Source organism: Streptococcus sp. HMSC068F04, from assembly GCF_001837455.1.
Classification (GTDB): domain Bacteria; phylum Bacillota; class Bacilli; order Lactobacillales; family Streptococcaceae; genus Streptococcus; species Streptococcus salivarius_D.
The window spans coordinates 31,476-84,212 of the sequence record NZ_KV832531.1 but is presented as its reverse complement, the minus strand read 5'-3'; the positions used below and the strand labels follow the sequence as shown (position 1 = coordinate 84,212).

The 52,737-nt window shown below is 36.1% G+C and carries 45 protein-coding genes and 1 pseudogene; 3 read left to right on the top strand and 43 right to left on the bottom strand.

The features are described 5' to 3' along the window. From HMPREF2571_RS09445 to HMPREF2571_RS09385, 13 genes are all read right to left on the bottom strand, one after another. Window positions 1-648: hypothetical protein (locus tag HMPREF2571_RS09445; protein ID WP_141760080.1), on the bottom strand; the 648-nt coding region annotated here is incomplete at its 3' end. Between the two features lie 503 nt (window positions 649-1,151). Continuing rightward, a complete protein-coding gene (locus tag HMPREF2571_RS09440) occupies window positions 1,152-1,505 on the bottom strand; it encodes a hypothetical protein (protein WP_070847996.1) in 354 nt (117 codons plus the stop codon). Further along, window positions 1,502-2,917, bottom strand: coding sequence for a Y-family DNA polymerase (locus HMPREF2571_RS09435; protein WP_070847992.1), 1,416 nt, complete (start codon window positions 2,915-2,917; stop codon window positions 1,502-1,504). The genes HMPREF2571_RS09440 and HMPREF2571_RS09435 overlap by 4 nt, the downstream gene beginning before the upstream one ends. A gap of 400 nt (window positions 2,918-3,317) precedes the next feature. Further along, window positions 3,318-3,656, bottom strand: coding sequence for a hypothetical protein (locus HMPREF2571_RS09430; RefSeq protein ID WP_070847989.1), 339 nt, complete (start codon window positions 3,654-3,656; stop codon window positions 3,318-3,320). Next, window positions 3,653-3,901, bottom strand: a complete 249-nt coding sequence (locus tag HMPREF2571_RS09425; protein WP_070847986.1) for a hypothetical protein — start codon at window positions 3,899-3,901, stop codon at window positions 3,653-3,655. The genes HMPREF2571_RS09430 and HMPREF2571_RS09425 overlap by 4 nt, the downstream gene beginning before the upstream one ends. Window positions 3,902-4,474: 573 nt before the next feature. Further along, complete coding sequence (locus HMPREF2571_RS09420; protein ID WP_002887252.1) at window positions 4,475-5,044, bottom strand: hypothetical protein; 570 nt, start codon at window positions 5,042-5,044, stop codon at window positions 4,475-4,477. A 12-nt stretch (window positions 5,045-5,056) separates the two neighbouring features. Continuing rightward, window positions 5,057-5,710, bottom strand: a complete 654-nt coding sequence (locus HMPREF2571_RS09415) for a hypothetical protein (protein WP_002887254.1) — start codon at window positions 5,708-5,710, stop codon at window positions 5,057-5,059. Between the two features lie 247 nt (window positions 5,711-5,957). Continuing rightward, window positions 5,958-8,498 carry an SspB-related isopeptide-forming adhesin gene (locus tag HMPREF2571_RS09410; protein ID WP_070847983.1) on the bottom strand — a complete coding sequence of 847 codons (2,541 nt, stop codon included), beginning with the start codon at window positions 8,496-8,498 and terminating at the stop codon, window positions 5,958-5,960. An 18-nt stretch (window positions 8,499-8,516) separates the two neighbouring features. Further along, window positions 8,517-9,893, bottom strand: coding sequence for a hypothetical protein (locus HMPREF2571_RS09405; protein ID WP_070847980.1), 1,377 nt, complete (start codon window positions 9,891-9,893; stop codon window positions 8,517-8,519). 132 nt (window positions 9,894-10,025) lie between these two features. Then, entirely contained in the window at window positions 10,026-10,559 is a 534-nt protein-coding gene (locus tag HMPREF2571_RS09400; RefSeq protein WP_070847978.1) for a hypothetical protein, read from the bottom strand. A 121-nt stretch (window positions 10,560-10,680) separates the two neighbouring features. After that, window positions 10,681-13,077, bottom strand: a complete 2,397-nt coding sequence (locus HMPREF2571_RS09395) for a DNA topoisomerase (RefSeq protein ID WP_256315270.1) — start codon at window positions 13,075-13,077, stop codon at window positions 10,681-10,683. Between the two features lie 100 nt (window positions 13,078-13,177). Next, a complete protein-coding gene (locus tag HMPREF2571_RS09390; RefSeq protein WP_070847973.1) occupies window positions 13,178-13,750 on the bottom strand; it encodes a hypothetical protein in 573 nt (190 codons plus the stop codon). Between the two features lie 204 nt (window positions 13,751-13,954). After that, the gene (locus HMPREF2571_RS09385; RefSeq protein WP_049553942.1) at window positions 13,955-14,545 is read right to left on the bottom strand and encodes a hypothetical protein; all 591 of its coding nucleotides are present in this window, start codon (window positions 14,543-14,545) and stop codon (window positions 13,955-13,957) included. 100 nt (window positions 14,546-14,645) lie between these two features. Here HMPREF2571_RS09385 and HMPREF2571_RS11025 point away from each other — a divergent pair. Then, window positions 14,646-15,008, top strand: a pseudogene (locus HMPREF2571_RS11025) (type IIL restriction-modification enzyme MmeI); the annotation flags it as partial. Between the two features lie 558 nt (window positions 15,009-15,566). Here the strand turns inward: HMPREF2571_RS11025 and HMPREF2571_RS09375 are convergent. The 10 genes from HMPREF2571_RS09375 to HMPREF2571_RS09330 all read right to left on the bottom strand — a co-directional run bounded on the left by HMPREF2571_RS09375 (window position 15,567) and on the right by HMPREF2571_RS09330 (window position 29,878). Beyond that, window positions 15,567-16,604 carry an AAA family ATPase gene (locus HMPREF2571_RS09375; RefSeq protein ID WP_049553941.1) on the bottom strand — a complete coding sequence of 346 codons (1,038 nt, stop codon included), beginning with the start codon at window positions 16,602-16,604 and terminating at the stop codon, window positions 15,567-15,569. Next, window positions 16,586-18,175: an ATP-dependent nuclease gene (locus tag HMPREF2571_RS09370; RefSeq protein WP_070847970.1), complete on the bottom strand. Its 1,590-nt coding sequence runs from the start codon at window positions 18,173-18,175 to the stop codon at window positions 16,586-16,588. Before HMPREF2571_RS09370 ends, HMPREF2571_RS09375 begins: the two co-directional genes overlap by 19 nt. Window positions 18,176-18,195: 20 nt before the next feature. Beyond that, on the bottom strand, window positions 18,196-20,826 hold the full coding sequence (locus tag HMPREF2571_RS09365; protein WP_070847967.1) for a DEAD/DEAH box helicase family protein: 2,631 nt from the start codon (window positions 20,824-20,826) through the stop codon (window positions 18,196-18,198). 2 nt (window positions 20,827-20,828) lie between these two features. Next, entirely contained in the window at window positions 20,829-22,793 is a 1,965-nt protein-coding gene (locus HMPREF2571_RS09360; protein ID WP_049553946.1) for a DNA methyltransferase, read from the bottom strand. 734 nt (window positions 22,794-23,527) lie between these two features. Then, a complete protein-coding gene (locus tag HMPREF2571_RS09355) occupies window positions 23,528-25,594 on the bottom strand; it encodes a phage tail tip lysozyme (protein ID WP_176745597.1) in 2,067 nt (688 codons plus the stop codon). A gap of 17 nt (window positions 25,595-25,611) precedes the next feature. Further along, entirely contained in the window at window positions 25,612-26,034 is a 423-nt protein-coding gene (locus tag HMPREF2571_RS09350; RefSeq protein ID WP_070847964.1) for a hypothetical protein, read from the bottom strand. Between the two features lie 3 nt (window positions 26,035-26,037). After that, window positions 26,038-26,736, bottom strand: coding sequence for a hypothetical protein (locus tag HMPREF2571_RS09345; RefSeq protein ID WP_070847961.1), 699 nt, complete (start codon window positions 26,734-26,736; stop codon window positions 26,038-26,040). 3 nt (window positions 26,737-26,739) lie between these two features. Then, window positions 26,740-27,045 (bottom strand): hypothetical protein, encoded by a 306-nt coding sequence (locus HMPREF2571_RS09340; RefSeq protein WP_229056665.1) that lies wholly within the window; start codon window positions 27,043-27,045, stop codon window positions 26,740-26,742. 23 nt (window positions 27,046-27,068) lie between these two features. Continuing rightward, window positions 27,069-29,030, bottom strand: coding sequence for a TraG/VirB4 family ATPase (locus HMPREF2571_RS09335; RefSeq protein ID WP_070847954.1), 1,962 nt, complete (start codon window positions 29,028-29,030; stop codon window positions 27,069-27,071). Window positions 29,031-29,041: 11 nt separating this feature from the next. Next, window positions 29,042-29,878, bottom strand: coding sequence for a hypothetical protein (locus tag HMPREF2571_RS09330; protein WP_256315269.1), 837 nt, complete (start codon window positions 29,876-29,878; stop codon window positions 29,042-29,044). Window positions 29,879-30,086: 208 nt separating this feature from the next. Here HMPREF2571_RS09330 and HMPREF2571_RS09325 point away from each other — a divergent pair, with 208 nt between their 5' ends. Next, window positions 30,087-30,449, top strand: coding sequence for a hypothetical protein (locus HMPREF2571_RS09325; protein WP_070847948.1), 363 nt, complete (start codon window positions 30,087-30,089; stop codon window positions 30,447-30,449). 398 nt (window positions 30,450-30,847) lie between these two features. Here HMPREF2571_RS09325 and HMPREF2571_RS09320 read toward each other — a convergent pair whose 3' ends face one another. The 5 genes from HMPREF2571_RS09320 to HMPREF2571_RS09295 all read right to left on the bottom strand — a co-directional run bounded on the left by HMPREF2571_RS09320 (window position 30,848) and on the right by HMPREF2571_RS09295 (window position 35,388). After that, window positions 30,848-31,570 carry a lantibiotic immunity ABC transporter MutG family permease subunit gene (locus HMPREF2571_RS09320; protein ID WP_070847945.1) on the bottom strand — a complete coding sequence of 241 codons (723 nt, stop codon included), beginning with the start codon at window positions 31,568-31,570 and terminating at the stop codon, window positions 30,848-30,850. 2 nt (window positions 31,571-31,572) lie between these two features. Continuing rightward, window positions 31,573-32,322: a lantibiotic immunity ABC transporter MutE/EpiE family permease subunit gene (locus HMPREF2571_RS09315; RefSeq protein ID WP_070578165.1), complete on the bottom strand. Its 750-nt coding sequence runs from the start codon at window positions 32,320-32,322 to the stop codon at window positions 31,573-31,575. Beyond that, entirely contained in the window at window positions 32,319-33,014 is a 696-nt protein-coding gene (locus HMPREF2571_RS09310; RefSeq protein WP_070578169.1) for a lantibiotic protection ABC transporter ATP-binding protein, read from the bottom strand. The genes HMPREF2571_RS09315 and HMPREF2571_RS09310 overlap by 4 nt, the downstream gene beginning before the upstream one ends. Window positions 33,015-33,374: 360 nt before the next feature. Beyond that, window positions 33,375-34,718 carry a sensor histidine kinase gene (locus HMPREF2571_RS09300; protein WP_070578178.1) on the bottom strand — a complete coding sequence of 448 codons (1,344 nt, stop codon included), beginning with the start codon at window positions 34,716-34,718 and terminating at the stop codon, window positions 33,375-33,377. Then, window positions 34,711-35,388: a response regulator transcription factor gene (locus HMPREF2571_RS09295; protein WP_070578183.1), complete on the bottom strand. Its 678-nt coding sequence runs from the start codon at window positions 35,386-35,388 to the stop codon at window positions 34,711-34,713. The genes HMPREF2571_RS09300 and HMPREF2571_RS09295 overlap by 8 nt, the downstream gene beginning before the upstream one ends. 662 nt (window positions 35,389-36,050) lie before the next feature. Here HMPREF2571_RS09295 and HMPREF2571_RS09290 point away from each other — a divergent pair. Further along, window positions 36,051-36,239 carry a hypothetical protein gene (locus HMPREF2571_RS09290; protein WP_070578186.1) on the top strand — a complete coding sequence of 63 codons (189 nt, stop codon included), beginning with the start codon at window positions 36,051-36,053 and terminating at the stop codon, window positions 36,237-36,239. A gap of 353 nt (window positions 36,240-36,592) precedes the next feature. On the opposite strand, the gene HMPREF2571_RS09285 is transcribed toward HMPREF2571_RS09290, so the two are convergent. From HMPREF2571_RS09285 to HMPREF2571_RS09215, 15 genes are all read right to left on the bottom strand, one after another. After that, complete coding sequence (locus HMPREF2571_RS09285; protein ID WP_070847939.1) at window positions 36,593-38,878, bottom strand: DUF8208 domain-containing protein; 2,286 nt, start codon at window positions 38,876-38,878, stop codon at window positions 36,593-36,595. A 3-nt stretch (window positions 38,879-38,881) separates the two neighbouring features. Continuing rightward, on the bottom strand, window positions 38,882-40,096 hold the full coding sequence (locus HMPREF2571_RS09280; RefSeq protein ID WP_070847936.1) for a hypothetical protein: 1,215 nt from the start codon (window positions 40,094-40,096) through the stop codon (window positions 38,882-38,884). 20 nt (window positions 40,097-40,116) lie between these two features. Further along, entirely contained in the window at window positions 40,117-40,467 is a 351-nt protein-coding gene (locus tag HMPREF2571_RS09275; RefSeq protein ID WP_070847933.1) for a hypothetical protein, read from the bottom strand. A gap of 73 nt (window positions 40,468-40,540) precedes the next feature. Next, window positions 40,541-42,475, bottom strand: coding sequence for an AAA family ATPase (locus tag HMPREF2571_RS09270; protein ID WP_256315268.1), 1,935 nt, complete (start codon window positions 42,473-42,475; stop codon window positions 40,541-40,543). 9 nt (window positions 42,476-42,484) lie between these two features. Next, entirely contained in the window at window positions 42,485-42,886 is a 402-nt protein-coding gene (locus tag HMPREF2571_RS09265; protein WP_045772505.1) for a hypothetical protein, read from the bottom strand. A 10-nt stretch (window positions 42,887-42,896) separates the two neighbouring features. Continuing rightward, window positions 42,897-43,295 (bottom strand): hypothetical protein, encoded by a 399-nt coding sequence (locus HMPREF2571_RS09260; RefSeq protein ID WP_070839392.1) that lies wholly within the window; start codon window positions 43,293-43,295, stop codon window positions 42,897-42,899. 35 nt (window positions 43,296-43,330) lie between these two features. Beyond that, window positions 43,331-44,428: a hypothetical protein gene (locus tag HMPREF2571_RS09255; protein WP_256315267.1), complete on the bottom strand. Its 1,098-nt coding sequence runs from the start codon at window positions 44,426-44,428 to the stop codon at window positions 43,331-43,333. A gap of 825 nt (window positions 44,429-45,253) precedes the next feature. After that, window positions 45,254-46,117 carry a GyrI-like domain-containing protein gene (locus HMPREF2571_RS09250; RefSeq protein WP_070847924.1) on the bottom strand — a complete coding sequence of 288 codons (864 nt, stop codon included), beginning with the start codon at window positions 46,115-46,117 and terminating at the stop codon, window positions 45,254-45,256. Window positions 46,118-46,195: 78 nt separating this feature from the next. Continuing rightward, complete coding sequence (locus HMPREF2571_RS09245; protein ID WP_083320432.1) at window positions 46,196-47,968, bottom strand: DUF262 domain-containing protein; 1,773 nt, start codon at window positions 47,966-47,968, stop codon at window positions 46,196-46,198. Between the two features lie 266 nt (window positions 47,969-48,234). Next, window positions 48,235-48,777, bottom strand: a complete 543-nt coding sequence (locus HMPREF2571_RS09240; RefSeq protein WP_070439536.1) for a ClbS/DfsB family four-helix bundle protein — start codon at window positions 48,775-48,777, stop codon at window positions 48,235-48,237. An 11-nt stretch (window positions 48,778-48,788) separates the two neighbouring features. Beyond that, window positions 48,789-49,403: a GyrI-like domain-containing protein gene (locus tag HMPREF2571_RS09235; RefSeq protein ID WP_049513436.1), complete on the bottom strand. Its 615-nt coding sequence runs from the start codon at window positions 49,401-49,403 to the stop codon at window positions 48,789-48,791. Between the two features lie 60 nt (window positions 49,404-49,463). Further along, window positions 49,464-50,363 carry a helix-turn-helix transcriptional regulator gene (locus tag HMPREF2571_RS09230; RefSeq protein ID WP_070439533.1) on the bottom strand — a complete coding sequence of 300 codons (900 nt, stop codon included), beginning with the start codon at window positions 50,361-50,363 and terminating at the stop codon, window positions 49,464-49,466. A 404-nt stretch (window positions 50,364-50,767) separates the two neighbouring features. Then, window positions 50,768-50,950, bottom strand: a complete 183-nt coding sequence (locus HMPREF2571_RS09225; protein WP_070439530.1) for a competence regulator inhibitor paratox — start codon at window positions 50,948-50,950, stop codon at window positions 50,768-50,770. Window positions 50,951-51,524: 574 nt separating this feature from the next. After that, a complete protein-coding gene (locus tag HMPREF2571_RS09220) occupies window positions 51,525-51,965 on the bottom strand; it encodes an ASCH domain-containing protein (protein ID WP_021151534.1) in 441 nt (146 codons plus the stop codon). Next, on the bottom strand, window positions 51,962-52,459 hold the full coding sequence (locus HMPREF2571_RS09215) for an NUDIX hydrolase (protein WP_021151533.1): 498 nt from the start codon (window positions 52,457-52,459) through the stop codon (window positions 51,962-51,964). Before HMPREF2571_RS09215 ends, HMPREF2571_RS09220 begins: the two co-directional genes overlap by 4 nt. Window positions 52,460-52,737: the final 278 nt, after the last annotated feature.

Below are 52,737 nucleotides of genomic sequence, written 5' to 3'. Positions count from 1 at the left end.
AGTGTTCTCACTGACAGTAGGTTGACTAGGTTCCTTTTCTTGATTTTCCACTTCTTCTTCAGAGTGAGTTTTTTCCGAATTTTGTTTAGACACATCAACTTTTGATGGTTGTTTATCTTCAAAATAAATATGTAAAGTTACAGGGATTGTATTATCAAATAAACTAATTCGATGACTCACTGAGAATTCTTTATAGGTAGGGGCCGCCTTTACGAAGCCTCCTATTCCTAGTAGAGAAACTATAAAGAAAATAAAAAATATAAATTTTCTTGTTTTAGAAAGGTAGTAAGCAACCAAGAGTAAACTTATAATTGATATACCAATTAAGGTATACCTAGTCCAAGTTTCTCCAGTACTTGGCAGAGCCTTTGACGTTTTTTTAATTTTTACATCAAATTTATGTGTTTGGTGGCTCCCTAATTCTTGTAAGGTTGGTAGACTATCCACTAGCTCATAACCCTCAGGTAAGTCTAGTTGGTAACTTAAATTTTCTAAAGGTCGCTCTTGTTGGTTTTCAACATTAATTGTAATAGTGTCCTGCCCATTGGAATTTATTGAAGCTTTAACTTCCTGGTCAGCAGAAACAATATTATAAGAAGTGAAAAGAAGGAGGATACCTGCAAGAATGCTAAAGAATATTTTTTTCAAATCTCTTTACCTCCTGACTTCTTTTTCATAAAGATTTATGTTTTGTATGTTATTTTAGCCTACCTATGTATTGGTGGGGAATTGCAATAAATATTTTGTTGGAAAAGTATAAACATATATAATTTACCCTTGCTTGGTCTACAAATAACTACCCTTTGCCTGTAAGATGAACATTTATAACCACATATACAAAGATTTTCATAGCATTTCTGCCTGTAAGTGCCTTGACTTATGGAGGATTTTGTAGGATAAATCATCCACTAAAAATGTAATAGGTACTATAAAATAAAATGTCTTCGTATTTTTAATTCAAAATTAATAGTTCAGATATTAATACTATCATCATTTACTTGTAGTAATTGTTTTTATTATATCATTTAATAAGGATAATGGAAGACTAAAATAGATTAGCTCTGTAAAATTCAGTAAAATTAAATAACTTTAATCTATGTGATTGTTTATTAAAGAATTAGCATTCAGAGAGTAATAAGTTTTCTACAAATTTACTGATTTCGCATTAGTTGAATTTGTAGAATATCATCAATCCTTATTAAACTATATCTATTATTAGTCTTTATATATATTTCTTTTTTATCCATTTCTCTCACTTCGCCAAATAAAGTAACTTTTTTATCACGATGTTTAATAGTGAACTGACCTTTAAGTTGGTTGGCATAGAGTTGAGAAAGTAATAAGAGTTTCTGAGGCTTACTTAAGTCTGTTGAGAAGTCAACACGATTTTTAGCAGCATGTAATGATGAGGTATGCTCGGATAGAAAGAACCCCATCCACTTTTGCATCCCTGGATCCTGGTATTCTCTTGCCGCTTGAAATGGCAAATAGGAACGATCAATCATTTTAAACCATCCAATCCTCCAGCAGAATGTCCTCCGATGAGCCTGCTTCTGGCAATACTTCTCGATGCACTATCAAGTGCATTAGCTTTTAGCAGAGAGGTAAAACCAAATTGGTCTCTGATAGAATCTATTGCTGTCTGGAGCCTTTCTTCTTTTTCAATTTGTTCGACATCATCGAATAGTGAGATAAATCCAAAAGATTCATCTACAAACCCAGAATAATTAACCGCTACACTTCGGATTGCCCCTGAAGTGTATTTATTATGGAATAATTTCAACACATAGTTTGTCAGCAGGTCAGTGTTATTCGTTGGTTCAATTTTCATTTGAGTATTGATAGAACGCTTGTTCTCATGCTTAGAGTAGCCAAGATGTATAGAAACAACAGTCGCTTTCTTGCCTATCTTTCTCAATCGGATAGCAACTTGCTCGGCCATCTCTCTAAGGACAATTTCAATATCACGTTGTCTAAAATAGTCTCTAGGGAGAACCTGGGAGTTGCCTAGACCTTTTGATTTGGGTTTATAGGGCTTATGAACGTTACTTTCATCAATACCATTAGCATGAAACCATAAACGAAGGCCAGCTACTCCTAGTTCTTTCTTCAAGATATCTGGGTTGGCATTTGCCAAGTCTTTGATTGAGTGGATACCTAACGTGTTGAAGCGTTTCTCCATTCTTTTACCGATGCCCCAGAAATCTGTCATCTTAGGAATAGACCATACCTTATTCTCCACATCCTCATAGGACCAGTTAGCTCTCATGGTTGGAGTTTTCTTTGCTTCATTATCAAGGGCTAATTTAGCAAGTAATGGGTTAGCATTGGACATACCAACGGTTGAATAGATGCCAGTTTGTCTCCAGATGTCCCTTTGGATCCTTGCAGAAATAAGGTCAAGTTTTTGCTTTCGTGACAACTGCTTATCTGGAACGAAGTAATTAAGAGAACTAGACAGGTCAATAAAACCTTCATCTATAGAATAAGGGTAAATATCGTTAGGGCTACCATAGTTTTGAAAAATGCCTTGGATTTCCATATTAACTGCGATATACTCATCCATTCTGGGAGGAACGATGAAAGTCACTTTTGCCCAGTCTTCAATGAATCGTACGTATTCTGGATCCGTACTTAGTCCTTGTTTCTTGGCATTGTAATACGAGAACTTTCTTGTTTGAACATCAAAAGGGAGGTCGTATGCTCTTCCTACGTTTGATTTCCCAAACACTTTCTTAAATATTGGTGAAGAAGCTAGGATAAGACCTGCAGAGTTATCAGCTCTACTCATAACACATAGAGAAGTCTTTAGAGGATGTAGCCCTCTCTCAACACATTCTACGCTAGCATAGAAAGACTTCATATCAATAAAGGCAATATCACTGCGAGGTTCCCTAGTGTAATCAAAATATCCCATGTGTCACCTCTTTTTGTTAGTATATAAACTAACAAAAGTATAGACTATTTTGGTGAGGTTTTCAAGTGTTACAGTGTTGCCAATAGTCTTTGATCGTAAAAAAACACCAATAGCTGTGTAATTGGCGTTTTCAGTAGTCTTCTAATTCATTTTAAAAGAAGTATCGAGTTATAACCATTTTCATCAATATAGCTATGATATTCAGGATTTAACATTATTTCTTTTTATGATTCGGGAATTGTAGCATCTTATTGTTGCGCAGGTGTTGTTGGGGCACTTCCAGCTAACGTTTTGGTGTCACTCTGAGTTGATTCACTAACAGTTGCTTGAGTAGAGCTTGAACTAGACGATGTTGGTTTCGTAATTGTAGAGAAAAAGTGGACAAAAGTTCACTAGAAAATTATTCTAAGCTCATATAATTACTGTAATAGATATCATATAATTGGTTAAGGATTATCTCTGCTGGTGCTTCGAACTCACCGTCTTCTTCTTGAAAAGCATGGATAGCCCAATGATTAGACATCTCATTTACAGAATGTAAAAACGTTATAATTTGTTTACTTGTCGAAAGAGCCAACAAAGTCTGTTGTTGATCAATTATAGAAGATAATATTTTAGGAATATTTGTATTCAATTCATCGAAACTATCTTGATCCCAATCAAAATTATATTTTAAATCCTGAAGTATCACTATAAGATATGCTAAATAGTGTAGATTCCTTTCGTCCTCATTGGTCATTGTATAAACTTTTTTTCTTCATCTATATATTGTGCATATCTCAGGTTTTTTAAATCATCATGTTTAGTTGATGAAAATGTTGTAATTGCATTTCGCATAGTAGCTAATAAAACTAATTTTTCCAATTTCCTTTGTACTTTATCAGCTTCTTTTTTTTCTTTGTGATCTTGTAAAAATTTTAAAGCTCCTACTCCTACTGAACCTACACCTAAAATAGTTACAATATTAGCAATATTTTCTAACATAATATTTTCTAATCCTTTTCAATTTTAGAAGAAACATCCATACTAACTCTATAGAAATCCGCTAACTTAACTGCCATACTCAAATACATATATGTCTATCCGTTTTCCCAACGAGCAACTGTACGTTATGGCATTCCCATTCTGCTCTCATGTCAACCTCCTTATGTTCTGACTAAAAATTAAAACAACTTGATGATAGAGTAAATGATAATCCCAATGAAGAGGTAAGCTAGAAGCCCCCTCCAGTCGAAAGAATGGCGTGTTACTTTAAATTTTACTTTCATAACCTTTTTTGATGTACTTTGCTAACATCCCCTATATTCTAGGTGGAAGGAATATAGGGGTTATTCCCCGATTTCCCACTCAAAGGTGAAGAACAACAAGTGAATGGTGATTAGAAACTTGTGTTTCAACATGAGTGTTCTTTGAATTTAGCACGTAAATCTTACTTCTTTCTCTTTATTAATCTTACATATAGTTTATAACGCAAATGGTTTATAATTTCAACGCTTTTTGGTGTTTTTATATAAAAAGGATAGCATCATTATATGCTATCCTTAGCTAGTCCTATGATTATTGTGCAGGTCTCAAGGTTGCTGCTACTGTTCTAATAGAACTTTGTGTAAGTTCATCTTGTCTTTCTTCATCTGTGATTACACGAGGTTTTGGAAAGTTCTCGATAGGCTTTTCATGTTCTTGGGCTTGCTTTTTAGCTTGTTCAAGTCGTTGGTGTTGAGCTTCTGGACCCCAGTCTTTTTCTGCAGCAATCTCAGAGACCATAAAGGCACTATATCGATATGCTTCTGGAACAATCGTCTGAATTTGTTCTTTAGTGAAGCGATCTCCCTCACTATAATCGACGACATCCCAAATTAGTCCACCATTGCCATCTTCTCGTGCTGCAAGGAAGTGTTCGCATCCGATAGGATTTGAGAGATTGATCATAAAGAGTTCTTCAGACCATTCTCCAGTCATTACAGCATCAATGAATGTTTTATATTCATCGTCCGAGGCAAATGTTAGTTGACCTTCTTTTTCAGCTTTTTGAGCTTCACATAATACCTCAAATCGTTCCTGGTATAGTGAGAAATTGTACTGCTTCAAAAAACTTGCTTGTTCCGTTGTTAAAATATTTTTCTTCATCGTGATTACCTCTTATTCTAAGTTAAATGTCAGTGTTACTTTAGTCAATGGGATGTGTTTAAGCCCCCAAAAGCCAGATTTCAGTAACACTTTGAACATACCAGCTACATTTCCCTCTGTATCTTGTCTAAACTTTTCATCTCTGATTTCCGTAAGACCTTTAAATTCATGAGAAATGCTACTAGCAATAGATGAACGCATCGACTCTTTGATATTGTCTACGGTGTCAAATCGTCCTCTGATATTTGCATTGTGTCTATCATCAAAAATGATTTTATTGATCTGACCTTTGCTGAAGTTTCTTAAGGCAATAGCTACAACATAAGGAAGTGCAATCCCCAATGTAACTAGTGGGTGTGTCAGAATATCAAAGACAATACCTTTTAGAGTGGTGATAAGTACGATATAAGCCAATGCACCTATCAATTTAAAGTAATTAACTGACATCGTAAATTTATTTTTTCGATTAGCTAATAACAAACCAATACATACATAAACTACCAGTAATACCAGGGCGACAATATGAATCGTCTTTGTTGAAACGTTGAGAATATTGTTTGCTAATAACAGAACTGAAGTGGCTGTTATAAATATGATTTCAAGAAAATAAATACTTTCAGCAAACCATTTCATCAGTAACATGAACATTAATTTATTATTTTTCAAAAAGACACCTTCTTTCTACTTATATGGTGTTGATTTCATAAGTCCATAATAATATAAAGTATCAGTCCTCATATAAGCAACAACTTCCTTCCTAGTTCGTTTTAAAGTACTCCCTAATTATAGAAAAACAAATATCTATTTGTAACCCAGTGACACCTCCTAAAAAAACACAACTCTTGTGAGCTGTGTTTTTAGGGAATTATGAATTTAGAATAGGGAAAAGGATTTTTAAGAAGTGGGTGCTATCTTAGTACTCTTTACTACGTTTAGAGAAACCAAGCATGCCAAGTGCAGTAGTTAAAAGAACTGCACCTGCAGTAGCAATAGTTGAAGTTGATTTTTCACCAGTATTAGGAAGAACTTTAATAGCTTGTTGTTGGACAGGCACTTCTTCTACTGGAGTTACTGGGGTAGAAGTAGGTCCGCCAGACTCTCCTACTGGTGCTGCTGGTGGTGTATCAAATGAAACAAGGTTTGATTTATAGGCATTACCGAAATCAATTTGATAAAAGTCATTTTCTACTTTAGTTCCGGCAGGGACTTGCAATGTAGCAGGGAGATTAACTGTTACATTATTATTTTTTAGAATGTAGTCTTGGTAATAATCAACTGGATTTTTAGCTACCCAGAGATAGAACTCACCAGTTGGGTTAAGACCTGATTCATCTAGGATCTTGTTGATGGCATCAGTACGTCCTTCATCTGACAGTACGTGATACATATCAAAGAGGTCTTTGACATCTTTGTTCTTGCTATCGACAATAGTAATAGCATCTTCATCTACAGTGAAGGCACCATCTTGCACGTCATCGAGAAGTGCAAATTCGAGAGCTTTCTTAGAAGCGGCCATGTCTTTATACGGACTGTAGTCAGTCGTCAAATGGAAGTTGACTTTATCATCGTCAGTAGTTTTCCCGTCGATGTCATTTCCTTTTGAATCTGTAACAGACTTATGTGGTTTTGGAGCCGTTGGTGTCTTGTTAGTGACAGTATCAGAGAAGGTTTCGTAACCATTACGACCAGCTTTATAAGTATTATCGTAGAAACCGTTATCGTCAGTTGCTACAAACTTGATTGTAGGTGCTTCTAGAGTTTTACCTTCATATTTAGCCGTAAATGTGTAGGTCTTAGAAGCATCATCATAGTCAACGTTCCAACCTTTAGCCTCATTTTCAGCTTTGTTGGCTTCGATGTTAGGAACTTCTCCAAATTCAAGAGGATCACGAGTTGTTACGGTATCGCCAACTTTTGCATTGGCAAAAATGTTTCCATTATTCAAAACGTACGTAAGTTCATCACTTTTCGGAATCATCTTACCATTAACATTTTCGCCGTCGCTGTTGAGGACAGTTTTAGTTACAGTTGGTTGATAATTCATACTGTAGTCATGGTAGCTTACAGATGGAATTTCTGGTTTAACAGGCTCATTAACCTTTTTAACTGTAGCTGATGGAACCACGTTTGGATTAGTGAAATCAAGACTCAACTGACCATGAGTATTGATAATCCAGTTATCATCAATGTTAAGAATTGGGATAATACCAGTAGTTTCGCCTGGTTTCAAGACATAGGACTTGTTAAGTGCAATACTACGATTGATATCTTCCGCAAAGCTAGAGTTACCATCATGGTTTACTGAGTAGATTTCTTCTCCGTCTGTGTAAACGTGGTAGTTAAGATTTTGGTTAACACCAGTATTCAGACGGTTACTTGTATAAGCATAGTTCCACAAATCGAGACTATTAAGTGTTACGGTTGTCGAACCGTCTCCGTTAGCAGCAGACGTGAAATTAACCTTACCATTAAGGGTACCTGTACCCAAAACACCCAAGCTATCATTAGCTGAGTCATTCATATCGTGCGTGAATGAGAAGGTGCCGTCTGGATTAACACTACCATTTTGAACAGAGTTCCCGTAAGTCAATTGATCAACATTTTGTGTTGTCACACGTCCATCAACATTAACGTTAGCATTATCCTTCATAGCAGCATAATCTTTGTTAAATTTGTCGATGGTTTCTTTGTTCGAAGCAATCTGCTTGTTAACCTGTTCAGTATAGGTGTTGTAATCACCTACATTTTTACCATCCCCACTTGAGATTTCAGTAGCTTCAGCTTTAATAAGTCCATTACTATCTTTAACCGCTTTGTCTACTTGAGTTTCAAGTGTGTCGTGAGCTTTGTCAGCTGCATCATAAGCTGATTGGCGACCAGATGCGTCCTGGGTAGCTTGTTTGATTGAGGCTACTTGTTCATTTTGGTCAGCCTTGATTTCAGCTTGCTTTGATGCGAGTTCTTCACTTGTAGTTGGTGTCCCTTTATCTTGAGTAGCATCTTGTGTTACTTTAACACCACTGTCTTTGGCAGTAGCAACTGTATCTGTGACGGCTGTGTTGTCAATAGCTACCTTTTCAGCTTCCGTAGATGTATTAGCCTTTTCAGCGTAAGCATTATTATCATTAGTGCTTACTGGTTGTGTAGTGGCTACTTCTGCTACTGTTTCAGTAGGTTGTGAGTCAGTAGTGTTTGTTGCAGTCGCTGTGGTTGTTGGAGTAGAGACATCTGAAGTTGCAACAGCTGTAGCTTGTGACATAAGACTGTCTGCGTTTGCTTGTGAGGTAGCAACTGGTTCTGAATTTACAGGAGCTTCAGTTACTTCATTTGCGGATGCTTGGGAAGTTCTCCCAACGATTGCTGCAGCTCCAAGTGCAAGTACACCTACAGCTCCATAGACTTTATTTTTACGAATAGAGCCATGTCCTTTCGTGTTATTTGAGTCTTTAAACATTTTCAATAATCACCTTTCTTAGTTTGAGTACCATTTATCTTGTTTCACAGCTGTTCGTTGAAGACCAAGTGCTGCCAAAATCAAGAATCCAAAGGTAACGAGTTTTGTTCCAGTTTCCCCTGTTTCAGGAAGTGTTACCATTTCTCCTGCCTCGGTCTTAACAGAGACAGTTCCATCCTCATTCACTGCTCCTCCTGCCTGCGAAGCTGGAACTGAGGCTACAGAACCATCGAAGTTTTGTACGACAAGATCACTATTGTTTGTTGAGACAACTTTATAACCAGTATTTGTAACGACTGGTTGACTAGGAGTCACATTAAGTACAACTTGTTTTGTTGAAGGAGAAACGTCCCCTGGTTTAGGTGTTTCTTGAACATTCGTGTCGCTAACTTTAGGAGCTTCTTCAGTTTTAGGAGACTCAACTACCTTGTTTGAAGTTGCTGCTGAAGTTGAAGTGATTTCCGTACGACTGTCTGATTTATGTTCAGTAGGCGTAGAAACTCCAGTTCCATTGGTTCCGTCAAGAATATGAGGAGTGTTTGTAGCAGTTTCAGACAGTTCTGGAGAAGTTGATGATTTCTCAGAAGATGTTGTTCCTTCGCTACTTGGCAAACTTACACCTGTTCCAGAAGTTCCATCAGACACTTTTGGTGTTTCTGAACTTGTTGAAGAAGATTCAGCTGAAGTTGATGAGCCACTAGGTGCTTCAGAACTTGAAGCGTTATTCCCTTCAGTTGGTGCTGGAGTTGGTGTGGCAACCGTTGACCCTTTATCATTAACAGTATTTGTTGAACTTTCACTGCTACTGCTAGTGTTATTTTCACTATTGTGGTTAGCATTAGCAGTATCCGTAGCGTTAGGCTTAGTAGGAGTTTCTGTTACTGTGTGCTCTGAAGGGGTAGGAGTTTCTGATACAGTTGAAGTTGTATCAGAAGTAGAGTTTCCTTCACTTCCTTCAGAGGTAGCTGTAGACGTTTCAGCAGTTGTACTTGCATTTTCAGAAGTCGTAGGTGTAGCCTCAGAATTTTCTGAAGTCTTCCCTTCGTCATGATTTGGCGTAGTAACGCTTGGTGTTGTAGGTGTAGCTACGCCAGTACCAGTAGAACCGTCAGTTACTTTAGGTGTTTCAGTTGTTACACCTTCATTTTTTGGACTGTCAACTTTAGGTACTTCAGCTTCATTAGTTGGGACATCTGTGGTATTGGTACCAGGTGTCGCTGGTGTTGATGAAAGAAGTGTATCGGAGTGTCCAGTCGCAACAGTAGCATTGTCTGTTGGTCCAGTTGGCGCATCAGTTTGGTCTGCTGATACTCCATTATTAACCAAACCTGCTGCTAAAAGAGCTGTTAAAAAAGCTCCACATTTTAGGATCATTGAACGTTTGTTTTTATCCATGAATAAGCAATTTCCTTTCTTAAAAAATTACAATTAGATGATAGCAAAAGTCATCCCTGACTCAAACCCAGTGACACCCTTTGAATACACAAAAAAAGAGCATACTGCTCTTTTGTAATCTATTCATGAAATTTATTGATTGAATGCCCGTCTACGCATTGAAATGCCAACTTCTTGCCAAGATATCTCCATATCATCAGAGGGTGTGTTTCCTAATAGAAAAACAGACCTATTATGGAATAGAGCATCAAATCCAATGTCTTCATAAAAGAGTTCTTCGTTATCATATTGAAAGCCAGAATCAATATCGAATTCATTCTCAAATATAGCACGGCAGATAAAATACGCCCCTAGACCATAGTAAGTAATAGGTTCGTTGGAACCTTTAGGTGTGGCTTCAAATCGATAGTACTTTTCTACTTCAATGGAGTCTTGAGCATTGACTTCAATAGGCTTAAGGTAACAGAACCCACGACTAGCGAGAGCTTCATCTAATTGCTGACGTAGAGGACTTTTTTTATGAGCAATAAGACCAGGGATGGCATCTGCATTACTTTCGATAAAGTTACACGCATTTAAAAGAATCAAACTTTTTTGAAAAAAGTCTGGGCTAGTCTGTCTGTCTAGCCATTCCCCTAAAAATCGGTTAATACGAGGTGTATTCATATTTTTCTACTTTCTTAGATATTTGTATCGTCTCTTCTTAAACTAAGATTAGTGTAGCACAGAGGAAATTACAAGAGCAAGCGCAGAGAGCCCTAAATTTTTAAAAGTCATATAAAATGAACTATTTTTTTGACGTTGCTTTATCAACTTCAAGGTTTACTTGATAAATTCCTCTTTCTTCGTTGAAGGAAAGATAAGCGTAAGCATCGAATGGGCCATATTTACCTTCGATGTTCTTGATAAGGTTTGTTCGTCCTTTGTCAGATAAAAGGTCACTGATTTGTTTCTTGGTGAGTGTTTTTTTCTTGTCTTTAATAAAACCTACAGTGATCCAGAAGTTAAAGCTACAAACAGGTGTTGCACCTGCTTCTCTTTCTTCTTTTGATAAGATATTATCTTCACACTGAGCCACTTTTGATTTTCCTAGGACTTTGACGCCCTTTCCACATAAAGGACAGTTACCAAGTTTACCATCAGCTTTTGCTACTGCTTGCTCGATAAAGTTTTGGAAAGGAGTGTAATCAGTTCTATCGACAGCATTAATCAGATTTTCGATGAGGTTGTTGTGAGGATTCTCAATACCTAGATACCTATAGATATTTCTCAGGAATTTCTCTTGTGTATTGGTCCCTTCAGCAATTTTACTGAGTGATTGCTCCCATATTGCAGTTGTTTCTGGTTGAGATAAGACACGTTCATCTTTAAGTGTCTCACAAATCAACCACCCAAGTTCAGATAAATAGATTTTCCCTTGCTTAACTATCACCCACTTATTAACGACGATTTCATCCAGTATTGCTCCTCTAGTTGCTGCAGTACCTAAACCTTTGATTTGTTTCATGATAGCGATAAGCTCTTCATCATCTAGGTCCCGGCCAGCAGTTCTCATTGCTCGAAGCCAGGTACTATTCGTGTGGCGAGGCGGTTTTTTAACATGTCTTTCCACTGGCACTAGGTGAGAAGTGACAGTATCGTTGGTTTGGACTTTAATAAGCTCCCTCGCCTCACTTTCTTCTATCACTCCATCAAGCAGGCTCGCACTATCTTGGAATAAAACTTGCCAACCAGGGTTTTTAGGGACTTGTCCTGCCGTTCTAAACCTTCCAGCTCCTACCTGAGTAATGATTGTCGTCTGTTCATACTGGTATTTCGGGAAAAACATAGTTAGTGTTCTTCTGATAACTGCTTTGTAGACAATCTTCAGTGCATCAGGAAGGGCTTCTACTTCTTCTTCAGTGGGTATTAAGGTAGTTGGAACTACTGCTGAGTGGTTTGCAGCTTTCTTGTCATTTACAAAAAAGCCATCTGGACGCTCTGGGAATACCAAATCCTCTTCACTGAAACCAACTAATCGAGCTAATGCTGGTGCTTGTTGCTTTAAAGTCTCATAACGTTCCCTAGAAATATAAAAAGACAGAGATCTTGGGTACGTGATTAGTTTTCTCACCTCATATAATTCTTGGCAAGGGCCTTCTAGAACTTCTTTTGCTGTCAATCCTAAGAGTTTCCCTAATTCTTCTTGTATCGAGTCAAGGCAATAAAGCCTTGGTGGTCGTTTTTCTTTTAGTTCAACTTCATGTTCAACGATAACACCTTTGTTACTATCTCCAATAATTTTTGAATTCTGAATAAGCTTTTCCCAATCTTCTCTAGTAGGACAGTCGCCTTCCCAAGGTTCACCCTTCTTGTCACCTTTAGAGTACGGAATATCAAGAGGAACATAATTACCCTTGTAGATGCCATTAGGATGTTCAAAGGTGGCTTCTAATTCCCAATAAGTTGTTGGAACAAAATCTCGGATGGCTAATTCTCTTAAATAGATCAAAAATAGAGCTACGGTTTTGATTCTACCAACTGCAATCTTACCGTCCTTACCAGACCTATCCAGTTTCAATCCTATCTTATCTTCTAATAGGAGACTTAAAGCACGGGAAGCATTCATTCCAAGAAGCCAGTCAGCAATAGCTCGCGTTTGGGCTTCAATAGCTTGCAAGACTCGATAGTCTATCTCACGTAGTTTTTTCACTCCCTCTTGAATCTTTGTTGGTGTTAATTCATCTACCCAAAGGGACTTGATAATTTTCTTCGGACCTTCCTGGTCTAAAATACCAGTCAAAAGGCTAATACTATAGGCAATATGACTACCTTCACGGTCTATATCAGTGGCCCAAACAATCATCCTAGATTTCTCAAAGAAATCCTTAACCTTCTTGAACTGCCATTCCTTCTGTGTCATAACCTTATATTCAAATTTTTCAGGAATAATAGGTAAGGTGTCCAAACGCCACTCTTTCCAATCAGCTTTATAGTCTTCTGGTTCTTTTAACTCTAGCATATGTCCTTGAGCCCAGATAATCGTGATCAATTCTCCATTGTGGTAAGCAGCATTTTTAAATTGAATATAACCTTGTTTTTTATATTTTTCATCTAGTTGAGTTGCAGAAAGTGTATTATCTGCAGCAAGGGCCATATAGTAGGCTATTCCTTGGTCTCTTTTTTCTGCTAAATATGTAATCATAAGCGAATTCTAACATAAAGAAATTCCCTTTTATAACCCAGTGACATGGGGTGATTTAGTGAAAAGACACTAAAAAAAGCCAAAGCTTAAGCTTCAGCTTTTATAATCTCAAATCATCAGTTATTACGACATTGATAGGTTCTTCAGTATCTTTACGATATCTCTTCAAACAGAATAGTGAAACAACTACTGAAAGTAGAATCAAATAGGCTCCACTTACAACCATTGCAAAGACCTGCTCAGGACGAGTGCCATAGTTCTCAATATAGTTCAATAATGGTGTACTAGTTTCCATTTTTTGGATAACGTTGGGAACAAAGTTCCAGGATACAATTGTAAAGACTGCTAAAAAGAGTAACATTCCGAACGCCCAACTTAAAACGTATCGTTGCTGACGAGTCATAAAGTCACGCTGGTTGTATTCTTCAACACATAGTCCCTTATATTGTCCATCCTTAGAAAAGAAACGTGGTTCTTCACCGTTTTGAATTCGTTGAATATCACTTAAAATTTCAGCACTTAAGTGTCTAGCCGGCAACTCTTGAGCTAGTTTATTTTGTTCTTCAACATTTAGTCCAGAAACCTCATCAGTATATTTTAAAAGATGTTCTTTAGTCTGACCGTCAAATAATCTAACCAATTTTCTTAAAAGACGCATTGTTTCTCTTTCCATATATCCTCATCTCCAATCATTCTTTAATCAAATTCTCTTACTATCACTAATTCTTTAATCCTTGTGCTATGGCACTATTATATCAAGGATTAAGAGGATATGCACTTACACAGGAACAAAAATTCCTATTTGAGTTAAATATATAAAGAAAAGCTCCATCTCATGATGAAGCTAAACAAGATATGTAAGACGCATTAACTACCTTTAGTCATGTCCATGTTCAGCATGGTCAGCTTCAGCTACCCCATGAACTGATGTTACTTCTATTTGAGTTGTCCCCATAACGTAATTCCCACAGAAATAAAGTTTTGCTCCGTCTGGGTTAGCAACCTCAAGTACAAACTGACGAACATTATCTGCTTTGGCTTTAAATACTTGAGTTTTAGCATCAGAATACTTATAGCCTAGCATGAATTTCGCAACAAGCTCATACTGCATCTTGGTTCCAGTAATAGTTAAATGATTTTGATAATCTGGCTTAACTTCGGTTACGTTATGAACTGTTTCAACATAAGAGCACATCTCTTTCAGTGCATTCTTTACAGTTTGCGTATCAGCATCATCTGCAGGTGTTTGTGTTTCTAAGGTCGCAAGTGCCTCTTTACGCCATCGCTCATACTTATCTTCTTTTGGAATGTCTTCCGATGACGAATCTTCAATCACTTGTTCGGTGCTAGGCGGTGTTACTTTTTTCTTCGGTTCATTTTTCTTTATTAACGCAGAGACCAAAAACATGACTCCAAGAGCTAAGAAAATGACCACCAAAATAATAATGTATTTAGAATCTTTTTTCATGGACTTAGTATAGCACCTTTCTATATATTAAAAAAGAGACTTAGGGGGTGTGACACCCCCCAAGTTATATCTAGTCACTTGACAGTTAGTTGCAGAACGTGCGACTGAATTTGATGAAATACGAGAAAGTGCATCTGATTACCTTGCATTTCCCAAAGTATCATCAGAAAACAGAAGATACGTACCAATAGATTATTTATCAAAAGAAGTTATTCCAGGAGACAAGTTATTTATGGTACCTAACGCTAGTTTATATGACTATGGAATTTTAACCTCTAATGTTCATATGGCTTGGATGCGCACTGTAGCTGGTAGACTAGAAATGAGATACAGTTATTCTAATACTGCTGTTTATAATAATTTTCCGATACCTGAATTTACTAATAAACAGAAAGAGAAAATAAGTAATACTGCTAAAGGTATTTATACCAGACCCCGCCCAGCAGTCCAAAACAACAAATAACCTAATCACCACCATAACCCACCAAAAGCCCGTTAGGGCTTTTATTTTTGCCCTCTGAAATTTTCATTTTCATATTGGTTATAAAGCTGAGGCTTTCCCAGTATAAGTTCCTACGAATAGCTTGGCGAGTTTTTCCAGTTGTTTTTGGATCTTGTAATTTTCCGTAAAATCCTTTCTCTTATTTTGACAGTCACATCATAACTCTGTTTGGGCAAAAGAGTCTAGTATTTTTGAAGAGATTTTTGAGTAGAATTTACATCAGTTTCAGAAATTTTAGAATAGATTTTGTTTAGCTCAGCAAGCTCTACAATAGAAATCTGTTGTCTTGTCAAAAGTCGACGAATGTTCGGCATGAAGAAAAAGCAGAAACCCTAATGTGGTTCCTGCTTAAATTTATGAGAGTTCTCTCGGCCGACTTCGATTATTGAATCAGTCCAAAGCTGACGAAAAGAAAGGAGAATACGCAGTAAGTCACCTGATGGTTTGCTTGAAAGATGGCGTTGTGTCGGGCGTAGTCGCTCATTCTCAAACCACTCGGAGCGAATGGGGGTGCGAAAGTTATTTTTTGTAATCTGAGACACTAGCTTCAGGTATGAAATATAGGTTTCTTTTAGCTCGAGTACACGCAACATAGAATTTTGATTTAGTAGAAGGTGCTAGCTCTAAAAGGGGTTGCTTATGAAAAGAGTCAAGTGTTTTTTTATTTAAAACAACGCACACATCTAAAAATTCTCCTCCTTTACTCTCTCCCCAATTCTGACTGAAACATTTATAAGTGGAGGAATTTTGGTAAAATAACTTTAAAATGCCGTCATTCTCCATAATTTCTTTGATAGCAGCATTATCATCAAAACACTCCACAATGCTACCCACCTCTTCCGAACAAGAGTGGATAGATACCCTTAATCTTGACGAGATAAAGTCACAGACAACAGTCGGACATCTATGACTATGAGATAAAGTATCTGTATCAATTTCGAACCCAGCCTTAGAAATCTCTCCTAGCCACCTGTCTATATCTGAATGAATTCCTTTTCCTGTGTTACCTCTTTTTGATGTACTGAATGTTTTTTGATAAAAATCCCCTAAAAGAAATACATCAGCTTTTAGCTCTGACAAACTCAGCATCCATTTGAAGTCGTCAGACTCAAAATCTTGACATTCATCGATAAATACATAATCAAAAAATTTATCAATTCTATCCAGATAACTATTATCGAATGCAACATTATTACTGTTTATAGTCAACTCTCCCTTTAGTAGAGAGTTTGAGAGTTGATTGTGAATAATTCGTCCATCTTTGCTTACAGAACTATTATCAAATTTGTTCGTTTTTTGGTAATCAAAAATGATTCCCTTTGGTCGTCTACCTAAGTAAGGAACTAGACAAAAATTATAGAGAAATTCGAATACTCCAAAAATATGAGTATTTTCTGGAATGTTCCCATACTTCTCACAAAGCCTATCTTTTAGAACTTCCTGATTCTTTTCTGTATATGTTATAATCAGATTCCGTTTTTCAGGTTGTACTTTTTCAATTATCGTTCTTGTTTTTCCGCTTCCAGCAACCGCATGAATTAATCGTTTTTCACCCATTCTATAGCCTCTTTAATATAATCTGGTATATTGAATGATTCCTGTAATGAATCATTAAGTTTTGTTAATAGTCTGAGCGCAAACTCTGCTTTTTCTCGAAGCATAAATTCTTGAATGTTATCAGTAAGGGTGATTCCTAAAGAATCTATTAAATCTGAATTTTTATTATATAGACACACCTCAAACGTACGATTGGTATCGATGCTGTCAGAGAACACCTTAATGTTGTCATAACTATCATACTCCGAATACCTATCCAGCACTTTCGATTGATAGTCACCATCATTATCTGTAATTACTGCAACTTTTTTATCAGTAAAACCTTTTGCGATTTCTAAATATCTCTTAAAGCTTAAGCCGTCGACAGAGATAATAGCTACACCGCAATTCGACGCATCCTCAGAGTGAATAATTTCGAAAAACTTTTCCATCAAAATATACTCAGCGTTTCCTTCTACTAAGATAACTTTTTTAGACAGAATAAAATTTAAAAGGTTTTGGTTTGTTGATTTTTTGAAAAATTTAACTGTATCAGGGCTTAAATCAGTAACTTTCGAAGTCTGACCCTCGTTAACAAATATTAAATTGTCAACGCCAAGTCTTGAGGTTATCATATTTGAGTGTGTACCGATAAATACCTGAACATTCGTATCCTCGCTTAGTGTATTTACTAGTTTTTGTAAATTTAGGTAGCTCAAATGATTTTCAGGTTCTTCAATCAATAATATTTTAACCCTATCTTTTAAAGATTTATAAGAGTTTTCTACACCCAGTAGCACCTTTTCGCCTTGACCGTGATTTTTAATATCCACTCCGTTTTTTGCAGCAGAAATAGTGTCTCTGAAAGTTCTCTCAGATTCTTCGAAGTGTAGCGTAAATTCCGAATCCACTGACTCTATTAAATTATCATCTCGTAGAGCGTTTATAAATGAAAGTGAGGATTCTCTATATCTATTATTAACCTTAGCTCGATTCGTTTCATTAATAGAGCTCAAATAGACCTCATCAATTCTTTTCCGAGTTTCGAGATTTGTATCTATCAAGCTTGTGTTAACGGTACTATACAAAAATTTGAACGGCTTAGAGTGAGAAAAATACGATTCCCCAGCAAACGTCAAAAACTCAACTTTGTAAAATTCATACGGAAAGACGTTCCAAGCGTTGCCCGTTAGAATTTCCTGAATTTCTTGACGGTAATCAGAATTGGGAGTGATTTTCAGACAAATTCCATACGCCTTTATCTTTTTTGAATTATGAACGCCTTCAATTTTGTAATTTGCTGCTATTTCTGGATTATTCTCATCAAAATATAACTCAATAAAGGTCTCTGGAAGTTGTCTAAAATTCCCTTTTTCGGCTAAAAATTTCGAAACAGCTGTTGAATTCATTAGACTAGCAAGGCTAACTTTTTCAATTTGAGAATGACTACCGCTTAACACTAGTCCTATGGCTTGGAGAAGCGTTGATTTTCCTGCGCCATTTTCGCCGATAAAAATATTTTTACCGCCATTGCATAAAATTTCCGTAGTAGTAAATCGTTTGAAATTTTGTAAAACAATCCTTGAAATCATATAACTATCTCACCCATTATTTACAATCCTCTCAACTCTTCCTTCACTAACTCTTCACTCACCGTATGATTATAAAATGGTAAGCCAATAATGCGATAGCGGTCATCATCCACCAGAGTTCTGGCTTCATCTCGTTCTGAAATTTGCAACAAGAATTTCTGTTTCCAGCCTTCCTTGCTATTTTCGAAAGTATTATCACTATCTAAGAATTGTCCACCCTTTGGCTCGATGAAAATCTGCCATGAGACATTTCCTGTTTTCTTGTCGTTGGCAAACATCAGAAAATCAGGCTCGAATGCACGCCCATCTTCAAAGCTATAAATCTTAACAGCTTTTTCATTGCGAAGCAAGTAAATGTCCGTCCACTTTTCTTCTAAATCCGCCATCAATTCCTTAATTACTCGAACCAACATTTTTTCTTCGTCAGTTCCAAAGTTGTCATCATAAGCATACCAATCAAAAGCGTCTAAATCTTCGAAATACTGGGTTTCTGTGCGGTTTTTCTGAGACAATCCGAACTCCGCATCGCTTCCTTGATTAACTGTGAATTTACGCTTGATGTTTGCCTCAAATAAATCCTGAATTCTATAAGCCGTGAACTCATTCGAGCCATAAAATCTTTCTTCAAGTGCCACCAAGTCTTTTTCGATATAATGTAAGAGTTTTTCAGCGATAAATAGTTTGTGCTCTTGGCTCAGTTTTTCTACCGCCATTTTATCTCCCTCGATAATCAATTCGATGTTTTCCAGCATCATGATAAAGCCATCGAGACTTTGTAGACCAGGAAATGCCTTGCTAAGGTTTTCGAAAGTATAGACTTTGTTTCTGTTGATTGCTGCTCGAACAACGTGCGGTTCAATCTTCTTGCCAAACTTGTAAGGCAAACTGACAATATCTTCCGAGCCCAATACAATATCCTCACCTTCAAAAGCACCAATATCACGGCTGGATTTCGTCGGCAAGCTCACCTCAAAACGAGTCGGAATAATAGAATCATCCAAGAGAGATAGCTGTTGCTCCTCAGCCAACTCTTTTCGGCTCAAACGCTTATTCATCCAAACAAGCCCGTCCGTATAAGTACGAGTCTTCTTAAAACTGTCTTTCAAACGAAGTTCACGCTCTACCAAATTTTGGTCGTCGTAAATACCAGACTCACGCAAGACTTGCTTGAGCTCAGAAATATAGCGTGGATTGTTAGCAGAGTGATAGTGAAGTTGTTCAATGACACGCAGTTCATGAAGCTCATTTTCATCGAATTTTCGAGTGAATTTCTCATCTAGATTGTTGCCAAAGACAAATGGATAATAGCGAGCGCCACGTCCAATCAATTGCTTTTCGGCGTTAGTCGTTGAACCCGCCACAAAGCCATTCTTGGTTACTTTTCCATCACGAGTGTCATAGAGACGGACAATATCGAAGAGATTCAGTACATCCCAGCCCTCGTTGAGCATATCTACAGCAAAAATCGCTCGAATCTCATTTTCAGGATTTTCAAGTGTATTTAATTCCACCAAGTTATTGCTAGTTTTATTTTTCCCATCAATCAAGAGCAGGCGTTCGAGTCGAAAATCTTCTTGTAGCTCTGCTATCAAATCTTGGTCTGATAACCCTGATTGATCAAAAAAGTCAAAAGCTTGTTTCAAAATGCCATCTTGGGCTAACTCACGCTGAGCGACAATTTGTTGCACACTTAGATTTGTCAGCAAATCCAAAAAACTATCCAGATTGCCCTTGCTCTCTGCAATCTTCTGTGATTTGAACATGACTAGAGGTTTCAAGTTGATACCGTTTTTTAGAGCAATTTTTTTGCGGAACTGACTGATAAGAATAGCTTGAAGCATACGTGCCGACACGTCACTATCCACCAGATGAAAAAGAACATCTTTGGAATACTTATCCCGACGAAACTCTTTCAGATCATACTTATAAAGCAAATGCTTTTCGTACTTTTGGGCAATAGCCTTGTTATTTAGGTCAATAGTGGCCGTAAATTCTAATAGACTAGACTTTTTAGCCGTCTTTTGAATGTTTTCAATGGTTGATGTCCAGCTGGTGTTATCCTTTTTCTCGCGAGCATTCAGCCCTGCATTAAGATGGTGGGCTTCGTCAGCTAATAACACAACTGAAATATCTTCGAACTGCTCATAAGACAAGCGATTTTCTCTCGGCGTGTTCAAATCTTGGTGGAGCTTTTGAATAGTCGTAAAGACAATGTTAATCGCATTTGGATTACTATCAGAAAAATCCGTAACCTCTCGCACAGGTATAACTTGATTATTGAGCACGATTTTTTCCGCAAAGAGATACTTGCTTGCTCCAGCTGTCAAAAAGTTATCACGGGTTTTCGTCAAGATATTCTCATTATTTACAAAGAAAATGAAGTTGCGCTCCCCTTGTTGATATTTTTCAAGAATGAGACCGGCCATGATAAGAGTCTTGCCCGATCCTGTCGCCATATTATAGAGGACATGCTCGGGACTCAAGCGATTTTTGGTATCTTCCTTGTAATATAAATACCGCCCCAAGGCTTCCTTCTGGTAGGCACGAAGAGGGTATTTGAGGTTTTTCTCAAGTTCGGTTGGAAAATTTTCCTTGAAGTCAATAAAACCATTGGCACTTGCCATGTTATAGATTTCATATAGAAACTCCATACTTACTCCTCCCCATAAAAGGCACGATTCAAACGTTTATCTTGTTCAGAGATACTATAAGATTGATCGTCTATATCGCAATAATTGACATAGAGATTATTGTGGTCGATAATCTCCGACAAAATTTGTTTCTGTTCCGCCAAAGATAGTTTTTCAAATTCGCTTGCTTTCAATTTTTTAGGGTCAATGCGGTAAGACAAGAAGGATGACGTTTTTGCCGTGTTGAATAATTCAAACAATTCCTCGGTCGTGGTTGCTTTCAAAATCGACTCTTTAAAATCTTGAGCATCATTTTTCAATTCTGCATAAACGAATGAACCACCGCCTTGCCAGTTGACATCTTTGGAAACGCCTGTCGAATCTCCTCGAATAACATTGTTTAAACGTGTAACGATTTTATCTTCGATATAATCCATTTGTTCGATACTAATATACTGTCTTTTCATTTTATGTGCAGTAGCAGCAGTCGAACCTGAACCACCGAAGAAATCTAAAATGATATCCCCCTCACGAGTTGTATAATCTAGTAGCATTTTCAATAGTTTTTCAGGTTTCTTTCCACTATTCAGTGCTACACCTCCCTCATGGCGAATATTGCCATAGTCCCCTGCAAAATCAGCAAAGTTAACAATCGGCAACAATTTTACCGCCTCTCCATTCAAAATTTGTTTTTTTCGCTCCAGTGGCATTCCCGAAAACATCTTTCCACGAGATGCCCCTGCTTTTTGAGGATTGGTATAGTATCTGTACCCTAAACCATCATCACCACGTCCATAAATCTTATACAGTGCACCATTACCATCTATGTCAACACGCGGTTCGACAATAGATTGATAGACTTGACCATAACTCATCTTTGAATAAATAGAGCCTGAAATCCACGTTTCTTTTAAGGCATTCATATTCGGCTCCACTTCTTTAAGACTCCATTGCCCTTTCTCGAATATCTCAACCTTATTACCAGCAATTTCCTCAATTCTACCTGACTCTAATTCTTGAATTTGCCACATAAACTTATCATCGGTATATGGAACGGTAGGTTGTATAGCTTCAAACTGAGTTGCATCTTTAGCATACATAAGGGTATATTCAATCAACGGCTTAAATGACATTGTTTCTGTTGCAATGGACTTATCAGCATATCGAACTTGAAAGTTAAATTGAGTTAAGAAGTTTTCTTTTCCAAATATTTCATCCATCAAAACTCTGAGATAGGCTTGTTCTTTATCGTCAATCGAAACATATATTGCCCCCTCTTTCGACAATAATTCCCTCGCAACTTCAAGTCGGTTTTTCATAAAAGTCAACCAAGTTGAATGATTAAAACTGTCATTATAGCCAAAACTATCACTGCCTGTATTATAAGGAGGGTCAATATAAATCAACTTGATTTTGCCAGCAAAACGCTTTTTCAAACTATGTAGAGCAATGAGATTATTCCCCTTAATAAGCAGGTTGTCCGTGTCTTTAAACTCTGTCGCCTCATGCTCGCCATCAGCGTCAAATCGTTTGAAATTAGTCAGTACTTTATCATCCAAAAGGCGGTTGATTTCAGTTGGCGCAAGGGTTTCGTTAAAGAAAATCTCCTGACGTTTGGCATCGTCCTTGGTCTGCCCGCCTTCTAATACACAGTCTTTATAAGGGAAATTGAGGACAACTTCGTTATTTTCTGACAAGTAGCGATTATCGCTAGTCGCAAGCCCAATCTTGGTCTTGTATGCCGTAAAGCTATCAGGCAAAAACTCCTTATTATTGAGGAACTGCAGAAAATTATCTTTTTTGAAAATCAAGATACCTTCTTCAAGCGTGCTGAAAAAGTGGTTTGAAATAGTAGGCTCACTCATCAAAAGATTGAGTAACATAGAATCATATTGTCTTGCCAGTTCTGCCAGTTTATTCTTGTTTAGTGCGCCCTCTACTAAAAATTCTTCCTTCTGCAATAGTAGTCGCTCTAGTTCTTGCTTCATAACCTTAGGTTTCCTCTCAATTTGTTTCATCAAAGGAGCTATTAGGATTCCGTAGTTATGAATATATCTAAGGAAGAGAGCTCACTTCGGATTTATGTTTTAACTATATTATAGCATGTTGGAAGCGATTCTTGAGAAAAGAAAAAGACCCACAACTGTGGGTCGAAGGTAAATTAATAGATGAATACCTCTTTCGGAAGTGCTCTCATCCTAGCCGCATGCTTAGCTCCAGCAACATCTATTTTTCTAACCTCCTTTCTCATTTCTGCTAATTATTTGTTAACCTTGATGATTTCTTCTCGTGTCATAACATTGCTATTTACTTTGCAATGAGACGGAGTTTTAGTCTTCTTTGGCATCACTTAATCACTTCTTTCGTATTTGTAATGTACTTATGGTTCTCTTGAAGCAAATCTTCCGAACTATTATTAGGCAAATCTAAGTCCCTCCTTATTGAAATCAATTATGCACTTTTTCTACTCCTAGAAAAACTTTTCTCTTTGAAAGTCTCAAAAAGACTTTTCATAATAATTTAATTTAACTACCTACTCATAACTTGAAATTTAAAAATTAAGCGAATAAAAAGGAGCTCTATTAAGACTCCTTTTTAGTATGTACATAATTATATTTATGTATTATTTTGCTTTGTTTTCACTACTAGTCTAGGCATAATGCAGTAAATAAAGACATGCTTTTTTGATTGATTTTTGTTTTCATTTTTTCTCCTTTTTGATTTATTCTTTAGACGGTGCTCCACCTTTTTGTGTTTTAGGGTCAATCACCATACCAACTTGTGGTTGGGTATCCCCTAGAATAATCGACGCTGGACTCAAGAAATCACCGTACTGGAAGACTTTCGTTTTCCGACGTTCAAAGTGAATATGTGGTCCAGTAGCTGCACCCGTTTGTCCAACATATCCGATAAGTTGGCCTTTTTTGACCTTATCCCCTTTCTTAACAAGAGGAACATCACGCATATGTCCATAATAGATAATAGTGCCATCTGGAAGAGTGTGCATCACGTGGTTACCGTCGATATTCATCGCCTCTTCATTGACCTCTACTACTTCACCGTCTGTTACGGCATAAATTGGAGAGCCTTCTGGTGCTGCAAGGTCCATTCCTGTGTGTCCTGAACCAGCATTTGGTCCACCTGCATTAGCTGCTGCACCGAAAAGTTGGGTAATGGTATAAGGAACATCAAGTGGCTGACCAGTATCAGTGCTGAGATTACTACTATCGCTGTCGCCACACGTATCTGCATCTACTTCTTCCTTGTCATCATCCTTATCCTTCTTGTCTTTTGACTCTTTTAGACGATAGACATAGACTTTTCCGTAGTCCATAGTAATACGATCTCGATATTGACCATAATTATTCTCTGCAATTCCATCTGTCGAAGGGGAACATTGGATAATATTTTCCTTATCCTCTACAAGCATGGTCTGTCCTTTATCTCCGGAGCTACTTCCTTTCGTCCCCCAGATAATGACATCTCCTTTTTCACGGTTTTGAACATCATCTTTGGACGACCAGGCACCCTCATACACTAACTCATAACCATTGTCTTTCAACCAGTCGTGTTCTGAATCGGTATCTACTGGAGATCCAGATTCTTTAGCACCACCGTCAACAAGGGCATAATAGAGAGCAGATGAATGGTCATAGCTATCTGGCCCAGTACGAGCATCACGAGAATACTTGACCTTCCCTAGCTTATCCTTATACCACTTGATAGCTTTGTCAGTATCAATAGTCTTTTTATCCTTATCGCTGTCTTTTTTGCTATCCTTGTTGCTAGAGTCACTTGATGAACTGCTTGAACTGCTATTGTTATCGCTATCATCATCTTCGTTGTTGCTATCTTCTTCATCGTCGTCACCGTCATCATCATCTGAACTTTGACTACTTGACGAGGAGTTATTGGAAGAAGCTCCACCACCACCAAACGCCTTTTGGAACTTGGCATCATCGTACTTATATTTACTTGCTTCGAAGACTTCCGCAAACTTCCTTGCATCCGCCTTCTTCTGATCTGGTTTGACATAAGCCATATTACCTCGTTCGTAGGCATTCCATGACATAGCAGTTTCATCGATATTGGTTTGTTTCGCAAACTCCTGGAATGACCAGTTATGGCCAGATTCGTCATAAGCTGGGTTCCAGTCACCTTTTGAGATGGCATCGATAACAAAGGCAACCATCTTATCAGCATCTTCCCAATCTGGACTATTAAGAGGTGCATATTTCGTGTAGGGGTCAAACTGGAAGATTCCACCACCACCAAGTGTGTTAGATGTCCCACCTGTCGTTGGAACAGCTCCCTTTGAAATGGAGTCATTGATACCACCACCATAATGCCCTTGGGCACGTCCAATGATGTCATAGCTCCCTTCAGAGTTTGCCCAACCAACAGCACCTGCAGCAGATTCCCCAGACAATCCAGCATTCACAAAAGCCATAAAGACTTTGTGGGCATTTTCATAGGCTTTTGTCCCCTTCGTAAAGGGATCAGAGTCGCCAGCAGATGCTGAATCTGTTTTAGTAGAAGTCGATTGAGGCTTAGAGCCATCATCATCTTCTTCATCATCGTCTTCTTCATCGCCATCTTTTTGGTAGGTTACACATTGGGCGTTAGTCTTGCTACCTTTCCCACCGGAAGTACTAATTGTCCCCATTAAACCAGTGATAATTGCAATTAAGATAACCGCAAAAGTTAAAATAGTTCCTATAATAATGGTTGTCTTCACTCCAAAAATCGTTAGAAGAACACGAGCAGCTTTATCACCTATTCGTTTCAAATATCTTAGTCACCCCCTTAATGAAGTAGTGCGGTTAGCCAATACCAACCAAATACAAGTAAAAGTCCTAGGGCAAGAAAGATACTTTGTTTAATGAATTTTCGATTTCGTTTTTGTTGTTGCTTACGCATCCAAAATGAATCTTCATCTGAATAATAGTCTTTGTGACGTTCCACTTGCAAATTATAATAGTCTGTCACATCCTCCTTGACACTGGATAATCTTTCTTTACCACGCGCAATGAGACCTTGTTTTTTCTCTTGCTCACGTGAAATACTGTCCTCATCAAAACCGCCATAATAGGTATCGTAAAATGCTGAGTAATCTACTTGCTCTTCGAGGTTTTCCGGATAGTCTTGGTCTTGATAACCATTAGGAGAATCTAGTTCTAGTTCACGTTGAATATACTGACCATCTCGTTTAAAACGATAAGATACCATATATTAAAACCTCCTTAAGCCAATAATTGGCATTTTTTGTGGAGCAATATAGAGTTTATCTGTTACAGTTACCTTAGAAAAAGGTACACCTTTAATTCTGAAAGTACGGTGTAACTCTTTAACAACGAGACCAGCTTTATAATCTTTTTCTGTCACTTCTTCCTTAAAGAGTTCTTCATAAGCTGATACCTGAATCAAGTCTAGGAGACGATAAGCAGATTGATAAGCATAATAGTTACTTCGATTGGCCAATCTCTTTTCAAAAAGAGGTGAATATTCCTTTGAGAAGAATGATACGATCTTAACAGCTCGTTTTCTATGGTTATATTCTAGTTTAGCCATAACCCATGCAAGCCCCCAAGTCACTAGCGTGATAAAGCCCCAGGTGTTCATCAAACAAATAGGAAGAAGACTAAACATAAGGATACGCTTTGCTTTCTTGATACGTTCACGTCTCCTACCAGTAAGTAGCTGATAAATGGCTACAATCAAGGCACAAAACACATATGGTGTATAGGCAATAGCCATAAAATGAACACCATAGGCGAATAAAAGTGTCTGATAGAGCATAAGATAGCTATAGAAACCAACCAAACCAAGAACTAAACTAATAAGGAAGGAAACTATCCTAAAGAAACGTAGTGTCTTAATGTCATAAGCTATATTGTTAACCCATAGAGACATTTGCATTAGTGTGGTCATTGATTAATTTTCCTCCTCTGGTGCTTCTTCTGTTTCAAATATTCTCGACTCAAATCGAGCAGGTTCTTGGTAGATAATCATGGCTGAGTACTCATCCACTTGCTGACTTCCAAATAAGCCACATAAACTACTTAAAAGATGTGTTTTTCGCATCTGATAAGTAATATCAACAACACGACAGGTCTTTTTGTAAGCCAAGATCTCTAAGTAATCATTTACAATTCTTTCCAAATCATGCGGATTATCCTCTGTCAGAATTTTAGTTTGTAGTTGGAATGCCTCATCAGAATATGGTTGCTGTAGGTTCATTGTATTTCCCCCTTTCACCATTTCTAAGGTAAGAATGCATAGCGAACATGTTCATCATACGGATACTTACCATAAGACCTATTATCCGCTAGTTGATGGTTGAAGACTAAGTTCTTGACAGAAGCAATATTTAGGAAGAAATCACCATCTCTTAAATATTTAAGTGACGAAAGTTCACTCTCGGTCATTTCCCCTTGTAAAGCATCTGCTAGACGAGGGATAGTCAAATCACCTAATTGAGAAAAGACACGATACGTCATCATAGAGAAAATTGCGCGTGTCGCTAAAACGTAATCCACTGCGTCCGTAGAGTTTGCATTCAAGAGGATGTTATCTAACGAACTCATTTCCATAATAAATGCAGAATAGTTACTACTTACATTCTCAATCAAATCCTTTAGAAAGTTAAGAGACTCTGAATAACGATAATCGAAGAGCTTATGTGCTCCGTTAATGGTAATAATGCTATGAGGTCGTTGGCTCTTATCTCCCCCGATAATCCCTCTACGGAAATACTCAGAGACCCTTCTTTCATTTGCTATAGCGTATGATGAAATGATAGATAACACTTGGTAAAGCTGAATATTAAGAAGTTCAGTATCTTGAATCCCAGAGAGGTCAAAGGTTACAACTTGTTCATTTGAGAAATCTTCAAACTGTGAGGTCGCATTTAAGAAGCGATAATCCCCCAAGAGACCAGAGAAAGCATTATACAGGCTATCATAACTTTCAGCATCAATTTTATTTCCCTCTGCGATTTTATCCTCTTTAAGCTTGTTTAAGCGTTCTACCCAATGAGATAGAGTCGGATAATCTTCTGGAATAACATTCGTAATCGTTAAGTCTTCTTGGTCCATGACTTCTGCATTACGGTTCCACAGACTACGGTCTTCATAAAAGTCGTTTAAAGCAGACGACAAATTATTGAGGTCAGAATTCTTTAACCCTGGATCAAGAATTTGAGCCAAAGCACGTAGTTTATTACGGTGGGCATAGAAAGACTGGACCTGGTCCGTTGTTTCTCCATCTGCAGAGGAAGCCGTCGCAATAATTTGCATGAGGTTAATATGATTTCGATTATTAGTACCAGACATCTTAACATATCGACCACCTTGAAGTTCCGTAAGTTCTTTTAAGTTACCAGTAAGGTCAATGTTAAAAATGGTATGGCCTTTAGCAAAATAGGTATCAATCAAATTACCTAGCAGTTTCATTTTCCCGTTTCCTGCTCCGGCAATCAGCATTGATGGAATTTTACGTTCCCTATCTTCATGCAAAAGGTCAAAGTTAACCACACCACCAGTACGTGTTTCTCCTAAGTAAACACCATAGGTATCCATTAAGTTCGTATGATTAAAAGGATAGCCAGCACCTAAATCCCAGACGGATGCTGCTTGTCCTTTTCGACGTAGTGGAGTGTCTTCCAAACGAGATGCTGGAATAAAAGCTGTGTGATATTCGACGTCTTGCATGCCATCTGAAGAAGAGATAGAATACTGATTCAACTGTTGCTTGAGGTCAGCTTCTCGTTCTACCAGTTGCTCCAATGTGTTTGTAGCTAACAAAAAGCGAGTGTGAATTTTTTTAGAAGGAACATTGTTACCAAGTTTTTCGCGATAGTCTAACAAAGAACTAATACGCATCTTATCATCTGCATCTTGTGCAGCCTTTGTATTTTGCGTTGCTAACATATTAGAGATAGCTTTTGAGGCTAATTCTGACATTTCGCTATTTGAAGCATGTTCTAAAGACATAAAGCTGATAACATTATCAACAAGCATTAAATCGCTCATCCAGAAGTCAGGTAAACCGTGTTCTGGGTATCGGTCATATGGAACATGAGCAATCTTATAATAACCGTTTGCTTGTCTCCAATATCTATCATCATATTTAAAATCTGGAATATCACTTTGAATCCTACTAATAAGATTGAGGTCATAACCCTCTCGAATATATTTCTTGATTTTTCGTGAACTTAAATCCATGTAAACTCCTTCTAATACTGGTTAGGCGAAACATTCAGTGAATCATTAAAGTTGTAATATTGAGTCAACAACTCTTCCTTCTTTTCGACAGATACAACTTTAGGGGCAAATCCGTGGCTCGAAGCAATAGTTAGTGTGGTACGTGTATTGGAATCAATTTCAGCCAAAGTATCTCCAAACACCCAAATAAAGAACTCGATATTTTGTTGGTTGATCGCAATGACTTGTTGGACGAGGTATTTTGTTTTCAAAATATCTTCTCGTTGTCTAAGTTGATAAATAAGTCTCTCTTTACGTGCAATTGTGTCAAGATCATCACCATCATTGATAATCAATTCTGGAGCATTCTGCTCTTGTTTGACTTCATCTAGAAGACGTAGCAATTCATTTGATTGACTCGAGACATCTGTTGGCAATTTTGTTGTCTGAAGCATCATGTCAAAGGTAGTACCAGACAGAAAAAGAGTAAAGCCTACCTTAACAGCTGCTTGTTCTTCGTTAGACATCGCTTGAATATCTTGCCCAAACACCTCAAAAATCTGCACATAGCCTGAATAGCCATTAGCCAATCGTATCGGTTGATTAGGATAGCCATATAGAATAGACTTCACATCAGTTATCGCAACAGTGTCTATGAAATCTCTACGTTTTTTCTTATTGAGTGGAACATACACAAACTCTTCTCCAGTACGTTCACCAAGGTCTATACTTTCAAATTGTGTTTGCTTTTCCTTCTTCTTCGCTTGTTTTCTTTTACGTGCCTCTTCTTTTTTCTGTTTCTTAAGTTCTTTATTTCGTTTTCTAAGTTCTTTTTTTGTTAATACTGGTTCTTCAATTAAACCTGACATATGATTTCCTCCATAAACATTATTTTCCACTATTCTATAAAACAACACAGGGCGTTCGTAACCCAGTGACACCTATTAGCTACTCATACTTCTCCATTATTTTGACTATTTACTTCTATTTAGGGCTCTCTGTCCTTGTCTAGCTACTTAAATCCTGTTACAATCAAATAAACACAATCGCAATAATCTTTTTTAGGAGGGTTTTAGGATGCTAGATTTTTTACAAGATTTCTACTTTTCACTCTATATAAGCACTTGGACCTCGTTTAAATGGCTACTACTTTCGGTTCTTATTGCCATGGGCTGTTGCCTTGCCACTTTTTTGTTCGAATTCAAAGGCAAAACTGCACAACTGATTTGGTTGAAATTCTCGATGAGTTTAACCGCTATATTTGCCTTATTTTGTCTATTTATGACACTTCATGGCATCATTCGTTCTATAGGCCTCTTTTTAGGAGCTATCTCTAGTTTCTTTTATCCATTGTTTGGCTTATTGATTGTAGGTGGTATTATTCTATTCATCATCAGTCTTTTCAATCCATTGTTCTTATTCTTCATGGCAAAGAAATAATGAGAGGAAACCTATTCAGCCGATGCTATTATGTTAAGAAAATAAAAAAACAAACCACCTTTGAAAAAGTAGTTTGTCTATAATCTAAGAGAGGTAGTCCAAGGCTGCCTCTCTTTTTTATATTGGCCAGACTCCAAACGGCGAGGAAGAAAGTAGCTAGTCAAATAAAACTTTATATTAAATGTCCTATGTAACACATATATTTTTTTAAATCGTAACTGTCATTACTTTTTTTAAAAAGTTTATTGAAATTGATTCAAATTTTCATCATAAAAAGTAAATCTATGAAAATATATGTTAAAATCATACTATAAAATCCAAGGATATAAGATGTTATAGCCATTTCCTAATCAAACATAATTAGATTGTATTAATTATAGATAGAAAACTGAACATATTTAACCACTTATCAAGCGGTCTTGATTCCACTTTTGAAATAGTAAAAAATGAAAAAATACTATTATGATAGAAATAACAAATATAATCATAAGTGGAGTGTTATCTATTTTTTGTTGGTTGAATAGTGTATCTGATACTCTCAAAAACCATGCCCATGGGATTAGAAACCATACCTTATCACCGAGACTCGTTTCACAAAACGCAGCAATAATGACTCCCATCATTGAAATACCTAATGCCACACCTGTGCTAAATAAATAACTAATAATCTGATTAAGCATATATGCTATATAGCCCAAAATAATATAAAATAAACTAATCAAAATAAGTAATCTTAGAGATACAACTATACCAATAGTTTTCAACAAAAAGATAAATATAGTAATTGAAACTATTAAAACTATACAATAACATAACCACAAAAATACCAATTCAGCAAAAAATGGCTTATAATTCGATTGTGAATACCCTAACAAATATTTAAATTTCCCAGATGATTCCTCCAAATTTTTTAGTTGAATATTCACAATACTAGAAGCAAAAGGAAGAAGTACTCCTACTATTTGAAAGTAAGAAAATAATACCATCCTGCTTTGTAACCCTCCACGTTGATTCCAATATAGGAACAAAAGTAGTGGAAATAATAATGCGGCTAAAATGTGTACTAGCAAATAAGAAGTGTTTTTTATTTTTAAAAAACTAGAGTATATATATGATTTCATGACTATTTAACCTGTCTTTTGAAAGAGATAGCAGATAGTTCGACCAATAAAATGAAAAAAGTAATCCCTAAGAAAAATGAAACGAAAATCATTGAATAATCAGGAATATATTCAGATCCAATAGGTATACCATTTATTCTCATTTTTGTCATTGGTTCAAGTAGCTTCAATGACCAATCATAAGGAAACAAATACCATGTATCTAAGAGAGAAAAACTTGTACCAATAATTAGTGGTGATATTGTATTAATAATCATAGCAAAATACAAATTAGTTTTTCTTGATAGCCATAAAATAAATGGAATTTGCCATAATGTTGTCAACCAAATCAATAAAATAGTTAATAGCATCCTACATATACTAATAAGACTTGGTGTGGGTAAAATTAAACCAATTAAGATAAGTATTAGGCTTAAAATCATACTAATTATTAAATTTAAAAAAGCTACCAATATGATTCTTGCGTATTCTACCTTTTTTAAATTAACATTCCTTGATAAATAAACAGAATACTTATTTGAATCTAATTCCAACTTATTTAACAAAGCGGAATTTACAGCTATAATTACATTAATCCAAATAACCCCCCACTGATTCACGGTGGTTTCTGCAGTTAGACTTAATACTTCCTTACCACCCAATGATGAAAACAATAAAGAAAGAGTGACACAAATGAAAGGGAAAATAAAAATTAACCTAAAAATACTCGTATTCTTTATTTTAATTAAATTTGATAAAAAAACTTGTTTCATAATCTCCTCCCTTTTTCATATATAATTTGATTATTAAATAACTCCTCAAGATTCTCAGAACCATCATATTCCTTCTCCAGTACAATCTTTCCTTCATAAATAAAACCAATAAAATCAGCTAGATGTTCGACCTCTGAAAGAATATGACTTGAAATCATGACTGTCATCCCATCTGATTTAAATGACTCTATAATTTCCCTTAATTCTTGAATTCCAATAGGATCCAACCCGTTGGTAGGCTCGTCCAATATAAGTAATTTAGGTGAATTTATTAAAGCGATAGCTATTCCTAACCTTTGCTTCATCCCTAGAGAAAATTGCTTTACTGGTCTCCTATCAATGTTTCCTAAACCTACTTTATTTAATAGCGGAAGTATTGTACTATTTGAAATACCAAGCATTGTTGTAACTACTTTCATATTATCGTATGCGCTCAAATTCTTGTAAAGTGGTGGTTCTTCAATAATACTTCCAATTTTCTGCAAATCTCGACGTGACCATTCTCTACCTTCAAAAGTGATAGAACCACTGGTTTTATTAATTAAACCAGTCAAAATTTTCATAATAGTTGATTTTCCAGCACCATTTGGACCTATTAAAGCATACACTTTTCCCTTAGGAATATTCATATTGACATTATCTAGTACCGTTCTCTTACCATAAGATTTTCTTAAGTTTTGTATTTTTAACATATTGATTACTCCTATTCTATATACTGTTGGGCATTTAGTGTGTAATAAGCAAAACAATATACCTTCTCTTCAAATTCTCTATTAATCCCATTTAATCGGTTCATTGATAAGTGTAAAAAACTTCCTACTAAATTAAATTTTGTATTATATAGATCATTTGTACTATCGAATCGATTAGTTGTCTTTAAATCTAGGTCGAAATCTTTGATTGTATTTTTCATCTTATATTTCCTCTCTTATTTATATGTCCGATATATTTACGATGTCATTATTTCATCTTAAGTTCAGAATCTGTTCAGAAAAAAAGCATTTGGACAGAAAATTTCTTACAATTTTCTGTCCAAATACTTTAAATTATATCTATTTCTTCTTAATGGATAAAATTGCACTTGCTCCCCCTCTTGCTGGGTTTACCAACTGAAGGTGCCCTCCATGCTTAATAGCAACACCATTAACAAAAGCTAATCCAATTCCGTAATGCTTATTTCCTCTACTATTATCTTCTGTGTAAAACAATTTAGTGCCATTTTTCAAAGTACTATCATTAAACTGGGGACCATTGTTCCATACTTCAAAATAAATGAGAGTTTCCGATTCAGATAATATGACCTCTATTTTCTTATTTGAAAAGGGTGTAAATCTAATTGCATTAACTAGAAGATTAGATATTGCCCGTATCAAATTTTCTTCTTCTCCATAAAAAGAACTGCTTACAAGGTGATTCCCAATAGAAAATTCAACATCGTTTATATTCAAAAGATCATCAACCTCAAAATGTAACTCACTTAGCAGTTCTTCAACAACTATCAACTTTGCTCCTCTATCTTCTGAAAGCATCCGAGTATAGGAAATCAATGAGTCGAAATAGCTCTCAAAAACAGAAATACTATTATCCATTGAAAGAACATAACTTTGTTGACTAGTTGTTAAGGACGTTAATTCTAATAACTCAAGGTTCCCTTTTAAAACAGTTAAAGGTGTCTTTATATCATGAGAGAGAGCAGATATTTGAAATGATAAATCTTGTTTCTCTAATTTTTCTCGATCAATCAAATTTTTCAAACCATCTCCCTTTGTATATAGGGTTGCCAGGATATCATCAAATTCCGTTATTTTAGAAAAGTTTTCTTGTTTAGATAATCTATCTATCCCCATTTTATTTGCTATTTTCTTTATTTCTTTAAAATTCGAAGAAATTTCTTTCACAAACCTTGTTGAAGCAACCACAATACTAGTTATTATTCCTAACCCTAGAAAATAAAAAGTCAACATATTATATGGAACATCCCTAAACTTAGGATTAGAAAATTCTGGCATCTCATTATATCTAATAACAATACTATAATCAACATTGTTATAGAAGTCATAATGCACTGTGTCCAAAATTAAGTTATCTTTTTCTTCTACAACTTTTCTGAATAAAGAAAATTCTTTAGGTATGTATTTCCCCTTAATGATTTTATTTACCTTATTATCTAAAATAACATAATCTAGTCCCAAAGATTCCGCATAGTTTGTCAGTTGTTTTATTGTTTTTTTATCTTCAAAATGATATTCCTCTCCAATATTATGGGACGTCACTATGTTTAGCCTTAAGAAAGAAAATGAAATTATATAGATTATTAGAATTGTAATAAAAAAACCAGCACAAACTTCAAAAACTACTAACCATACTCTTTTTTTTATTGAATATTTTTTAGACATCCCACTTATAACCAATCCCACGTACTGTTTTTATTGGATTAATTCCAAAGCTTGCAAATTTCATTCTAATTTGATAAATATACTCTGAAATGGAGTGAAATAATGCTGACGCATCCTCGTCATAGACCTGTTCATATATCTCTTCTTTTGTAAATACTTTATGGGGATAACGAGATAATAATTCCAAAATATCATATTCCCTAGAAGTTAAAGTTAAAGGGATCTTATCGATGTATAGCATACGTTCCTCTAGATAAATTTCTAGAGGAGGAAAGCTCCTTTTATCTCTTTCAATCTTTAACCTTGCTCTTTCTTCTCTCTTCAAATGAGAATTAACCTTAGCTATAAATTGTTTCAAACTAAACGGTTTAACAATAAAATCATCTCCTCCTACGGTTAAAGCTTGGATAATTTCATCGTCATGAGATAAGGCACTAACAAAAATAATTGGAGAGCATACCTCTTCACGAATTTTATAACAAAATTCTATTCCATTTATATTAGGCATCAGAATATCTAATAGAATTAAATCATACCCCTTAAATTTATCAAAAACTATTGGTACTTGTATTTCTTGTAAAGTTGTGACTTGATAATTCTCAATCTCTAAAGCTGTCTTTATAAGTTTTAGAATTTCTTCGTCATCATCAATGGCTAAAATCTTATTCATCATTACTCCTATAATACTATAAGTAACACACAAATTAGTGAGTAACAGCAAAAATTCGATATAAAGGATAAAAACGATTTTCTTTTATATTGTACCATAATTACTTTTTTAATACCTTATTTTTAGAATTTTCAATTAAATATTTCTCAATACAGTTATCAAATTTCTATCATAATATTGGTAAAGTTATAATGTCATGAATCTAATGGCTTTTTCTGATTGTCACATGAATCATCAATAATTTATGACCAACCACTTTATCATCATACTTTCAGATAACTATCCAAGAAGGCACATATCTTGTATATAAGAGGACTCTACTATTTAATTAGTGAGCGTTTTTACGATACCAAATTTCTCTCAGCTCCAATTAAACAAGTAAAATGTTATAGAATATAACTACTGACTGGAATTAATGAAGGTGCTGTCAAATATTCCCAAGGTTATGCAAGCCTTGTTTTGATGCTATCAATAATTATGTGTAAAAACTCAAGCAGATTGAACTGTACCCCAAAAGTTAGACAGAAAAAATTAATTTTTGAGGGTGTTTTTTATGAAGAAAATATCCTATCAACAGTTCAATCAATCATAACTATCTCCATCTTTCATGTAAATATAAAGGGTTTATGGTACAATGATATTGATATACAAGGAGGTATGCCATGACTTTTGATGTAAATGAAGAAGAATTAACAATTTTAGGAATTTCTTTTGATAATTATTCAGATTTTGATACCGTTTGGTATGCTATCGGATCTTCAATGATTGAAAATTATGAGCCTACTGTTCAAGATGTAATTGATTTAAAAACTTATGTCACCAACAAACGAAAGGAATTAAACATTGGCTAAGAATCAATAGGAAAGTTAAAAGAATTATTTATCAGAATACTGATTAAATTGTGAGTTACTGTACTACCTTTCAGTACTGTCTTACCTCTTAAACTAATTCTATACGAACATACGTAATATGTCCCTGTTGGTGTTTATAAGTCAAAACCATCCTTTCTCATACAGGATTAAAGTAAAGACAAACATTCTTTTGATGTTTGTCTTTTTATTTTTTGGCTGTTCTGAATAGGCGTTCTATCATTTCTTTACAGTGTAGTCGTCTGATACTCCGAACAAAGATAGCAATTACAATACTCAACATAGACTAAGAATCTTAACTTACAAGACTGTAGCGAAACTTTGTAAACTAGTTATCACAATTCTCCATCTTCTCCAGCATCAAACTTCTGGAATCGACTGTCACTATCTAAGCTATTCTTCTTTGATAATCTCTGAGTAGGGGAAATAATACTTGACGTACTCCCTTTAGGCGTTACCCTTCCGGCACCATTATTCTCTGCTCTATTATAATTCAAGATACTATCATTGACATTATCTCTAGTACTAGTATAACGTTCTCCGAAACTACTTGAGAAGTCCTTCTTAATTGCTTGACCTACATTCCTGAATTCTGTCCCAACAACCCCCTTACCGGAAGTCATTACTTCTTTTGCTCCACTTATAGCACTATTAAACGTATTTTTAGTGCTAGTTGATAGTTTCCTTCCGGTTACCCCTACCGCTCTTCTTGCTACTTGAAAAGCAGTAAGGTCCTGATCTGTCGTATCAGAAAATGCATTCCAAGTTCCAGCTACAGCACCTGCAGTAGCACCTGCAGCCGACATAGCACCTCGTCTGATATCATTTGTGGTCGACCCTACCACGCTTCCGGCACTCTTAAGTCCTTTTACACCAACTCTGGTTCCACTACTAACACTATTTCTGAGACGGTTAAACCCACTTTGATTTCGTCTGCCAGTAGTTGGATTATACCTACCAACAGCGAAGTTTCTAGCACCGCCACCCATTTTATTAGCAGCCATCGCACCAACAGCCATTGTAGCAACTCCAGCCTTAGTTCCACTTGAAAGGTTAGTATCAATACCTATCCAGCGTTCCAAAACTTTTGAACCTTGAGAAACTGCAAGATAAACACCAAGGTAAACAGCAATCGTCGCAATGGCATGTTGGAATGGATCTAGTCCATCATAGAAACTTCCACCTAGAGTTTTCTTAGCAGCAGACGCTCCTGAACCTAGATTGAGTTTCACTTCGCTATAAGTAATTAAGAACCATTGAGCTACTTTGACGAATAATAGTTGGAACCAGATGGCAGCAATTCCTGTCATAACTTCCTGCCAAACCTCCAAGATTCTCATACTATTTCCGACTGCTGCGTAAGAAACTAGGGGTGAGATAATCACTGTTATAAGCGTTTTGAAAATCACTCGTACCGTAGTCACTAGCAATCCGATGAGAAGGAGTAAAAGAATGATTTGCTGAGTTATCAGTGCTATCCAGTCAACTTTATAGCGAGCATAAGTTGGTAAGAAAGCAGTATTATCAAAACCAAGGAAATAACCTGATTTTGACGTAGTGACTCGTGCATAAGCAATCTTGCCATCTGCATAACGAATGGTGTTGAGCGTAGATCTCATTACATCAGAAAATCCATTGTAAGGTGATTTTGCCTGATTATCTTTCCACTCAGATTCCTCTTTCCAACCAGTAAAAAATATTTTACTAGTTTGAAGAAGAGCAGTTATTGGGTTAGATAAGGCTATACCATTTTTAACTTGTTGCCCCCAATCAACCGAACCGTCTTCTCGCACTCCTACGAACTTAGTTATTGAGGATACTCGTCCTTCACGTCCAGAATAGTACTGAAGCATTGCCTTATTGGTTGGACCATATGTTTCAGTAAAATTGGTGAACCAAATATTACCATCTGAAATGGTATTCCAGTTTTTATCACCCGCTATAAAATGAGTATCTTCATTATAGCCTAACTTATCTGTATCAAAATCCATTGCATACAGCATTTCGAGGTCCACCGTATTGCTCCGAAATGGGGTTACAGAAAGCGAAACACTCTGACCACTGCCAGTTATGTCATAATAGGCTAGTCCTACGGTATCTTTAGCAATAGCACTGCCGAACTTTGAAGCAAAAGTCGGTAGTGCAGCAACAGAAAAAGTCACCAGAATCATATGATTGAAGAATTCTCGGTACCTGAAAGGTGCTCCTGCCATTGCCATTATCAGACGAATGAGCGTTACCAAAACAAATAAAGAAATCCCAACAATATGGAGCCACTTATAAACTTGACCAACAAAGCTATCCGACTGACTAATATAATCAAACATCCCAAATAACTTAAACATGTTGAGATAAACCTTCTCAATCGCATAACTAAAACTATAGATACCCTTTGAAAGCATCTCAGGAATAAAGCCAAAGGCTATAAATACCCCAGTTGTTGGGTGGAGGTATTGGTCCCACTGAGCATAAAAGGATGCCAATAATAGCTCTTTATCTTTGTCACCTCCCCAACCTTTAGAACCCACTTCATTAGGCCAATCTTTAGATTGAGAGATCATATCTGATAGGGATGGCCAGACCTTCCCTTGTTCAATCTCAATTGTTGCTTCTGCACCCATAGGTTATCCCTCCTTGTTTTCAGTGTTTTCAGCTGAAGTTTCAGTAGAAGGAGATGTTGGCGTTGCAAATGCTGTTGTTGTCGGTTCAGATGTAACTACCCAACCTTGAGTAGCTGATGGTTTTTTCTTAACATTGAAAGTGACACGACGAACAGTCGTTTTTTGAGCCTCATCCGTTGTACCAACAACGTATGTAACCTCATAGGTATCTTTCTCATTCTTAACGAGTTCAACTTTCTCCAACATTGTGCTAGAAACAGTCGCTACCTCTGGGTTAGTAAATTTAGCGTCGTTATTATCCAAGTAAGCCTTAAGCTTATCCTTGTCTCCTGAATAATAGTATGACAAGAAATAACGAGCCATGACATCAATCTCATGTTCATGATCTTGTATCATTGTAAGACGCTCAACTTTATCTGTTGTGGCCACAAGTTCTTTCTTGACGCGCGTGAAATTACTATTATAGACCATTAGCATCAACAATAAGAACACTGACAACGTACAAGAGCCAGTAGCCAAAATCAATGGCAACTTACTTGGTGGTCCTACTTCTTCATCTTCATACACTCTTCCTGTTTTCTCCTTCCGTTTCTTAGCTCCAGCGACTGACTGTTTATGCTTATCCTTGTTTGACATAAGACGATTCGGAAGTTCTCCTTCAATCGTTCCTGGTTTTGGATAAGGTGGCATATCAACAAGAGACAAGCCTAGACTTTCAGCATAACATGGAAGTAACCCCATTGGACCACTGAAAAAGTTGGAGATACCTTCATATGTTGTTTTCTCAAACCGTTTATCACGGTGTGCTTCTTCGATGAGTGGGGTAACGAGTTCCTTATAATCTTTCGTAATAACAAAAGGGGTAATCTGAGGTTGTCCTTCAATACTAGGGACTCCCGTAGTTGGTCGTGTGACACGACCATTTTGTTCCATCGGTTGACTAGCAAGGGCAATTCCTTTTAAGGTAAATTCAGAATAACGCTTTTTGATTTCTCGAAAAAGTAATTCTGCTTGTTTAAAAGTTAGAAATGGTAGACTTTGAACGATACTTTCCTTTTTATTACTAGGGAAATATTCAGTATCTAAGTCATCAATGATATCCGCTAACTCTTCATCCTTTTTAGGATTTGCTTTTCCTTTCCACTCAATATAAAGAAACAAGGCATCGGGAAACAATACCTTGCGATTCCCCTTTATGGTAAGTAATTCTTTTTCCATAAAGTATACCTCTTAAAGATTTATTTGGGTTGCCAAAGATAATCAACAAATGAAACAAGTGCTGAGCCAGCACATAGTGCGATTGCAATCCACATGAGTCGGTCAAGGGCCACCGTTCGTTTCTTATCACCCATCATCATCAAGATACATGCTCCTAAACCACTTAGTATTGCTATCCCCGGGAATAAGAGACGTAGCATATCTGAAAAGTTATTAATTGAATTATTAGCTTCATTAGCTGGGTTAACAGTCCCCTTTCCTCCAGTTTGCTCCGCAAAAGCAAGTGATACAGAGTTCAACGTCAACAAAGCAGTCATTCCAAGTGCTGATGCCTTAGTCTTCACGTTGTTCAAAAATGTGTTTTCTTTCAAAACAGCCTCCTTAAAATTTTAATATCTGTAGTCTACAATATTCCATCTACGAGTCACAACCTAGTGACACCCCTTAAGAAGTAAGCAAATAGTTACCATACTCCTCTGGAGGTATCCGTTTGACAGTAATATGTGTCTGACGTCTATCTTGAACTGTCTTTCTACCTGAGTTGCCATACGCAAACGTTCCTGGTGCATGTCCAGATAGAGACACGTCAACTATAAAGTAATCTTCTGGCTTTCGCCCAAGGAAATACAATTGCTCAAAGATTTCATCAGTTAACACTTCATCAATAGTTCTCTCTAAAGGCCTTGCTCCATCTTCTGGACTAACACCGACACTACTGAGATATTCATAGAAGTATTTTTTGCCATCGATAGTTTGCTCACCATCCATAACATCCTCATAATTAATAAGGATATGATGCTCTTTAAACCAACTGCTCTCATGTACAGCCATTTTTGAATAGACAATCTTATCAATGGTTTGTTTCGTCAAGATATTAGTCACTTCAATTTTCCAACGGTTGATAAATTCAGGACGTTTAAAGATCTTGATTAACTCGTCTCTCATGTCCTTCATGAACTCTTTATAGTCAGTCTTGTTCATTTCTGTAAAGGTCTGACCAGAGGTGATATATTTATCTTTGATTCGCTTATGCCCCACGTTTGATGTTGCAATGATAAACGTATTCTTAAAATTGATTTTTCGTCCACGTCCGTCAGTTAAATGCCCGTCATCAAGCATTTGCAAATACAAAGCCCAGACATCTGGATGAGCCTTTTCTAACTCGTCCAAAAGTACTAACGAATAGGGATTCTTCTTAATTCTTTCCGTTAAATCACCTTTTCTCTCGTCATTTCCTATAAGACGAACAACAGCATTATCAGTCATGTATTCTGACATATCCAGCCGAATCATCGCTTCTTCACTACCAAACAGTTGTTTTGCTGCTTGTTTCGCCAATTCAGTTTTACCTGTACCTGTTGTTCCAAGTAGAAGAAGAGTTCCTAGAGGTCTTCGCTTGTTCTGTCCTCCCTGGATTCCCTTATACATAAGGCGTGCTATAGTTCGAATCACATGGTCTTGCCCCTTAACAACAGCACGCATCCCTTCCGCAAAATCCACTGGAGTTGAAGACGTGCGTAGTAGACTTTCCATAGGAATACCTTTTTTACGGTGAATGACACTCGCAATATCTTTTAAGGTAATCTCTGATTTCCCATCGATATTTGCAGTCGCTGAAGCTTCATCAATAATATCAATAGCTTTATCCGGAAGCATTTTATCCGTGACATAACGAATAGATAATTCTACTGCTGCCTTAATGGCATCAGTAGGAATCTCAATATCAAGTTCTCGTTTATACTTGGGACGACGTTTTTTCAAGACCAAAATAGATGCCTCTTTGTCCAGTTCATCAACGTAAACTGGTTGCAGACGTCTTTCCATCGCTGGATCTCGTTCGATAATCATAAACTCATCAGCTGTAGTGGCTGAAATAAGATAGATTTCCCCACGAGATAAGGCTGGTTTCAAGCTATTTGCTACGTCAAGAGCACTTCCCTCAACCCCAGTTCCCATAATGGTATGCACTTCATCAATAAAGAGAATAAACTCATCTTTATGAGCCATAAACTCTTTAATCAACCCGTCCATTTTAGCAATGATGTTCACCTCTTTACCAGTATGGTCAAATTCTTTCCCTTGGATAGCAGATAATTCTAGTTGCTTAACCTGCTTACCTCGGAAACGTGTTGGGACGTGGGCTTTATTGTTAAGAATATCCGCACAAATTCCCTCTACAATAGCGGTTTTACCTACACCAGCTTCACCAATTAGTACAGGAGAGTTTTTTTCTAATCGGTTCAGTGAGATAAAGACTTGTCTGATTTCATCTTGTCTACCCCAAGCCACAAAATCTTGACGTTTAGGTCTGATTTTCTCAGTAAGATCTGTTGTGTATTTATCAATATAAGGAGTCTTACTAAGATTATGGTTAGTCATCTCCTTCATCTATTTATACTTCCTTCCTAAACGTTCTGCAGCCTTATCCATTAAGTAGCGACGGTTTTTTGAGCCGTCATCTCTCAACTCTGGATAACAGTTCTTATCAATCGGATAATAACGTTTCTTTGTCCGACGGTGAGCATGAATAAATTCCCAGAACTTATTTCCACCAGACGAAGACGGGATCATCCAATAAATCGTTAAAGTCATTGTACAGATTAAATTGATTAGGAACTTCAACTCCTGCCCTCTAGGGAAAAATATATCCCTGAATTGTAGCGGAAAAACAAAACTCCCTACTATAATAAAGGCTTTCATTATCGGAACACCGTAGTACTTTACCTGCGTGTAAAGACCACGAGGCAGTCCCCAGTTCCCCTCTTGTTGTTGATTTTCTTCTTGATTCATCCAGTACCTCCTAGAAATCAATATCCATCATTGGTTGAATATTACTTTCAAAATAAAGGAAATAACGGAATTTCTCAGTCAATAGCTCCACCTGATCCCTCTGAATACAAATAGAACCTTTCTCTCCAAAATCAATATCCAAAAGGTCCGTACATTCAATACGGCATTGGTTTAAGTGTTTCTTAACTACCTCAATTGATGTTTCAGAGTCATGATGTACGTTACTTGAGACAAAACTACGAAAGTTCTTCCAACCAACTTCTTTATCAATGATTTGATGTAGGCGTTCTAAACCGTCTGCCCATTTCCCTCTAAAAATTTGAAGGGGTTCATTCATAGCGTTACCTCGCTGATATTTCATCAATAGGCAATCCTGGTTAAGTAAATAGCGTTGTTCATCAATTGTCATAATCGTTAATAAAGTCCTTTCTTTCCTTTTTATATTTATTCCCCAATATCTTGTTTTACTGAGCGCACTGGTGAATTAAACTTGTAAGTACCATTCTTAACTGCTTTGATATTCTTTTCAATCTGTTCAATGATTGTCTGAACATAAGCAGCATTTTCACGCGCTTTCGCTCCGTCCTTCTCTTTAGAGTCCATACTTTTCTCGATAGCTTCCATATCACTCTGCTTATCGGTTAACTCGTTACCGACCAAGTATTCTGACTCACGCTTCAACTGCTCCAATGTCTTAGTATCTTCCTTGACACTGTCATCCAGTGTTTTTGCAGAAGCCAAGAGTTCTTTTCGTTGACCTTTTTGATATTTCAACTCCTCTTCAAAAATATTGAGGGCAAACTTCTCACGAGACAAATTCTTGACATATTTGTTTTTGAGAAGTTCATTTTGAGGAGTTACAAAGAAATCAACGTAGTTCTTATTCCCTTCCTTATCTTTTTGTTTATTCTGCTTAGAAACTGAAGCGTCATTAGAACTTGATGATAAGTAGTCATTGTATTCTTGAACGTCAATCTTAAGACTGTTTGAGTTTGGTGTCTTATTTGTTGCACGGATAACCATGAGTGTATAATCTGAAGGCACATTACGCATGACCAGATACACCTTATCTCCGGTTAACGGAATGGCTTCTAAGGTCACTGCTTCAGGATTCTTAACACTACTTGGCAAGAAAACCTGCCAATCAAGATTTTCAGTATTAATCCCTTTTTTAATAGCACTAGTAGCATCTGATGTTGTTAACTCCATAACGACCAACCCATTTGAAGAAGAGTAAGTCATAGAGGTTGCTGTGATACTTCCAAGGCCATTACCAAATGATTGTGTTGCCTGCAGTTGTGACTCTAAGTAAGTAACTCGGGTTGGAGAGAAATAAGCAGTTGTAGCTGTCCAGACCATAGTTCCCAGTAATGCATAGCTAATGATTAACGTTCGTTTTAACCGATGTCGCCTCAAGTAAGAAAGAACTCTGTTACTCTCCCAGAAGGACTTGATCCTATTTGCTGCTCTAATAGGAAAATACCGCCAACCTTCTAGCTCTACGAGCCCTTGTGTATTTTCATAATCTTTAAATTCTACCATGAAGCCATGATAGGCTATATCATATAGGTATCGCAACCTAGTGACATAGGTTGACTTTCGAGATAATAATTCTCTTATTCTGGTTTCCTAGCCTTGAAACAACCCCGTCAATAAGCTATACTAAAACTGTGTTTAGGAGTAGTCCTAAACACAGTCATTGTTTTTCCCTTCGGGGAATTTTATGGAGAGGTTGCTTTTCTCCTTCTTCTCCATATCTTCTTTTTCATAAAACGTCATTGTTTTTTGAAAATATTGTTGTTGTGACCATTGGAACTTCCTGTTGTTCCGATGGTTTTTTCTTGTCTAAATGAGGTCCTTTTACAACAAAAAAGAGGCAGCCCTCAATGGACTACCTCTCTTCCCAAGAGAAATTTCTCTGGAGAAGAAAAACAATGACTATTTTTAGTTTAACAGCGAGGGGAGAAACCTCATAACACTAAAAACAGAAAGGATAGTTATGCTTTGGGGGAGGTCCCTGATTCATAACTAATAGAAGTTAATAGATTATGTTAGATACGAGAGGAGAAATCTCGTCTAACCTTACAACAATGGTTGGGTTAAGGAGAGGGGAGAAACCTCATTCCTTAACCTTGATATAAGTATATCATAATAGGTCTTGTATTCGAAGCTCAGAGGACCCTTTATTTCAGTTTTTTTTATTTCTTTTCAATCTCCTATAATTATCTTGATATCAGTATGATATCATAGACACATTTTGTGTAGGATATCATCTAACCAAGTAAGATGTCCAAATGTCAGAAAAACACCCAAAAAAATTCAAAGAAACTATATTTCTAACACAACGTATTTACTAGAACCGTTGTGTTAGAAATCCAAATTATTCTCTTCTCTAAATCTTTGTTTCTCTTCATCTGTGCCACCACGAATAAAAGTAGTTTCCCCTCTATGGACAGTATGTACTATTGGAGACTTTCTTACATCTGGATAGTCATGTGTCACAACCGAATTGGAATCATCGTTGTCAGTAACTTCAGAATTAGAACCATCGTTGTCAGTAACTTCAGAATTGGAAAAATTTTCATCACTTTGACTGTCACTGACTTCCTCATTATTTGCGTCATGACCTAATTGTTTAAATAGTAATAATGCTGCTGCAAATGCTGCTGTACCTGCCGTAAGGATAGCTCCTCCAACTTTTAGGAATTTTTTCCCATTATCAGTCTTTGAAAATTCAATAGTATCTTCAATTGAATCTGATACCATCCTTTTCAAAGTACCGATTTTACTGGTGTTCTTCTTAAAGTTTGGTAACACTTCCGAAATAGGAATCCAGAGTTCCATACGATACTTCTTGTTTAATCTATCCCCAACACTATAGACTTCAAGACTTGGACTATTTTTTATTACAAAATTCTCCTTAGCAAACTCCCATGCTTTAGGAATTGTTTTTTCGACAGAGCCTATTAGTTCAATGATAGCATAATTGCCACTTGGAAGGATTACTTCTTTAAACCTATCAGAGTTTTTAGGAACATGACCAATGCATGTATAATATGTAAAATCACCATGTTCATCTGGAGCCGAAATATATCCAACTGGTGCGTTATAATCAGCAACGACATACTTATAATAGTTTTTCCAAAAAGAGGTAAAGTCACTTGATTCTGACGCATGATTTTCTATACCATAGAACTTTACCGCATTTTTCTCAACAATACTAATTCTCATATTACTACTACTTTCTATAAGTAATCACTTTATTGACACAATAATATTATCCTTTTCTCGGATAACTAGAACTAAAAATTATAGCTCAAAAACAAAATCTGCTATTCGTTTTGCTGCTTTCTCTGTAGCTAAATCAATATCCTCTTTAGTCCAAGTATCTTTGGTATACGTCACGAGAGACTGAGCTATTGGAAACTTACTACCAATATATCCATTACCTTTAGAGATATGATTTTCCTTCTTAGTTCTAAACCAGGCATCTCCAATACCACGATTTATTTCTGCTTCAAGTAAAATCTTGTTTCCTAACTTCTCAGCATATTCACGAAATTCATCCGGATCATCGACACCTATATCATGCATGATGTGCTCTCTGTTAATCCCACTTTTTGGCATAATATGTTCGATGTCTATATTTCCGTCAAGCTTTAGATTTATACCATGTTCGGTTGCAAATAGGTACTCATTCACATAAATAAGAGCATTTGAGACTCCACTCTCTAAAAGTGTTTGTTTAACATTTTCATATTCAAAATTCAAACGTATATGCTCTCGAACCTTATCAATTAATGACTCTGTTGAAAATGTATCGACTTGACTATACAACAAATTGATTTCCTCAAGAAAGCGTTTGAATAATCTATGACTGTATGATAACTCTGATAATTCAATTAAGATACCAATTCGCATCAGGTACTCTATATATCTCTTATCATCTCGGAAAAATAGATAGCTACTCACAAATGGCCTTAAATTACCATTAAGCTGACTGACTACTCTACCAATCGATGTTTCTGATGTAAGCAAATAAGTATTGAGTATCTTTTTCAAATCATCTGTAAAGACAACATCATCATTAAGAAGTTCCTTATTCTTATTAAAGAATGCACGAATTCCGGGATTCCATCTGTCTGTACCATTTTGTTGCGATAGCTTAGTGAAAATATAATGTGTCATCAACGTATTCAAATCAAGATTTGACTTGTCAGCCCATTCTACTATCTCCTGCCAATTATTTTCAAATGTTTTTCTATCTGCAGCACTAGCAGTTGTTTTGGAAACAATGACTTCAATTGGAGTCAATGGTACACCAGTACCATTTAAAGAGTTAAAAATATTAATAGCTTGGTCAGTATTAAAACTTGTAATGGTGATGACTTGGCAATTTTTTATGAAATGATTAGCAAAATTTATGCAATTAAGAACACTCAATTCATTGCAAGTATTGTAAAAATATCGGAAATTTTTGTAGAAGTTCGTATAGCGATTGTCTTTTTGGCGACGGTATATTTGATGAACATTCTGTTTTATTTCTTCAAAATTGCGTCCAAGTAGAATAGCCTGCATGTCAAAAGCGTATTTTTCTGAGATGGAATCATTAATGTACTTTATCATTTCAACAGTTGGGAATGATAGCCCATCAACAAAATCATCTAGTTCATCCTCAGACATATTAAACAGCAATGATGCAATTTGTTCTTTTAGTCCGTTCAGTCTCTTAATAAGTCGTTTACCATCTGCATCGTCTTGAGGTTGGATAGCTAATTCACTCTCAATTTTAAGTAACAATGCTTTTAATAACAACATAAAGGTAGTTGTTCTTTGTTGACCATCAATTAGTGTAACGTCATGGTCCTCACCAGATTCCTGGGCAATCAGTACTGCTCCAAAGAAGTAATTGTCCTGTGAATCTTTATCGAAGTTTTCCATATGCTGATTGATATCTTCAATTAACTGATCACATTGTGCCACCTGACACGCATATGGTCTCTGGTAGCTAGGAATATAAAATTCAGATTTAGAAAAATATTGTTCTACTGTTTGTAGACTTGGTTGAATATCATTACGCATGATGAACTCTCATTTCTTAAAATTTGTCTCAATATAATGAAACTACACTTCTTCCATATTATACCACGAAAACACTTCCATAATTAAAAAAAGTAGAGACACTAATTAATGTATCACTACTTCAATCTCAATTTTTGCTGACTGTTGAATTCAGGTGATATCATGTTCTCACTTCTCCTCTTTCTTACTTTCTACAAACTTAACTTTCGTCATTTTTCCAAGTTTATATTTTTCAAAATCAGACATTCTATCATCTCCATATCTGCTTATTTTTTCTTACAATTTTTTTGATGTGCTTTTAATTTCTTCATCGCCCAATCATAATGACTTGAAGTAGTGCTTACAAAATACGAACCAAGTACACTTCCTCCTACCCACTTATAGACATCTTTTGAAAACAATTCTTCGTTTGTAAATCTCTCAGCTAATTCTAAAATATCTTTATGGGATTTATGAAACATTTCTTTTGCATCTTCAAGAGAAGTATTTTGATGTTTTTTCCAAAACTCTACATTCATATCTCCATAAGTTTTCCAATTATATGGAGCTGGAATAAAAGGTTTTGCCACTCCCTTTAAATTTGTATTTACCCAATTCAAAAGAAGCTGGTGCCATTCATATAAATGGATCAAAATATCTCTTAGATTTTTATCTCTTTTCCAATGAGCCTCTTTCTTTTTTTCATCACTTGAAAAGTCAAAAGGTGTGTTTAATTCTTCGTCAGATAGCTTAGCAATTAATACATTCAACTTATCATAGTTTTCTTTCGCTGCAATCATTAAATCTTCTTTTGTTCTTGGTCTTGGCATTATATTTCCTCCTACTTTACGCTATATCTCAATATGGTTTTTAAGTTTTCTTCTGATGTTCTATTCTTGTTGCTCAAATAGATTTCTGTATGATAATCAAATTTTCTTAAAAGACCATGTTTTTCCATAAAACTTTCTAGTTTTTCAAATGAATATGGTTCTGTGTCAAAACTTCCAATATGTAAAATCTGTACTGCTTTGCCACCTTCTACATTATCAAAAATGATTTCATCATATAATTTATTCGGTTTTTTCTCTCTAACATTCTTAATAGCTAAATCAAAAATATCTCTTGTAATAAAATCTGGCTGTTTAATCATAATTGCATATTTCAATTTATTTTTATCAAATTGTTCTCCAGAGTTTTTTCTCCAGATACCTTCGAGTGGAAATACAGCAAAATCTTTGTAAGAAGAATTATTTTCATCTATATTCGTCTTTTTAAATAACATTTTAATACCATATGCTAATGTAAACAATGCCGAAACTCTATCTGAAAAATCAGCTAAATTGGGATTACCTTCTCCATTTATCATAATGAACTTCTGATTAGGAACATCTATTATCTCCGCTTTTTGCTTTGCTCCATATAAGTATTTTTCTTCTTTTTTCCATTCATATTTCATAGCAAAATTCTCCTTTGTACTGATAAATATATTATACAAAAGTTAACTTGACACCATCTGTCATATTCTATATTTTTTAGCCATAATGTTTATTATGTTTTTAATTTTATCTCGAATTTCTTTCGGTTCTAACACCTCTGCCGCATCTCCATAGGAAAATATATAGTTATATAAATTGTAATCGTTGGGAAGTTCTACTGTAGCATATAAACTTCCATCTTCATCTTCTTCAATAGCACTGGATACTTCATCATATACTCTAAAAGCCATTTCTCTATCAAATTTTACTTTAACAAATACAGTTTCCTCATACTCGATTTCTTTTTTTAAGACAATACTATCAAAATCATCTTCAAAGGTATTTGGTAAAATTTCAAATTCTTTTATGCGTGACAACTTAAAATATCTAAAATCATTTCTTGACAAACAAAATGCATACACATACCAATCCCATCCTTTAAATAGGAGTCTTATTGGCTTTACTTTTCTGCTTGTTTCTTTTTTATTACTGGAAAAATATATAAAACGAACAATATTTTTATTGATGATTGCTGATTTTATATCTTTAAATAATTCATCATAAGATTTACTTCGTTGCCAATTTGTAAAATCAACTTCTATCCAGTTAGTATTTTTCGTTTTAAATAAAGCGGTTAATTTGGTTAAAAGTTCATTTTCGTACTCCTTATTTGTCAGTTCTAAACCTTTTAAGGCAATCAAAATCTGTTCTTGCTCGTTCTCAGAAAGAAATGATTTTTTCAATACAAAATCATCCGCTATTTCTATTCCACCACCTTTCCCTTGGGTGGCGTAGATGGGAATTCCGGCACTGCTAAGGACATCAATATCTCTATAAATTGTCCTTATTGATACTTCATATTTTTCCGCAAGTTCATTTGCCGTTACTTTTCCTTTTTCCAGTACATAATACAAAATTTTAAACAATCTATTGTTTTTCATTATTTTACCACTCCTAGTAGTTACTACTATATCGTAAATATGACATTTTTTGTCATGTTATAAATGTGTTTTAGATAAAACGCTGACATTAACTTCTATACTTGGTATAATTAAGACCCAAACTCATATCTCGCTTAACGCTTGCTTTACAAATCATTCTTATGTAGCAAGCACAGTAGTATTAAGCTCTAATATACCTTGAAAGATTTGGAAATAAGATAATTTTCAATGCCCATCTCATAACAAACCTCTCTACTTCTTTGACTTATCCTCTAAACTCTTAATTCCTGTATTCCAACATACTATAAAATTTGACCTCTTCCATAACCTATCACCTCTTTTTATATAGAATTATAACTAAAAGATAATACAATCTATTTTTGAAATAAAAACTCTTTCATATCCTATTCCCTCAACTCTTCAAGTACAGTTTCTACGTCCTCTTCTGTCACTATTTCTCCAGGTTCTACTTTCTCTCCTGGCAAAACATAATCATGGATCTTCCCATTTCGTCGGACAATACTGATTTTATCCCCCTTGATAAACCCTCTTTCTATCGCTTCCATTACTTCATCATATGTCATCATTTTATATACCTCCTATTTTCTACAATATATCTATTCGTAAAAGATATCAAAAAGTAACAAAAAAATCACTCAAAGTTAAAAAAATTTAAGTGCCTATTTGTTTTCTACTATCAGTAAGCATTAGCTTAGGTTTGGATAAATTCCCAATGTAATGCTATATCATACAACTCTTCTAGAGTTGTCTCTTGTGCCGATGACAGCTGTTATTTCGAAAACTTAAATAGCTCTTTTTATGATATGGTACCTCAAAAGAGCCAGTTCAAAAGCCAAATCTCTGTCACTTTTAGAATTAAAACGCATCTGGTATATCCCCTTTTAAAAAAGCCACGTATTAAATACGTATCTTAACTTTCTACTGAACTTCAGGCCCTAAGACGAGATAGAGAATATCTCGCTTAGTATCATACTCTCAGGCGTGTTCATCAACTTCAAACAAGACTTCCGACCTTTTTGTTTAGCCCTGCGGTCGTACTGTTCCTGTGCTTCTGTATAATATCGCTTACATTACATCATTTTTTAACCCTTTTGGAAAATAAGATCCATATCAAAAAACTCTCCAAGAAGGAGAGGTTTTCTATAATGGATAAACCTTACGAAATTCTTCTAAAACAACCTTGCTGTCAGGTGTAAAAGTCAGTCCGGCCTCGCTCATCCACTCGGTGAAAACCTCCTCATGAACCTGACGCCAATAGGCCAGAGATTTATCACCCTCACCTTCCTTGTAGGCATGGTCGGCTGACACTTGATGGAAAGGCTGAACAGAAACCTTTGTGACTTCGACAATGCAGACAGCTTGATCTTGACTGTCTAAAACAACATCAAAGGTCCCTTCTTGTGGCAGGGGGTCGTTATCAACTGCATAAAGATCATAGGCGGATGCAGTTGCCGTCTTTTCACCTTTTAACACCAAATCTGCCAAGAGATCGGCTTCTACTCCAAAAGCCCAAGCATCGATTTCATCTCCGATTGAGGGGTTAATTTGCTTGTAGGCATTCCACATTTCTTGAGGTGTCATTTCTTCTCCTTTATTTCTTTTACTTTCCAATTATTATAGCTTGTCAGTTCTAATTCTGGAAATCCTCGCAACTCTGCCTTCACCTTCAATACTAAAGGTGAAGCATTGTCTGCAGTAATTTCTTCCAAATTCAACCAAATTGCATTTGCTGAATCATTGCTTCCATCAAGAAGCTCCTGAGGAAGGGATTGTTGAGAGCGTTCGAAATCGAGTACGATATCATAAAAGGCCATGATATGGTATACGGCGAAGTCTTGCCCTTCTTCTTGAACCAACACATCATAGATTCTAGGGTTTGAATAAGAGCTTATCGCATATCCTGTCTCTTCCAAAACTTCTCTCTTAAGAGTTTCTGTCAACCCCTCACCGAGTTCTTGACTACCACCCGGTAAATCAAAACGCTGTTGATAAGGTCCTCTCGTTTTCTCAATGCAGAGAAGTTTCCCATCTTGAAGACAGACTCCGTATACACCAAAGTGATCTTTGATTTCCATATTCTTAACTTCCTAGCTTCATTTATTTTTTACCATACCTATCATCATACATTTATCTTGGGTTGGGGGGGACTCTTTATTAAAGACATTTTGTCTATTTAACTTTAACAGACTTTCAAAACAAAAAACGCAAGAGTTTCCCCTTGCGTTAAACGTCATGGTGAGATAACCCCATGAGCACATAATCAATTCTAAAGCTATTTTACCATATTTGTAAAGACTTTTCAACCAAAAATATACTGTCAATTATTTTGTGTTTACACAACTTATTTTACACT

What these genes read in the sequence shown, in the direction of transcription:
- HMPREF2571_RS09440 (WP_070847996.1), bottom strand. Translation starts at nt 1,505, where the DNA reads ATGATTGATCGTTCCTATTTGCCATTTCAAGCGGCAAGAGAATACCAG.
- HMPREF2571_RS09435 (WP_070847992.1), bottom strand. Translation starts at nt 2,917, where the DNA reads ATGGGATATTTTGATTACACTAGGGAACCTCGCAGTGATATTGCCTTT.
- HMPREF2571_RS09430 (WP_070847989.1), bottom strand. Translation starts at nt 3,656, where the DNA reads ATGACCAATGAGGACGAAAGGAATCTACACTATTTAGCATATCTTATA.
- HMPREF2571_RS09425 (WP_070847986.1), bottom strand. Translation starts at nt 3,901, where the DNA reads ATGTTAGAAAATATTGCTAATATTGTAACTATTTTAGGTGTAGGTTCA.
- HMPREF2571_RS09420 (WP_002887252.1), bottom strand. Translation starts at nt 5,044, where the DNA reads ATGAAGAAAAATATTTTAACAACGGAACAAGCAAGTTTTTTGAAGCAG.
- HMPREF2571_RS09410 (WP_070847983.1), bottom strand. Translation starts at nt 8,498, where the DNA reads ATGTTTAAAGACTCAAATAACACGAAAGGACATGGCTCTATTCGTAAA.
- HMPREF2571_RS09405 (WP_070847980.1), bottom strand. Translation starts at nt 9,893, where the DNA reads ATGGATAAAAACAAACGTTCAATGATCCTAAAATGTGGAGCTTTTTTA.
- HMPREF2571_RS09400 (WP_070847978.1), bottom strand. Translation starts at nt 10,559, where the DNA reads ATGAATACACCTCGTATTAACCGATTTTTAGGGGAATGGCTAGACAGA.
- HMPREF2571_RS09395 (WP_256315270.1), bottom strand. Translation starts at nt 13,077, where the DNA reads ATGATTACATATTTAGCAGAAAAAAGAGACCAAGGAATAGCCTACTAT.
- HMPREF2571_RS09390 (WP_070847973.1), bottom strand. Translation starts at nt 13,750, where the DNA reads ATGGAAAGAGAAACAATGCGTCTTTTAAGAAAATTGGTTAGATTATTT.
- HMPREF2571_RS09385 (WP_049553942.1), bottom strand. Translation starts at nt 14,545, where the DNA reads ATGAAAAAAGATTCTAAATACATTATTATTTTGGTGGTCATTTTCTTA.
- HMPREF2571_RS09375 (WP_049553941.1), bottom strand. Translation starts at nt 16,604, where the DNA reads ATGGGTGAAAAACGATTAATTCATGCGGTTGCTGGAAGCGGAAAAACA.
- HMPREF2571_RS09370 (WP_070847970.1), bottom strand. Translation starts at nt 18,175, where the DNA reads ATGATTTCAAGGATTGTTTTACAAAATTTCAAACGATTTACTACTACG.
- HMPREF2571_RS09365 (WP_070847967.1), bottom strand. Translation starts at nt 20,826, where the DNA reads ATGGAGTTTCTATATGAAATCTATAACATGGCAAGTGCCAATGGTTTT.
- HMPREF2571_RS09360 (WP_049553946.1), bottom strand. Translation starts at nt 22,793, where the DNA reads ATGAAGCAAGAACTAGAGCGACTACTATTGCAGAAGGAAGAATTTTTA.
- HMPREF2571_RS09350 (WP_070847964.1), bottom strand. Translation starts at nt 26,034, where the DNA reads ATGGTATCTTATCGTTTTAAACGAGATGGTCAGTATATTCAACGTGAA.
- HMPREF2571_RS09345 (WP_070847961.1), bottom strand. Translation starts at nt 26,736, where the DNA reads ATGACCACACTAATGCAAATGTCTCTATGGGTTAACAATATAGCTTAT.
- HMPREF2571_RS09340 (WP_229056665.1), bottom strand. Translation starts at nt 27,045, where the DNA reads ATGAACCTACAGCAACCATATTCTGATGAGGCATTCCAACTACAAACT.
- HMPREF2571_RS09335 (WP_070847954.1), bottom strand. Translation starts at nt 29,030, where the DNA reads ATGGATTTAAGTTCACGAAAAATCAAGAAATATATTCGAGAGGGTTAT.
- HMPREF2571_RS09330 (WP_256315269.1), bottom strand. Translation starts at nt 29,878, where the DNA reads ATGTCAGGTTTAATTGAAGAACCAGTATTAACAAAAAAAGAACTTAGA.
- HMPREF2571_RS09325 (WP_070847948.1), top strand. Translation starts at nt 30,087, where the DNA reads ATGCTAGATTTTTTACAAGATTTCTACTTTTCACTCTATATAAGCACT.
- HMPREF2571_RS09320 (WP_070847945.1), bottom strand. Translation starts at nt 31,570, where the DNA reads ATGAAATCATATATATACTCTAGTTTTTTAAAAATAAAAAACACTTCT.
- HMPREF2571_RS09315 (WP_070578165.1), bottom strand. Translation starts at nt 32,322, where the DNA reads ATGAAACAAGTTTTTTTATCAAATTTAATTAAAATAAAGAATACGAGT.
- HMPREF2571_RS09310 (WP_070578169.1), bottom strand. Translation starts at nt 33,014, where the DNA reads ATGTTAAAAATACAAAACTTAAGAAAATCTTATGGTAAGAGAACGGTA.
- HMPREF2571_RS09300 (WP_070578178.1), bottom strand. Translation starts at nt 34,718, where the DNA reads ATGTCTAAAAAATATTCAATAAAAAAAAGAGTATGGTTAGTAGTTTTT.
- HMPREF2571_RS09295 (WP_070578183.1), bottom strand. Translation starts at nt 35,388, where the DNA reads ATGAATAAGATTTTAGCCATTGATGATGACGAAGAAATTCTAAAACTT.
- HMPREF2571_RS09290 (WP_070578186.1), top strand. Translation starts at nt 36,051, where the DNA reads ATGACTTTTGATGTAAATGAAGAAGAATTAACAATTTTAGGAATTTCT.
- HMPREF2571_RS09285 (WP_070847939.1), bottom strand. Translation starts at nt 38,878, where the DNA reads ATGGGTGCAGAAGCAACAATTGAGATTGAACAAGGGAAGGTCTGGCCA.
- HMPREF2571_RS09280 (WP_070847936.1), bottom strand. Translation starts at nt 40,096, where the DNA reads ATGGAAAAAGAATTACTTACCATAAAGGGGAATCGCAAGGTATTGTTT.
- HMPREF2571_RS09270 (WP_256315268.1), bottom strand. Translation starts at nt 42,475, where the DNA reads ATGACTAACCATAATCTTAGTAAGACTCCTTATATTGATAAATACACA.
- HMPREF2571_RS09265 (WP_045772505.1), bottom strand. Translation starts at nt 42,886, where the DNA reads ATGAATCAAGAAGAAAATCAACAACAAGAGGGGAACTGGGGACTGCCT.
- HMPREF2571_RS09260 (WP_070839392.1), bottom strand. Translation starts at nt 43,295, where the DNA reads ATGACAATTGATGAACAACGCTATTTACTTAACCAGGATTGCCTATTG.
- HMPREF2571_RS09255 (WP_256315267.1), bottom strand. Translation starts at nt 44,428, where the DNA reads ATGGTAGAATTTAAAGATTATGAAAATACACAAGGGCTCGTAGAGCTA.
- HMPREF2571_RS09250 (WP_070847924.1), bottom strand. Translation starts at nt 46,117, where the DNA reads ATGAGAATTAGTATTGTTGAGAAAAATGCGGTAAAGTTCTATGGTATA.
- HMPREF2571_RS09245 (WP_083320432.1), bottom strand. Translation starts at nt 47,968, where the DNA reads ATGCGTAATGATATTCAACCAAGTCTACAAACAGTAGAACAATATTTT.
- HMPREF2571_RS09240 (WP_070439536.1), bottom strand. Translation starts at nt 48,777, where the DNA reads ATGCCAAGACCAAGAACAAAAGAAGATTTAATGATTGCAGCGAAAGAA.
- HMPREF2571_RS09235 (WP_049513436.1), bottom strand. Translation starts at nt 49,403, where the DNA reads ATGAAATATGAATGGAAAAAAGAAGAAAAATACTTATATGGAGCAAAG.
- HMPREF2571_RS09230 (WP_070439533.1), bottom strand. Translation starts at nt 50,363, where the DNA reads ATGAAAAACAATAGATTGTTTAAAATTTTGTATTATGTACTGGAAAAA.
- HMPREF2571_RS09225 (WP_070439530.1), bottom strand. Translation starts at nt 50,950, where the DNA reads ATGATGACATATGATGAAGTAATGGAAGCGATAGAAAGAGGGTTTATC.
- HMPREF2571_RS09220 (WP_021151534.1), bottom strand. Translation starts at nt 51,965, where the DNA reads ATGACACCTCAAGAAATGTGGAATGCCTACAAGCAAATTAACCCCTCA.
- HMPREF2571_RS09215 (WP_021151533.1), bottom strand. Translation starts at nt 52,459, where the DNA reads ATGGAAATCAAAGATCACTTTGGTGTATACGGAGTCTGTCTTCAAGAT.